Annotated in this window: 52 protein-coding genes and 1 pseudogene (2 of these 53 only partly in view); 25 read left to right on the top strand and 28 right to left on the bottom strand. The window is 70.9% G+C overall.

The window, feature by feature from the left end; genetic code table 11:
• Window positions 1-244 (bottom strand): annotated as a pseudogene (locus tag ACMCNO_RS30305) (ATP-dependent DNA helicase UvrD2); it reaches 1,929 nt to the left of the window's first position.
• Between the two features lie 82 nt (window positions 245-326).
• On the opposite strand from ACMCNO_RS30305, the gene ACMCNO_RS30310 reads away from it, so the two are divergent.
• Window positions 327-590 (top strand): mycoredoxin, encoded by a 264-nt coding sequence (locus tag ACMCNO_RS30310; RefSeq protein ID WP_412752839.1) that lies wholly within the window; start codon window positions 327-329, stop codon window positions 588-590.
• A 107-nt stretch (window positions 591-697) separates the two neighbouring features.
• On the opposite strand, the gene ACMCNO_RS30315 is transcribed toward ACMCNO_RS30310, so the two are convergent.
• The 6 genes from ACMCNO_RS30315 to ACMCNO_RS30340 all read right to left on the bottom strand — a co-directional run bounded on the left by ACMCNO_RS30315 (window position 698) and on the right by ACMCNO_RS30340 (window position 6,827).
• The gene (locus tag ACMCNO_RS30315) at window positions 698-1,969 is read right to left on the bottom strand and encodes a hypothetical protein (protein ID WP_412752840.1); all 1,272 of its coding nucleotides are present in this window, start codon (window positions 1,967-1,969) and stop codon (window positions 698-700) included.
• Window positions 1,970-2,053: 84 nt separating this feature from the next.
• Window positions 2,054-3,094: an NAD(+) diphosphatase gene (nudC, locus tag ACMCNO_RS30320; RefSeq protein WP_412752841.1), complete on the bottom strand. Its 1,041-nt coding sequence runs from the start codon at window positions 3,092-3,094 to the stop codon at window positions 2,054-2,056.
• Entirely contained in the window at window positions 3,091-4,410 is a 1,320-nt protein-coding gene (locus tag ACMCNO_RS30325) for a M16 family metallopeptidase (RefSeq protein ID WP_412752842.1), read from the bottom strand. The genes nudC and ACMCNO_RS30325 overlap by 4 nt, the downstream gene beginning before the upstream one ends.
• Complete coding sequence (locus tag ACMCNO_RS30330) at window positions 4,407-5,714, bottom strand: M16 family metallopeptidase (protein WP_412752843.1); 1,308 nt, start codon at window positions 5,712-5,714, stop codon at window positions 4,407-4,409. Before ACMCNO_RS30330 ends, ACMCNO_RS30325 begins: the two co-directional genes overlap by 4 nt.
• Window positions 5,715-5,748: 34 nt before the next feature.
• Window positions 5,749-6,612: a hypothetical protein gene (locus ACMCNO_RS30335; protein ID WP_412752844.1), complete on the bottom strand. Its 864-nt coding sequence runs from the start codon at window positions 6,610-6,612 to the stop codon at window positions 5,749-5,751.
• A 74-nt stretch (window positions 6,613-6,686) separates the two neighbouring features.
• Window positions 6,687-6,827 carry a hypothetical protein gene (locus ACMCNO_RS30340; protein ID WP_412752845.1) on the bottom strand — a complete coding sequence of 47 codons (141 nt, stop codon included), beginning with the start codon at window positions 6,825-6,827 and terminating at the stop codon, window positions 6,687-6,689.
• A gap of 101 nt (window positions 6,828-6,928) precedes the next feature.
• Here ACMCNO_RS30340 and ACMCNO_RS30345 point away from each other — a divergent pair, with 101 nt between their 5' ends.
• A complete protein-coding gene (locus ACMCNO_RS30345) occupies window positions 6,929-7,639 on the top strand; it encodes a lysophospholipid acyltransferase family protein (protein ID WP_412752846.1) in 711 nt (236 codons plus the stop codon).
• Between the two features lie 155 nt (window positions 7,640-7,794).
• Here ACMCNO_RS30345 and ACMCNO_RS30350 read toward each other — a convergent pair whose 3' ends face one another.
• The 5 genes from ACMCNO_RS30350 to ACMCNO_RS30370 form a co-directional block, all read right to left on the bottom strand.
• Window positions 7,795-7,998, bottom strand: coding sequence for a cold-shock protein (locus tag ACMCNO_RS30350; protein WP_130509091.1), 204 nt, complete (start codon window positions 7,996-7,998; stop codon window positions 7,795-7,797).
• A gap of 293 nt (window positions 7,999-8,291) precedes the next feature.
• Entirely contained in the window at window positions 8,292-11,597 is a 3,306-nt protein-coding gene (locus tag ACMCNO_RS30355) for an ATP-dependent helicase (RefSeq protein ID WP_412752847.1), read from the bottom strand.
• Window positions 11,598-11,746: 149 nt separating this feature from the next.
• Complete coding sequence (locus ACMCNO_RS30360) at window positions 11,747-15,649, bottom strand: ATP-dependent helicase (RefSeq protein WP_412752848.1); 3,903 nt, start codon at window positions 15,647-15,649, stop codon at window positions 11,747-11,749.
• A 58-nt stretch (window positions 15,650-15,707) separates the two neighbouring features.
• Window positions 15,708-16,256: a TIGR00730 family Rossman fold protein gene (locus tag ACMCNO_RS30365; RefSeq protein ID WP_412753864.1), complete on the bottom strand. Its 549-nt coding sequence runs from the start codon at window positions 16,254-16,256 to the stop codon at window positions 15,708-15,710.
• Window position 16,257: 1 nt separating this feature from the next.
• Window positions 16,258-17,028 (bottom strand): TIGR00730 family Rossman fold protein, encoded by a 771-nt coding sequence (locus ACMCNO_RS30370; protein WP_412752849.1) that lies wholly within the window; start codon window positions 17,026-17,028, stop codon window positions 16,258-16,260.
• A gap of 192 nt (window positions 17,029-17,220) precedes the next feature.
• On the opposite strand from ACMCNO_RS30370, the gene ACMCNO_RS30375 reads away from it, so the two are divergent.
• Window positions 17,221-17,397, top strand: coding sequence for a hypothetical protein (locus tag ACMCNO_RS30375; RefSeq protein ID WP_412752850.1), 177 nt, complete (start codon window positions 17,221-17,223; stop codon window positions 17,395-17,397).
• 3 nt (window positions 17,398-17,400) lie between these two features.
• On the opposite strand, the gene dapE is transcribed toward ACMCNO_RS30375, so the two are convergent.
• Window positions 17,401-18,474: a succinyl-diaminopimelate desuccinylase gene (dapE, locus tag ACMCNO_RS30380; protein WP_412752851.1), complete on the bottom strand. Its 1,074-nt coding sequence runs from the start codon at window positions 18,472-18,474 to the stop codon at window positions 17,401-17,403.
• A gap of 76 nt (window positions 18,475-18,550) precedes the next feature.
• Between dapE and dapD the strand changes: the two genes are divergently transcribed.
• Together dapD and ACMCNO_RS30390 are read left to right on the top strand one after the other, a co-directional pair.
• Complete coding sequence (gene dapD / locus ACMCNO_RS30385) at window positions 18,551-19,498, top strand: 2,3,4,5-tetrahydropyridine-2,6-dicarboxylate N-succinyltransferase (RefSeq protein ID WP_412752852.1); 948 nt, start codon at window positions 18,551-18,553, stop codon at window positions 19,496-19,498.
• Window positions 19,499-19,618: 120 nt separating this feature from the next.
• Window positions 19,619-22,333 (top strand): hypothetical protein, encoded by a 2,715-nt coding sequence (locus ACMCNO_RS30390; protein ID WP_412752853.1) that lies wholly within the window; start codon window positions 19,619-19,621, stop codon window positions 22,331-22,333.
• A 129-nt stretch (window positions 22,334-22,462) separates the two neighbouring features.
• Here ACMCNO_RS30390 and ACMCNO_RS30395 read toward each other — a convergent pair whose 3' ends face one another.
• Window positions 22,463-22,990: an AAA family ATPase gene (locus tag ACMCNO_RS30395; protein ID WP_412752854.1), complete on the bottom strand. Its 528-nt coding sequence runs from the start codon at window positions 22,988-22,990 to the stop codon at window positions 22,463-22,465.
• Window positions 22,991-23,057: 67 nt separating this feature from the next.
• Here ACMCNO_RS30395 and ACMCNO_RS30400 point away from each other — a divergent pair, with 67 nt between their 5' ends.
• The 5 genes from ACMCNO_RS30400 to ACMCNO_RS30420 all read left to right on the top strand — a co-directional run bounded on the left by ACMCNO_RS30400 (window position 23,058) and on the right by ACMCNO_RS30420 (window position 25,963).
• On the top strand, window positions 23,058-23,909 hold the full coding sequence (locus tag ACMCNO_RS30400; RefSeq protein ID WP_412752855.1) for an oxidoreductase: 852 nt from the start codon (window positions 23,058-23,060) through the stop codon (window positions 23,907-23,909).
• Between the two features lie 56 nt (window positions 23,910-23,965).
• The gene (locus tag ACMCNO_RS30405) at window positions 23,966-24,289 is read left to right on the top strand and encodes an ArsR/SmtB family transcription factor (protein ID WP_412752856.1); all 324 of its coding nucleotides are present in this window, start codon (window positions 23,966-23,968) and stop codon (window positions 24,287-24,289) included.
• Window positions 24,286-24,669, top strand: coding sequence for an SRPBCC family protein (locus ACMCNO_RS30410; RefSeq protein WP_412752857.1), 384 nt, complete (start codon window positions 24,286-24,288; stop codon window positions 24,667-24,669). Before ACMCNO_RS30405 ends, ACMCNO_RS30410 begins: the two co-directional genes overlap by 4 nt.
• 98 nt (window positions 24,670-24,767) lie before the next feature.
• Window positions 24,768-25,505 (top strand): methyltransferase, encoded by a 738-nt coding sequence (locus tag ACMCNO_RS30415; RefSeq protein ID WP_412752858.1) that lies wholly within the window; start codon window positions 24,768-24,770, stop codon window positions 25,503-25,505.
• 131 nt (window positions 25,506-25,636) lie between these two features.
• Complete coding sequence (locus tag ACMCNO_RS30420) at window positions 25,637-25,963, top strand: hypothetical protein (RefSeq protein ID WP_412752859.1); 327 nt, start codon at window positions 25,637-25,639, stop codon at window positions 25,961-25,963.
• A 19-nt stretch (window positions 25,964-25,982) separates the two neighbouring features.
• Here the strand turns inward: ACMCNO_RS30420 and ACMCNO_RS30425 are convergent, their stop codons facing one another.
• The 4 genes from ACMCNO_RS30425 to ACMCNO_RS30440 form a co-directional block, all read right to left on the bottom strand.
• The gene (locus ACMCNO_RS30425) at window positions 25,983-26,723 is read right to left on the bottom strand and encodes a class I SAM-dependent methyltransferase (protein WP_412752860.1); all 741 of its coding nucleotides are present in this window, start codon (window positions 26,721-26,723) and stop codon (window positions 25,983-25,985) included.
• Window positions 26,720-27,322, bottom strand: coding sequence for a G5 domain-containing protein (locus ACMCNO_RS30430; RefSeq protein ID WP_412752861.1), 603 nt, complete (start codon window positions 27,320-27,322; stop codon window positions 26,720-26,722). Before ACMCNO_RS30430 ends, ACMCNO_RS30425 begins: the two co-directional genes overlap by 4 nt.
• Before the next feature lie 106 nt (window positions 27,323-27,428).
• Window positions 27,429-27,581, bottom strand: coding sequence for a hypothetical protein (locus tag ACMCNO_RS30435; protein WP_412752862.1), 153 nt, complete (start codon window positions 27,579-27,581; stop codon window positions 27,429-27,431).
• A gap of 128 nt (window positions 27,582-27,709) precedes the next feature.
• Entirely contained in the window at window positions 27,710-28,240 is a 531-nt protein-coding gene (locus ACMCNO_RS30440; protein WP_412752863.1) for a TIGR03086 family metal-binding protein, read from the bottom strand.
• Between the two features lie 203 nt (window positions 28,241-28,443).
• On the opposite strand from ACMCNO_RS30440, the gene ACMCNO_RS30445 reads away from it, so the two are divergent.
• From ACMCNO_RS30445 to ACMCNO_RS30465, 5 genes are all read left to right on the top strand, one after another.
• Entirely contained in the window at window positions 28,444-29,184 is a 741-nt protein-coding gene (locus ACMCNO_RS30445; RefSeq protein ID WP_412752864.1) for an ATP-binding protein, read from the top strand.
• A 176-nt stretch (window positions 29,185-29,360) separates the two neighbouring features.
• Window positions 29,361-30,257: an ATP-binding protein gene (locus ACMCNO_RS30450; protein WP_412752865.1), complete on the top strand. Its 897-nt coding sequence runs from the start codon at window positions 29,361-29,363 to the stop codon at window positions 30,255-30,257.
• Between the two features lie 223 nt (window positions 30,258-30,480).
• A complete protein-coding gene (locus tag ACMCNO_RS30455) occupies window positions 30,481-30,852 on the top strand; it encodes a hypothetical protein (RefSeq protein WP_412752866.1) in 372 nt (123 codons plus the stop codon).
• A 1-nt stretch (window position 30,853) separates the two neighbouring features.
• Window positions 30,854-32,191 (top strand): hypothetical protein, encoded by a 1,338-nt coding sequence (locus tag ACMCNO_RS30460; RefSeq protein ID WP_412752867.1) that lies wholly within the window; start codon window positions 30,854-30,856, stop codon window positions 32,189-32,191.
• Entirely contained in the window at window positions 32,188-33,885 is a 1,698-nt protein-coding gene (locus tag ACMCNO_RS30465; RefSeq protein WP_412752868.1) for a hypothetical protein, read from the top strand. Before ACMCNO_RS30460 ends, ACMCNO_RS30465 begins: the two co-directional genes overlap by 4 nt.
• A gap of 6 nt (window positions 33,886-33,891) precedes the next feature.
• On the opposite strand, the gene ACMCNO_RS30470 is transcribed toward ACMCNO_RS30465, so the two are convergent.
• The 4 genes from ACMCNO_RS30470 to ACMCNO_RS30485 all read right to left on the bottom strand — a co-directional run bounded on the left by ACMCNO_RS30470 (window position 33,892) and on the right by ACMCNO_RS30485 (window position 37,154).
• Window positions 33,892-34,551 carry a hypothetical protein gene (locus ACMCNO_RS30470; RefSeq protein ID WP_412752869.1) on the bottom strand — a complete coding sequence of 220 codons (660 nt, stop codon included), beginning with the start codon at window positions 34,549-34,551 and terminating at the stop codon, window positions 33,892-33,894.
• Between the two features lie 24 nt (window positions 34,552-34,575).
• Entirely contained in the window at window positions 34,576-35,184 is a 609-nt protein-coding gene (locus ACMCNO_RS30475; RefSeq protein ID WP_412752870.1) for a GNAT family N-acetyltransferase, read from the bottom strand.
• A gap of 68 nt (window positions 35,185-35,252) precedes the next feature.
• Complete coding sequence (locus ACMCNO_RS30480) at window positions 35,253-35,738, bottom strand: SAM-dependent methyltransferase (protein ID WP_412752871.1); 486 nt, start codon at window positions 35,736-35,738, stop codon at window positions 35,253-35,255.
• A gap of 27 nt (window positions 35,739-35,765) precedes the next feature.
• Window positions 35,766-37,154 carry a Tat pathway signal protein gene (locus ACMCNO_RS30485; RefSeq protein WP_412752872.1) on the bottom strand — a complete coding sequence of 463 codons (1,389 nt, stop codon included), beginning with the start codon at window positions 37,152-37,154 and terminating at the stop codon, window positions 35,766-35,768.
• A gap of 1,328 nt (window positions 37,155-38,482) precedes the next feature.
• Here ACMCNO_RS30485 and ACMCNO_RS30490 point away from each other — a divergent pair.
• Window positions 38,483-39,106: a sugar transferase gene (locus ACMCNO_RS30490; RefSeq protein WP_412752873.1), complete on the top strand. Its 624-nt coding sequence runs from the start codon at window positions 38,483-38,485 to the stop codon at window positions 39,104-39,106.
• A 72-nt stretch (window positions 39,107-39,178) separates the two neighbouring features.
• Here ACMCNO_RS30490 and ACMCNO_RS30495 read toward each other — a convergent pair whose 3' ends face one another.
• The 3 genes from ACMCNO_RS30495 to ACMCNO_RS30505 form a co-directional block, all read right to left on the bottom strand.
• Entirely contained in the window at window positions 39,179-40,606 is a 1,428-nt protein-coding gene (locus tag ACMCNO_RS30495) for a hypothetical protein (RefSeq protein ID WP_412752874.1), read from the bottom strand.
• A gap of 155 nt (window positions 40,607-40,761) precedes the next feature.
• Window positions 40,762-42,054, bottom strand: coding sequence for a nucleotide sugar dehydrogenase (locus ACMCNO_RS30500; protein ID WP_412752875.1), 1,293 nt, complete (start codon window positions 42,052-42,054; stop codon window positions 40,762-40,764).
• 114 nt (window positions 42,055-42,168) lie between these two features.
• The gene (locus tag ACMCNO_RS30505) at window positions 42,169-44,085 is read right to left on the bottom strand and encodes a polysaccharide biosynthesis protein (protein ID WP_412752876.1); all 1,917 of its coding nucleotides are present in this window, start codon (window positions 44,083-44,085) and stop codon (window positions 42,169-42,171) included.
• Window positions 44,086-44,301: 216 nt separating this feature from the next.
• Here ACMCNO_RS30505 and ACMCNO_RS30510 point away from each other — a divergent pair, with 216 nt between their 5' ends.
• The gene (locus ACMCNO_RS30510; protein WP_412752877.1) at window positions 44,302-45,903 is read left to right on the top strand and encodes a polysaccharide biosynthesis tyrosine autokinase; all 1,602 of its coding nucleotides are present in this window, start codon (window positions 44,302-44,304) and stop codon (window positions 45,901-45,903) included.
• 35 nt (window positions 45,904-45,938) lie between these two features.
• Here the strand turns inward: ACMCNO_RS30510 and ACMCNO_RS30515 are convergent, their stop codons facing one another.
• A complete protein-coding gene (locus tag ACMCNO_RS30515) occupies window positions 45,939-46,529 on the bottom strand; it encodes a low molecular weight phosphatase family protein (protein WP_412752878.1) in 591 nt (196 codons plus the stop codon).
• Window positions 46,530-46,630: 101 nt separating this feature from the next.
• Here ACMCNO_RS30515 and ACMCNO_RS30520 point away from each other — a divergent pair, with 101 nt between their 5' ends.
• From ACMCNO_RS30520 to ACMCNO_RS30545, 6 genes are all read left to right on the top strand, one after another.
• Complete coding sequence (locus ACMCNO_RS30520) at window positions 46,631-47,764, top strand: DegT/DnrJ/EryC1/StrS family aminotransferase (protein ID WP_412752879.1); 1,134 nt, start codon at window positions 46,631-46,633, stop codon at window positions 47,762-47,764.
• Window positions 47,761-48,399, top strand: coding sequence for a sugar transferase (locus ACMCNO_RS30525; protein ID WP_412752880.1), 639 nt, complete (start codon window positions 47,761-47,763; stop codon window positions 48,397-48,399). Before ACMCNO_RS30520 ends, ACMCNO_RS30525 begins: the two co-directional genes overlap by 4 nt.
• A 2-nt stretch (window positions 48,400-48,401) precedes the next feature.
• Window positions 48,402-49,397, top strand: a complete 996-nt coding sequence (locus tag ACMCNO_RS30530; RefSeq protein WP_412752881.1) for an ATP-grasp domain-containing protein — start codon at window positions 48,402-48,404, stop codon at window positions 49,395-49,397.
• Window positions 49,390-50,094, top strand: coding sequence for an HAD family hydrolase (locus ACMCNO_RS30535; RefSeq protein ID WP_412752882.1), 705 nt, complete (start codon window positions 49,390-49,392; stop codon window positions 50,092-50,094). The genes ACMCNO_RS30530 and ACMCNO_RS30535 overlap by 8 nt, the downstream gene beginning before the upstream one ends.
• 85 nt (window positions 50,095-50,179) lie before the next feature.
• The gene (locus ACMCNO_RS30540; RefSeq protein WP_412752883.1) at window positions 50,180-51,145 is read left to right on the top strand and encodes an NAD-dependent epimerase/dehydratase family protein; all 966 of its coding nucleotides are present in this window, start codon (window positions 50,180-50,182) and stop codon (window positions 51,143-51,145) included.
• A 49-nt stretch (window positions 51,146-51,194) separates the two neighbouring features.
• On the top strand, window positions 51,195-51,992 hold the full coding sequence (locus ACMCNO_RS30545) for an FkbM family methyltransferase (RefSeq protein WP_412752884.1): 798 nt from the start codon (window positions 51,195-51,197) through the stop codon (window positions 51,990-51,992).
• Between the two features lie 124 nt (window positions 51,993-52,116).
• Here the strand turns inward: ACMCNO_RS30545 and ACMCNO_RS30550 are convergent, their stop codons facing one another.
• Together ACMCNO_RS30550 and ACMCNO_RS30555 are read right to left on the bottom strand one after the other, a co-directional pair.
• Entirely contained in the window at window positions 52,117-53,436 is a 1,320-nt protein-coding gene (locus ACMCNO_RS30550; protein ID WP_412752885.1) for an O-antigen ligase family protein, read from the bottom strand.
• A 186-nt stretch (window positions 53,437-53,622) separates the two neighbouring features.
• Window positions 53,623-55,011, bottom strand: coding sequence for a hypothetical protein (locus tag ACMCNO_RS30555; RefSeq protein WP_412752886.1), 1,389 nt, complete (start codon window positions 55,009-55,011; stop codon window positions 53,623-53,625).
• 668 nt (window positions 55,012-55,679) lie between these two features.
• On the opposite strand from ACMCNO_RS30555, the gene ACMCNO_RS30560 reads away from it, so the two are divergent.
• Entirely contained in the window at window positions 55,680-56,636 is a 957-nt protein-coding gene (locus ACMCNO_RS30560) for a hypothetical protein (protein ID WP_412752887.1), read from the top strand.
• Window positions 56,633-57,100: the beginning of a glycosyltransferase gene (locus ACMCNO_RS30565; protein ID WP_412752888.1), read on the top strand. Its footprint extends 732 nt past the window's final position; 468 of the gene's 1,200 nt are visible here — the first part of the coding sequence; its start codon is at window positions 56,633-56,635; the stop codon falls past the right edge of the window. Before ACMCNO_RS30560 ends, ACMCNO_RS30565 begins: the two co-directional genes overlap by 4 nt.

Here is a 57,100-nt window from a genome sequence, read left to right on the forward strand (position 1 = left end):
CCCCCGCGGCGCCGAGCCCGGCGAGGCGGGCCCGCATCTCGGCCGCCGCCCGGGCGGTGAAGGTGACCGCGAGCACGTGCCGCGGGCTGATCTCGCCCGTCGCGGCACGGTACGCGATCCGGTGCGTGACGGCGCGGGTCTTACCGGTCCCCGCACCGGCGAGGACACAGACCGGCCCGGCGGGCGCGGTCACCGCCGTACGCTGCTCCGGGTCCAGCCCGGCAAGTACGCGCTCCGCTGTCACAACCGGGAATCATGGCACCCCCGTCCGACGTTTCCCTCGATGGCACTGTGCCATGTGATCCTCTGCGAAGGGACGACCACCGATGTTGACCATGTACTCGACGCCGTGGTGCGGCTACTGCCACCGCTTGAAGTCGCAGCTCGACCGCGAGGGCATCGCCTATGACGTGGTCGACATCGAGCAGGACCCGGCGGCTGCGGACTACGTGATGAGCGTCAACGGTGGTAACCAGACCGTGCCCACCGTACGCATCGTGCCCGCCGACGGTGGTGCGGAGGTCGTCCTGACGAACCCGACCATCGTCCAGGTCAAGAGCGCGCTGGCCGGCTCGGGTGTGGCCGGCTGACACCAACGGGATCACCGCGGGCGACCGGGTGACAGAACGGCCCCGTCGACGGCATCGAAGCCGATCGACGGGGCCGTTTCGCGCTACGTCCGGCGCCGGGTCGTGCCTCAGTGGCGCCCGTGCGGGAGCCCCGGGCGGCGCCGACGGGACGTGAGCACCAGCAGCAACGCGCCGGTGAGCAGGGTGGCCGCGCCGGCCACGATCAGTGCGCCCGAGGCCGGACCGGTGATCGGCAGGCCACCGCCGGCCGCGCCCTGGCCGCCCGCCGCACCGTTCGTCGCCCCGGGCGCCGCCGCGGTCGGCCCGGTGGTCGCCGGGGCGGGCGCCGACGGGTTGATGACGAAGCGGGCGGTGTTGTTCGTGGCGACGGTGTCGCCGTTCATCACCACCGTCACCGTGCCGACCGCGTCGTGCAGGTCGCGGTCCAGGCGAAGTTCCAGTTCGGGCAGGTCGAGATCGCCGGGCCTGCTCGGCTGGTCGACCCACGGGATGCCGTAGCAGGTGAACTTCTTCAGCTCAGCGAACGAGCCCCCGGCGGGTTCGGATCCATCCGGCAGGCGCAGGCAGTCCGCGGTCGCCAGCTTGGTGACCGTGACACCGTCCGGGACCGCGATCGTGAACACCTCAGCTCGCCGATCCGGGTGCCCACCCAGCGACCGGCCGGGCGGGAACTGGATGACAGCCGGGCCCTCGTTGCGGATGCCGACGCGGGGGCGCACCGTGTCTCCCCGGTGTCCGGTCACGTCGGCGGCGACCGCGGCGAGATCGGGCTTGGCCTCAGGAACGACGGAGTACGTGAACTTGTAGTCGGTCGCGAGCTCCTTGGCCGTACCACGGTTCTCGAAGGCGCCGGCCGGCATCGCGGCGGCCGCCGGCGTCGGCACCAGCATCGGGTCGGCGTGCTCCGCGACCTTGCGCCATTGCTGCGTGGTCTCGTCGCCCCAGGACTCGATGACGGCGTCGAGGTCTCCCCTGACCCACCCCGGCCAGCGGTCCTCGGCGCGGATCGGCAGGTTGATCTCGTGGCGTACGCCCGGCTCCAGCGTCACCGGGAAGAGGCAGGTCACCGAGTTCGCATCAGCCGCGCAGTTGCGGAACGATCCGTCGATCCGCTGCGGCGAGTCGAGGTTGCCGACGAACATGCTGAACCCGTCGATCGGCGCGGTGCCGTTGTTGACCACCTCGGCATGGAACACGGTGGGGGTCGCCCCGACGGTGCCGCCGTACTGGATGTGGAAACCCAGCTTCGGGCCGTCGGGTTCGCCGTGGAGCGCCGTGGGTCCGAAGGCCTGCGCCGGCGCGGACATGGTGGCCGTGCTCAGCGCGCCGACAGCCAACGTGGCTGCGATCGCGCGCCACCACAGGTTCGTTGAGGGCATGTAGGTCCAATCCCCGTGATCGTCGTCGGCGCAGCGTACTTGATCAATGGGTACGGACGTGCCGCGGCTCGATGTCCGCCGGACTCACGGGGTGACGGCTCCGGCCAGCCAGCGCTCGATCAGGAAGAACGCGATCGAGGAGCGCATCGGCAGGCCGATCCGGACCCCGGTGCCGGGCTGCACGTACTCGCCCGCGATCATCGCCGTCACGTCGGCGCGGGTGAACCACTGCGCCTCGTCGATCTCCGCGGGATCCAGCACCGGCACCTGGTCGGCGTCGGCGACCGCGGTGAAGCCGAGCATCAACGACCCGGGGAACGGCCACGACTGGCTGCCCTCGTACCGCAGGTCGGTCAGCCGCAGGCCGACCTCCTCGGCGACCTCGCGCACGACGGCGGCCTCGGCCGACTCCCCCGCCTCGACGAAACCGGCCAGGCACGAGAACCGGCGTACCTCGCCGATCTGCGGCCAGGACGCGTTGTGCCCGAGCAGGCACCGGCCCTGCGGGCCGGGCACCCCGTCGTGCACCAGCACGATCATCGCGGGGTCGGTGCGCGGCCACATCTGACCGCCGTCCTCGTCCACCCGCGACCAACCGGCCTCGATCACCCGGGTCGGCTGCCCGGTGCGCGGCGAGTACGTGTGCGTGGCGTGCCAGTGGCCCAGCGCGGCGGCCGTGGTGAGCACTCCGGCGTCGTTGGCGTCGAGCAGGTGCCCGATGTCGCGCAGGGTCGCGGGACGCGCGCCGGGCAACTCCGGCACCGCCGCGTCGATCATGAACACCGGGATGCCGTAGGCGTCGATACCGAGGAACATGCGCTCCCCGTCCGGCGCCTGGTCGGCGTCGACGAACACCAGCACGGCACTGCGATCGGTGTCCTTCACCAGGGCACGGCCGCCGCCCGCGATGTCGACGATGAGCACCTTGGCCTGCCGCCACGCATCGGCCAGCCAGTCGCGGTCGTCGCGCCGGTGCGCGGCCCGGTCCAGCAACGTACGGGCCAGCGGCGGCCCGGTCAGCTCGGGCTCGGCGCCGGCACGTGAGCCCTGGTGCCGGTCTTCACCGAAGTCCGGGACGGTTCCGGCGTCGGGCTGTTCGTCCGCGCCCGGGGCTGGAGCGCTCATCCCTCGCTGCGTTCCACCGGGGTCAGCGCGGCCAGCGGCGCCGCCACCTTGTCCACGTCACCCAGCACCACGGTCACCGCCTGCGACGGGGCCAGATAACGGCCGGCCACCTCCGCCACCTGCTCCCGGGTCGCCGCGGCCAGCGCCGCCGAGTGCTCGCGCAGATAGTCCAGGCGCAGTCCGAAACTCGCGTACATGCTGGCCAGGCCCGCGAGCCCGGCCTGGGTGGACATGCCGAGGCGCAGCGTGCCCAGCGCATACCGGCGGGCCTGCTCCAGCTCCTCCTCGCCCGGCGGGAGGCTGGCGATGCGGCCCAGCTCGTACAGGGTCTCCAGCATCGCGGGGCCGGTCACCTCGGTGGCCACCTCGGCCGCCACGATCAGCGCGGAGCCGGCCACGAAGTGCTCGATCGCGGTGTGCGGGCCGTACGTGTAGCCCTTGTCCTCGCGGATGTTCTCCACCCACCGGGAGGAGAAGTAACCCCCGAAGATCAGGTTGGCGAGTTGCAGCGGCGCGCTGTCCGGATGCGTACGCGCCACCGCGGGCAGCGCCATGCGCAGCGAGGACTGCACCGAGCCCGGCCGGTCCACCAGCACCAGCGGGCCCGGCTCCAGCGCTGGGACGCCCGGGATGGTGCCGTCGCGGCCCGGGCCGATCCAGCCGCCCAGGGCCTTCTCGGCGGCGTCGATCGCCTTCTCCGGGCTGATGTCACCGACCAGCACCAGCGTGGCGCCATCGGGGCGGACCCGGTCGGCGTGCAGGGCACGCAGCTGCCCCGGGCGCACCCCGCGCACCTGCTCCGGCTCGGGGGTCTGCACCGCGTACGGGTGGCGGCCGTACATGCGCTTGAGCAACGCCGTGCGCGCCAGGTGTGCGGGCTGGCTCTGGGCCACCTGGATGTGGTCGACCAGCCGTTCCCGTTCGGTCGCCACCTCCTCCGCCGGGTACGCCGGGTCGGTGAGCACCGACGCCAGGATCTCCAGGGTGCGCTCCAGGCCCCCGGCCAGCGCGTTGCCGGTGATCAGCAGCCGGTCCGGGTCCAGCCCGGCCGCGAGTCCGCCGCCGACGGCCTGCAGCTCGGCCGCGATCTCGATGCTGGACATCGTGCCCGTGCCGGTGAACATCGCCTGTGACAGCAGCGTCGCCCGGGCCAGCGGCGCCCGCCCGAACGGCACCCGCAGCCGCACCTCCACCAGCGGCACGGCGGGGCGCCGGATGGCGATCACCGTGAGCCCGTTGTCCAGCGTCCGCTCGGCCTGCCGGGGCAGCTTGAGCTGGGCGTCCGGCACCAGGTCGGGCAACGTCTTCGCACTCACTGGGCAGCTCCCGGTACGACCTCGACGGTGGCGCGGCGCTCCGGCCGCAGGGTGGCGGCGGCCGCGACGATCTGCGCCTCGGTGACCTGCCCGACCAGGCGAGGCAGCTCGTTGAGCAGTTCCGGGCGGCCCCGTTGCTGCTCCAGCACGGCCATCGGCAACGCCCGGCCGAGCACCGCGTCCGTGTCGCGCAGCAGGTGGGTGGCCATCCGGGCCTGGGTACGGGCGAGCTCGCCCGGGCGCAGGCCCTCGGTCGCCAGCCGGTCCAGCTCCTCGTCGACCGTGCGCAGCACCTTGTCGGCGTCCCCGCCCGGGGGCAGGTGGGCCTGCAACAGCAGCGCGGTCGGGTTGCGCACCTGGTACTCGTCGCCCATGAAGCCGACGTAGCCGCCCACGTTCGTGGCCGTCCGGTCGCGCTGCACCAGCCGCTCCACCAGCCGCGACGCGTCGCCGTCGGTGAGCACCTCGGCCAGCACCACGTACGGCAGGTAGGCCGCGAAATCGCCGATCGGGTCGGGCACCCGCCAGGCGCTGGCCACCGCGGGCAGCGGCGCCAGCCGGTCCGTGTACGCCTCGCGGCGCTCTTTGGACAGGTCGGGCTCGTCGAAGTCGGGGCGCGGCGGCGCCGGGCGGGCCGGGACGTCGCCGAAGTGCCGCTCGATCATGGTGGTCGCCTGCGCCACGTCGAAGTCGCCCGCGACCGAGAGCACCGCGTTGCCGCAGGCGTAGTAGCGCTGGAAGAACTCCTGCGCGTCGGCGACCGTGGCGCTCTCCAGGTCCTCGAACGAGCCGTACCCGTCGTGCTCGTTCGGGAAGGTGGAGAACATCACCGGGGGCAGCTTCAGCCAGGGGAAACCGCCGTACGGTCGGTTGAGGACGTTGACCCGGATCTCCTCCTTGACCACGTCCACCTGGTTGCGCAGGTTCTCCTCGGTGAGCCGGGGGCCGCGCATCCGGTCGGCTTCCAGGAACAGCGCCCGCTCCAGGGCGCCCGCGGGCAGCACCTCGAAGTAGTCGGTGTAGTCGAGGTGGGTGGAGCCGTTGAAGCTGCCGCCGGCGCCCTGCACGTGCCGGAAGTGGGCCAGCTTCTCCAGATTCTCCGAGCCCTGGAACATGAGGTGCTCGAAGAGGTGGGCGAAGCCTGTCCGGCCCTGCGGCTCCGAGCGGATACCCACGTCGTACACGACCGCGACGCCGACCACGGGGGCGCTACGGTCCGGCGCGAGGACCACCCGCAGACCGTTGTCGAGAGTGAGCCGTTCGATCGGATACTTCGTCGCGGGGATCTTCAGTGTGCGAGCCACGAAGTGACAGTAGCGCGCGCGGTGTACGGCGCGGTCACAGCGGGCGCACGGACGCGAGCACTTCGTCGACCACGTGGTCGAACTGCCGGTGAGTGCCGGGAATGGACACGTACAGCACCGCGGCGGCCGGGCGGCCCACGTCGATCACCGCGACCGCGGACAGCTCGTCGGTGGCCGACAGGCCGGGCTCGTGGAAATGCAGCCGGAACTGGCTGACCCAGGCGGGCCGTCCGCCCAGGGTGGTCAGCTCGTCGCGCAGCCGGTCCAACGTGTTGGGCTGCGGGTAGTACTCGGCGCGCACGTCCGCCACCACCTGACGGCCCACGCACTGCAGGTCCAGGGTCACCGCGTCGTTGTCCGCGGCCGGCACCGCCGCCGACAGGATCGAGGCGTGGTACTGCCCGCCGGGGTAGTCCTCGGTGATGAAGTGCTGCCCCACCCGGTACTGCACGCGCAGTGTCCCGGCCCGCCACACCTCGTCCCACCGCTGCCACGGCGCCCCGTACGCCCGGTACGAGATGCCCGCCTGGTTGTCGACCGTACGGGGGCCCGGCACCGGCCGGGCCGACGGCGGTGCGGGAGCCTCGCTGGGCACCGCGGTCGGTGCGGGGCACGCCTGGGCCAGCGGGGGGCGTACGTCGGTGGGCTTGTCGGCCCGGCGCCCGAGCCCGCCACCGTCGCCGGACAGCGCCAGCACCAGGACGACCGTCAGGCCGACCGCGAGGATCGCGGCGGCGATGCCGCCGAACAGCACGAGCTGCCGCCGACGGCGGCGCGGGCCGTCGGGGCCCGGGGGACCAGGCGGCTCGCCCGGCGGCTTGGCCGCAGGTACGCCGATCGCGGTGACCATGCCGGAACCCCAGGGGCCGGCCGGACGGTGCGCGGCGGGGTCGGACATGAATTCCAGTGAACACCACTGTCGGTTCGCCGCGTCAGCCCGCCGGTCCGGTCCGCGTCAGCCCGCCGGTCCGGTCATCGCGCCGCGAGGCCGGTCATCACCGGGTCGTACCACGGCGCGAACGCCACCACGAGCACCACGGCGATGCCCGCCACGGCCAGGTAGAACACGAGCGCCAGTTCGCTGCGCGCCGCGCGGGTGTGCCTGCGGTCCATCCTCGCCCCCCAACCTGGCCTGTCATCCATAAGACGCGAGTACGGTCCGTCCGGTTGCACGTTCGATGCAAAGGTTCGTGCTGCGCCGCTACCGTTGCGGCATGGAGATCGTGTATCCCCCGGTCATCGGGCTCGCGAAGGTGATGTTCCGCGCACTGGACCTGCGGATCGCCGTCGAGGGCGCGCACCACGTCCCGGCGACCGGCGGGGCGGTCCTGGCCAGCGCACACGTCAGCTACCTGGACTTCATCTTCTGTGGGCTGGCCGCGCAGCCGTCCCGGCGGCTCGTGCGGTTCATGGCGAAGAAGTCCGTCTTCGATCACCGGATCAGCGGGCCGCTCATGCGCGGCATGCACCACATCCCGGTCGATCGGGGTGCGGGCGGCGGGGCGTTCAAGGAGGCGACCCGGGCGCTGGCGGACGGCGAGGTGATCGGGGTGTTCCCGGAAGCGACCATCAGCGAGTCGTTCACGGTCAAGCAGCTGAAGTCCGGCGCGGCCCGGCTGGCCCACGACGCCGGGGTGCCGCTGGTCCCGATGGCGGTCTGGGGCCCGCACCGGCTGTGGACGAAGGGGCGGCCGCGGCAGCTGACGAAGCGGCACGTGCCCGTACTCATCGCGGTCGGGGAACCGGTGCCCACCCGCGCGGACACCGAGGCGGCCACGGTGGAGCTGCGCACCCGACTCGGGGTGCTGCTGGACAAGGTGCAGCGGGCGTACCCGGAGCAGCCGTCCGGTCCGGACGACACCTGGTGGCAGCCCGCCCACCTGGGCGGCACCGCGCCGCAGCCGCCGCACGCACCCACCCACTGAGGCGGTTCACGCCCACCGCCTCCCGGGCGGCGGTGGGCGTGGAAGTGCTGTCGATCAGCCTGGCCGGTCCTGGTGTCACCCACGGCCAGGGGGCGCTGACGGCACCGGCGCTGGCCCGGTGGGACCGGCGCCGGTGCGTCAGTGCGAGGCTTAGATCAGAGCGGCCGGATGTTGGCGGCCTGCGGGCCCTTCTGGCCCTGGGTCACCTCGAACTCGACCCGCTGGTTCTCGTCCAGGGTGCGGTACCCCGAGGTCTGGATTGCGGAGAAGTGGGCGAAGACGTCAGCGCCGCCGTCGTCCGGGGTGATGAACCCGAAGCCCTTGTCCGCGTTGAACCACTTCACAACGCCGGTAACCATTTTCGTCTCCTCGACGGTCGATCGCTCCGCGCCAGTCTGGACGGGAGCGAAGTAGTAAGAACCGCGTCCTGCGGATCTCGTGTCGTCGTGCTGATCGCCCGTACCGGAGAAACCCGGGTTACGACAAAGAGCGCCTGGGGCAGGACCCCACAGGCGCTCCTGAGTACCTGGCAAACCAAAACTGACAACGCTCGCAGCCTAGCACGGCTACGGCGGTCGGGATGGCGATCAACGGACGACTTGCGCAAGAACTCCCCGGACCCCCGGCGAGCGGCCACGCACGGGCACGCCGGTCAATGTCCGGCCTCCGGGAGACCGCCGATCAGCGCGGCGAGCGCCTCGGCGTCCGGCAGATCCGCCGGGCGCGCGGTCACCCCGTCGCGGACGTAGTGGAAACCCGCCCGGACGCGCGACAACGGCACTCCGGCCAGTGCCGCCCACGCGATCCGGTACGCCGCCAGCTGCACCGCCGCAGCCGACGCCGTCGCGGCCGACGGAGGCCGCCCGGTCTTCCAGTCGATCACGTCGTAGCGGCCACCCGGATCGGCGAACACCGCGTCCATCCGGCCCCGGACGACCACCCCCGCGACCGTCGTGGCGAACGGCACCTCCACCTCGACCGGAGTACGGTGCGCCCACTCCGAGGCCAGGAACGCCGCCTGCAGCTCGGCAAGCTCCTCATCGGCCGCTGCATCGTCGTCGGCCGCGCCGGGCAGCTCGTCGACCTCGAGCAGGCGCACCGACCCGAACCGCTGCTCCAGCCACGCGTGGAACGCCGTACCTCGGCGCGCGTACGGGGTCGGGCGCTGCGGCATCGGGCGGCGCAGCGTGCGGGCCAGCGCCTGCGGGTCCCGGCGCAGCACGACAAGCTGGGACACCGACAGGTGGGCGGGCACCGCGACCTCGAGCGGGCCGCCACGGCCCTCCTGCGCGGCCCGCTCGGCCAGCAGCAGATCCGCCTCACGCCGCCACCGCGCCACCTCCGGATCGGCGGCCGCCTCGGGCGCGGACTCTGCATCGGCTGGTGCCCCGGGCGGGGTCTCTGGGGCGGCGATGAGGCGGCGGATCAGGTCGGCGGCTGCGGCCATCGCCGGACGGCGGGCACCGAGCGGGTCGGCGGGCCACTCGGCAGTGGCGACGAGGCGTCCCCGGGGATTCTCCGCGTCCCCGACGGGCTGCGGCGCCCACGTGTCGACCACCCCGGCGCCGTTGTCGCAGGCGGCGCGGACCTCCTCCAGGAACACCGACGGGCCGCGAGGCCGTTTCACCCCGTCACCCCACCAGTAGCCGGAACAGAGCAGCAGGCGGCGGGGCCGGGTGATCGCCACGTACGCGAGCCGGCGCTCCTCCCGCTCGTCGTGCTCGCGCCAGGACCGGCCGAACGCCGTCAGCGCCGCCATCGCCTCCTTCTGGTCCCCGGCCGATGTCAGATCCAGCCGGGGCAGGCCGTCGGCGTCGCCGCGCAGCGGGAACGGCAGGACGCCGAGACCCCGCAGGTAGTGGTCGGACCCACGGGTCGTCCCCGGCCACACGTCCCGGGTCAGCCCGGCGACGGAGACCACGTCCCACTCCAGCCCCTTGGCGGCGTGCGCGGTGAGGATCTGGACCGCCCCCTCGACCACGTCGACCTGCCCCGGGGTCAGCCCGCGCTCCTCCTCCTCGGCTGCGGCCAGGAACGCCAGGAACCCGGCGATCGTGCCGCCGTCGGTCTCCGCGGCGTACCGGGCGGCCACGTCGCCGAGCGCGTCCAGATGCCCGCGCGCCAGCCCGGCGTCCCCGGCGGCCCAGCCGCGCACCGCGACCTCCACGTCCAGCCCGATGGTCCGTTCGATGTCCGCGACCAGGTCGGGCAGGGGCTGGTCGAGCCGGTGCCGCAACTCGCTCAGCTCCCAGCCGTACGCGCGCAGCCGGGCGTACCCGCCGGCCGAATACTGTTCCGGCGCGCCAAGGTCCGCCATCGCCTCGACCAGGGTGGCGTCGTCGAGCCGGTCGGCCACCACGTCCTCGGGCCGCGGCACCCGCGCCGCGCGTCCGGGTCGCTCGGCGGCAATGGCCCGGGAGCGCCGGTGCAGGGCGACCAGGTCGCGCGGGCCGATCCGCCACCGTGCCCCGGTGAGCAGCCGCAGTAGCGAGGCGCCGTCCGTCGGGTCGGCCAGCACCCGCAGCGTGCAGACCACGTCGCGTACCTCGGCGGTGTCCAGCAGGCCGCCCAGGCCGACCACCTCGACCGGTAGCCCGCGGGCGCGCAACGCCTCCTCGATGACCGGAATCTGGCTGCGCACCCGCACCAGAACCGCGCTGGTCGGGCGGCGTTCGAGGGGGATCTCGGCCGCCGCGGCGTCCGGCATACCCGCCGCGGAACGCCACGCAGCCAGCATGCCGTCGGCGATCCACCCCGCCTCGTCGGCGTACGTGGGCAGCAACGCGCAGGCCACGGTACGGGCACCGACCCGCTCGGCCACTCGGGGCGCCGGGACCAGCTCGGCGACCCGGGCCCCCGCCGCCCGCAGCGGGGTGGACAGGGCGTTGGCCACCCGCAGGATCTCCGGCCGGTTGCGGAAGCTGCGGGTCAGGTTGAGCACCCCCGCCGGGCGCCCGCCGGGCCTGGTGAACTCGGCCGGGAAGCGGTCCAACGTGCCCGCGGACGCGCCCCGCCAGCCGTAGATGGACTGGCACGGGTCGCCGACCGCGGTGACCGGGTGGCCGCCGCCGAACAGCGCGTTCAACATCACCGCCTGGGCGTGGCTGGTGTCCTGGTACTCGTCGAGCAGGACGATGCGGAACCGGCCGCGCTCGCTCTCGCTGACCTCGGGATGGTCCCGGGCGACCCGGGCGGCGCGGGCCATCTGATCGCCGAAGTCCATCGCCTCCAGGTCGAGCTTGCGCCGCTCGTACGCCCGGACCAGCGGCAGCAGGGTGAGCCGCTGCCGCTGCCGCTGCAGCACGTCCGCGACGTCCCGGTAGACCCGCCCCGGCAGCTCCTGCACATCGGCGACGAACCGCTGCGTCCAGTCCGCCAGCTCGTCGACCGTGACCAGGTGTTCGGCCAGCTCCCCGGCGAGTGCGAGCACGTCGTCCGTGACCGTGCCCGGGGCCCGGTTGAGCCCGGTCATCTCCCCGGTGTACGTACGCACCAGCGAGTCGCCGATCTGCCAGCGGGCGGCCTCGGTGAGCAGGCGGGCCGACGGTTCGTACCCGGCGCGCAGGCCGTGCTCGGTGACCACCCGAGCCGCATACGAGTGGTACGTGGCGACGGTCGCCTCGCCCGTGAACGCCTCGTCGCGTCCCAGCCGCCGGACCAGTTGGCCGAGCCGGGTACGGATCCGGTGGGCCAGTTCCCCGGCCGCCTTCCGGGTGAAGGTCAGGCCGAGGATCTCGTCGGGGTGGGCGTACGAGTTGGCGACCAGCCAGACCACCCGCGACGCCATCGTCTCCGTCTTGCCCGACCCGGCGCCCGCGACCACCAGCACGGGCTCGACGGGCGCCGCGATGATCGCGGCCTGTTCGGGCGTGGGCGGGTGCAGCCGCAGCAGCCGGGCGAGCTCCTGCGGGGTGTACCGCGGCCCGGAGTCGGCGTGCCGCGGACGCCGGGACGGCACCTCAGCGAACAGGCCAGATTGCGGCTGACCAGGCTGCGCCCGGCCCGGTTGCGGCTGACCCAGTGGCGGCTGACCCAGTGGCGGCTGACCCAGTGGCGGCTGGCCCGGTGGCGGCTGGCCAGGGTGGGGTGGGCGCCGGTGGGGGCGGGTCATGGGACGGCCTCCGGTGGCGGCTCCACCACCTGGCGTCCCTTGCCGGAGACCGGGCAGGCGGTGCGCACCGGGCACACCCGGCATTTGGCGTTGACCACGGCGGAGAACGTCGCCGCGGCCATCGTGTCCGCGGTGCGCCTGACCATCGCGTACGCCCAGTCCGGGTCGTCGGCCTCCGCCAGCGGCGCCTGCATCTGCTCGCGGGCTTCCTTGCTGGGGCCGAGCTGCACCAGCGCCGCCCCACCGCTCTCGGACCCGTAGTCGGCGAACGCCCCGGCGTCCACCGCCGCCTGGTATCCGGCCAGCTGCGCGTGCTCGTCCACGTCGGATGCCGTGACGGCGGTCGACTTTCCGGTCTTGAGGTCGATCACCACCAGGCGGCCGTCGTCGTCCACCTCCAGCCGGTCCACCCGCCCGGTGAGCTGGATCGGCCGGGTCGGATCGTCCAGCCGGACCGTGAACTCGTGCTCGATCGCCAGCAGGCGGCGCGGGTTGCGGGCGAGCCAGCGCAGCAGCTTGTCGACCATGGCCTGTGCGCGTTCCTGCTCGGGCCCGGCCAGCCAGCATGCGGCCAGCTCGATCGCGTCGAAGCGTGCGGCGACGTACTCGACGAGTTTCTCCCGGTCCGCGTTTGCGTCCTCGGCCAGCATCGCCGCCGCGTGCACCAGGTTGCCGACTCCCTGCGCCGGGCCGGGCGGTGCGGCGCCACCGTGGCGTTCCAGCAGCCAGCGCAGGCTGCACCGGAGCGCACTGTCCATCGCGGACGGCGTGACCTTCACCGGGCGGCCCTCGTCGACCAGCGGCCGGTCGTCCGAGAGGGGACGCAGCCCCCACCACTGGTCGGGATGCGCGCCGGGCACCCCGGCACGGGCCAGGCGGGCCAGTTCGACGGCCGCGGCCTGCCGCCGGGCCGGGGTCGACCCGGCCGCCACGACCACGGTACGCAGCTCCGCCACGAGCGCGGCCAGGGTCAGCGCCCGCGGCGCCCGCCCCATCGGCACCGCGTCGCCGTGGCCGGTGGCCGGAGCCGACCGCTGCCGCGGCTCCCCGTCCCCACCATCCTGAGACCGAGCTGCCTCAGCCCCGGCCAAGCCCGTGAGCATGTCGGCGCCCTCGAGATCTTGGTCGTTTTCCGCCCCTATAGGGGCTGATTCCGTCCAAGATCCACCGGACCCCACCGAATGGCGCTCGGTCGGACGCAGCGGGCCAACGGGCGGACCATCCTGCGCGGACGGGCCGTCGGATGCAGGCGGGCCGTCAGGTGGGGACTGGCTGTCAGGTGCGGGCGGGCCGCCGGGTGGGGACGGGCCGTCGGGTGGGGACTGGCTGTCGGGTGGGGGTGGGTCGGCGTCGCCGCCAGGGGCGTCTGGGGATGCGAGTTCCGTCAGGAAGCGGCTGGGCTGCTCCTCGCCGTCGGTTCCGCCCACCCCTGCGGACGCGACCGCGGTCACCACGAGCCGCCGCCGCGCCCGGGTCGTGGCCACATAGAACAGTCGCCGCTCCTCGTCCAGCAACGCGGAGGTCTGACCCGCCACCGCGGCGGCACCCGCCACCGCCCGTCCCGCGAGGACGTCGACGAGCCGCTCCGAGCCGAGCAGGCTGCCGCGCAGCCGCAGGTCGGGCCAGATCCCCTCCTGCACCCCGGCCAGGACGACGACATCCCACTCCAGGCCCTTGGCCGCGTGCGCGGTGAGCAGGCGTACCGCGTCGCCGCGGGCGCCGGTGGGGGCGATCGAGTCGGCTGGCAGGTCCTGGCCAAGCACGTGGTCGAGGAAGATCTCGGTGCGGGCGCCGGGCAGCCGGTCCGAGAACCGGGCGGCGGCGTCGAACAGCACGACCATCGCGTCGAGATCCCGGTCCGCGGCCGCGGCGCGCCACTGCCGAGCCCGCTCTCCCTCCCCGCTCGACGCGACCCGAGCCGTCGCGGTCGACGCGATCCCCCCACCGCCCGGCGAAACCGACGCGGTCCCTGCGGTGCCGGGCGTGGGATCAGCGGCGCGCGGCGCGGTCGGCGCGGCTGCGGCGCTGCCGTCCGGGCTTGCGGGCGCTGCTCGGGCGCTCAGTGCCGACCAGCGTTCCGCGAGGCCGCTGGCCTGCCACACCGACCACAGCACCTGTTCCGCGCTGGCGCCCGGCGCTGCGGCGGCCTCCCGGGCGGTGGCCAGGAGCCGGGCGACATTCTGCGCCGGAACGGCCCAGCGCCGGTCGACCACATCCAGCGCCGCCGGGTCGCGTACGGCGTCCAGCAGCAGATCGCCGGACGGCCGCCGGTCGCCCGCGGCCAGGGCCAGCGCTCGCAGCCCCTGGCGGAGCCGGCGTTCGGCCAGCGGGTCGGCACCGCCCAGCGGCGAATGCAGCAGCGCGACCGCGGCCTCCTCGTCCAGCGCCCCGGGCTCCAGCGCGCAGCGCAGCAGCAGCAGGAACGGGGCGACCGCGGGCTGCAGGTGCAGCGGCAGGTCCTCGGCGTGGGTCACGGTCGGCACCCCCGCCGCGGCGAGGGCGCGTTGCAGCGCGGGCAGTTGCAGCGAGGTGGAGCGCAACAGTACGGCCATCCGCGACCACTCGACGCCGTGCAGCAGGTGAGCCTCGCGCAGCACGTGGGCGACGTACGCACTCTCGGCGGTCGGTGACCGGAACGTCCGCACCACCGCCCCGCGCTCCGGCCCCGCACCGCCGGCCCGAACGGGTTCGCGGCCCAGCGCCGCCCGACCGGCTCCAGCCACATCGAGTTTCGGCCCGTGCACCGGATCGCCAGGCACGGCTGCACCCGACACCACACCGCCCGGCGCCGCATCGTCGGAGGGCGGGAACAGGGGGCGGTGACGGATCGGCCCGCGCAGGCGCCGCGCCACCCGGCCCGTGGCCGCCAGCAGTTCGGGCGCCGACCGATAGCTGGTGTGCAGCGTGACAGTCTCGGCGGCGGCGCCGGCGGCGGTGCGGAAGCGATCCGGGAACTCGGCCACGACGCCGGGGGCGGCACCGCGGAAGCCGTACACGGAGGAGTCGGGGTCGCCGAACGCGACCAGCGGCGCGCCGCCGCCCGCGACCTGGGCCAGCAGCTCGATCTGGGCGGGGTCGGTTTCGGCCAGCTCGTCGACGTACACGTACGCGAGGCGGCGCCGCTCGGCCGCCAGCAGCGTCGGGTCGTCGGCCAGCAGCCCGGACGCGGCACGGACCAGCTCGGCCGGGTCGTACGCGGCCGAGCCGCGGGTGGTGACGTCCCGCAACGCCAGGACGGCCACGTATTCGCGCAGGAAGCGGGCGGCCGCGAGCCAGTCGTCGCGGCCCAGGCGTTCGCCGAGCCGGGCCAGCTCTGCCGCGCCGATGCCGCGCTCGGCGGCACGCTGCATGAGGTCGCGCAGTTGCTGGGCGAATGCCCGGGTGGGCAGCGCGGGCCGTAACGCGGGCGGCCAGCGGACCTCGTCGGGTGCCTCCTCGTCACCCACGGCGGCCAGCAGCTCCCGGATGATGAGGTCCTGTTCGGGACCGGTGAGCAGCCGCGGTGAGGGTTCGCCGCGTTCGGCGGCGGCGCGGCGCAGCAGGCCGAACGCGTACGCGTGGAAGGTGCGCACCAGCGGCTCGTGCACGATGCGCCCGGGGACCTGCGCGATGCGCGCCTCGATGCAGTCGCGCAGCGCCGCAGAGGCGCGGCGGCCGAAGGTCAGCACGAGGATCCGCTCCGGGTCGACCCCCTCGGCGACCCGGGCCGCGACGGCCTCCACCAGCGTGGTGGTCTTGCCCGTCCCGGGTCCGCCGACGACCAGCAGCGGCCCGCTGGTGTGCGCGGCGATCCGCCGCTGCAGCGGGTCGTGGCGCAGCGGCGCAGCAGCCGGGATGGGGCGCCGGACCAGGCGGTACGCCGGGCGGCGCACCGCCGGGACCGTCGCCTGGGTGCTCACGGCGTCAATCAGACCACGCCGGTACGACGTCGCCCCCGCTCAGGCCCCGCCGATCGGGTCATCCGGCGACGGCGGCCTCGATGGCGGCGAAGGCGGCGGGGATCGAGTCGGCCACCGTGATCTGTTTGAGGGCCGCCCGGCGCACGAACTCGGTCTCCGCGAGCCCGGCCAGCCAGCTCAGCAGGCCCTCGTAGAAGCCGTCCGGGTCGAGCAGCACGATGGGCTTGCGGTGCAGGTCGAGGGTGGCGGTCGTCCAGACCTCGAAGAGTTCGTCGAGGGTGCCGAGGCCGCCGGGCAGGGTGAGGAACGCGTCCGACCGTTCGATCATCAGGTTCTTGCGGGCACCCATGTCGCCGGTGACGATCAGCTCGTCGGCGGCGGTGTCGGCCACCTCGAGGTCGAGCAGGGACTGCGGGATCACGCCGAGGGTGTGGGTTCCGCCCGCACGGGCGCCGTCGGCGACCGCACCCATCATGCCGACACAGCCGCCGCCGGAGACGAGCGTGTGGCCGAGGCGGGCGAGTTCCCGGCCGGTGTCGCGGGCGAGGTCGAGCCAGCGCTGCTCGAGGGTGGTCGAGGAGGCGCAGAAGACGCAGACGGCGGCCACGTCACTGCGGCCCGGACAGGGCGGCATCGGCCTCCACGATGAACTGGACCGCCTCGTCGACGTCGTCCGTGACGTGCAGCAGATCCAGGTCGTGGGGGCCGAGTTTGCCGTCGGCCAGGGGTACGGACCGGAGCCAGTCGATCAGGCCGCTCCAGTAGTCACGGCCCATGAGGATGACCGGGAACCGGGTCACCTTCTTGGTCTGCACCAGCGTGATGGCCTCGAACAGCTCGTCGAGCGTGCCGAAGCCGCCGGGCAGCACGACGAACGCCTGGGCGTACTTGACGAACATGGTCTTGCGGACGAAGAAGTAGCGGAAGTCGATGCCGATGTCGACCCAGTCGTTGAGGCCCTGCTCGAACGGCAGCTCGATGCCGAGGCCCACGGACATCCCACCGGCTTCGGTGGCGCCGCGGTTGGCGGCCTCCATCACGCCGGGGCCGCCGCCGGTGATCACCGCGTACCCGGCTTCGGCGAGGGCCGCGCCCAGGTCGGCGGCCAGCTCGCATTCGGGGCTGTCGGGTTTACTGCGGGCGGAGCCGAAGACGCTCACCGCCGGGGGCAGGTCGGCCAGGGTGTCGAAGCCCTCGACGAACTCGGACAGGATGCGCAGCGCGCGCCAGGCGTCCTTGGTCTTCCACTCGCTGCGGTGGTGCGAGTCGAGGAGCTTCTCGTCGGCGGTGCTCGGCGGGATCGACTCGCGTCGCAGCGTCACGGCGCCCCGGTGACGCTCCGGAGGCGTCCCCCGCCGTCCGCTTGTGCTGTCCGTCATGGCACCCACCGTAGTTCGGACGGTCAGGACCGGTGAATAACCGGGCGGGTTTCGACAAGACGATTGCGACGTCGGAGTGTTTTTGCCAGATTGAAGCAACGGACGGTAGCTCTGCGGCGTCTGTACAGTCACGAACCCCACGGCAGGCACGGCGCCCGACCGCGGTCGGGCATCCGGGCAGAGGGAGCCACCGTGATCCGTTACGAGCGCGCGAAGATGCAGCGCCGCATGCAGCGGCGCATCCGTCTGGTGGTCGAGGAGCGCCGGATGGCGTTCGCCCAGCGGCCCGGAGGCCCCGCGGTCGATCCGGACGCCACGTTGGAGATTCCGCAGCGCGCGATCGGCCGCGTGCGCATCCCACGCCCCTGACCGCTACCGGGGGGCGAGCCAGCGGTGCAGGGTGGCCGCCCCGTCACGGATCTTGCCGATCTCCACGTGCTCGTCCGGCGCGTGGGCCAGCAACGGATCACCCGGGCCGTAGTTGAGGGCGGGCACCCCCATGGCGGCGAAGCGGGCCACGTCGGTCCAGCCCAGCTTCGCGGCCGGCTCGGCGCCGACCGCGGCCAGGAACTCGCGGGCGGGGGCGGCGGCCAGGCCGGGCAGGGCGCCCGGGGCCGAGTCGGTCTGCTCGACGTCGTAGCCCTCGAACACCTCGTGTACGTGCTCCAGGGCCTGCTTCTCCGTACGGTCGGGCGCGAAGCGCAGGTTGACCTCGACGGTGCACTCGTCGGGGACCACGTTCCCGGCCACCCCGCCCGCGATCCGGACCGCGTTGAGCCCTTCACGGTACGTACATCCATCGATGGTGACGGTGCGGGGGCGGTAGTCCTCGAGCCGCCGCAGCACCTCGCCCGCCGCGTGGATCGCGTTGACCCCGCGCCACGAGCGCGCGGTGTGCGCCCGCCGCCCCGTGGTCCGGATCTGCGCCCGCAGGGTGCCCTGGCAGCCGGCCTCCACCACCCCGTACGTGGGTTCCAGCAGCACCGCGAAGTCGGCGGCCAGCCACCCCGGGTGAGCCTGCGAGACCAGGTTGAGGCCGTTGTACTTCGCCTCGATCTCCTCGGCCTCATAGAAGAGATAGGTGATGTCGTAGCAGGGGTCGGGCAGCGTGGCGGCCAGGTGCAGGGCCAGCGCGACACCGGACTTCATGTCCGACGTGCCGCAGCCGTAGATGAGATCGTCGACCACAGTCGACGGGAAGTTGTTGTTCAGCGGGACCGTGTCGAGGTGCCCGGCCAGCACGATCCGCCGCTTGCGGCCGAGGTCGGTGCGCGCCATCACGGTGTGGCCGTGCCGCTCGGTGTGCAGGTGGGGTGCCTGCCGCAGAACCTCCTCGACGCAGTCGGCGATCACCTTCTCGTTGCGGGAGACCGACTCGATGTCGACCAGGGCCCGGGTGAGCAGGACGGGATCGACCAGTACGTCGGGGCTGAGCGGGTTCGCCATACGCGGCACGATACCGGCCGGTGGTGAATCGCCGGGCCGCGCCAAGTCGGTGCTGACCTTTAGTAGGGTGCGCCTCGTGCACACGGACATCTCCACCTCGCCTGCCTGGGGCATCGGCCTCGCCACCGTCACCGCCGAGGGCCAGGTGCTGGACACCTGGTTCCCGCCCGGATTCCTCGGCCTGGGCGGCGAGCCCGCCGAGGCGCCCGCCCTGCCCGCGGGCCTGACCGGACCGCGGCTGCTGCCGGGCCTGTCGACCGTCGAGGTACGGGTCACCATCGGCTCGCTGGCCGACCCGATCAAGGGCGCCTCGGACGCGTACCTGAGGCTGCACCTGCTGTCGCACCGCCTGGTGCGGCCCAACGAGCAGAACCTGGACGGCATCTTCGGCGCCCTGGCGAACGTGGCCTGGACCACCGCGGGCCCGTGCCCGGCCGACCGGGTGGAGGAGCTGCGGCTCATCGAGCGCGCGGCGGGCCGCCACCTGACCGTGTACGGGGTCGACAAGTTCCCGCGGATGACCGACTACGTGGTGCCGTCCGGGGTGCGCATCGCCGACGCGGACCGGGTGCGGCTGGGCGCGCACCTGGCCTCCGGCACGACCGTGATGCACGAGGGGTTCGTGAACTTCAACGCGGGCACGCTGGGCACCTCGATGGTCGAGGGCCGCATCGTGCAGGGCGTGGTGGTGGGCGACGGCTCCGACATCGGCGGCGGCAGCTCGATCATGGGCACGCTGTCCGGAGGCGGCAAGGACAAGATCCGCATCGGTGAGCGCAGCCTGCTCGGCGCGAACGCCGGGGTGGGCATCTCGCTGGGCGACGACTGTGTGGTCGAGGCGGGGTGCTACATCACCGCGGCGTCGAAGATCCTGCTACCCGACGGCCGGATCGTGAAGGCCCGCGAGCTGTCCGGGTTGGACAACCTGCTGTTCTGGCGCAACTCGCAGTCGGGTGCGCTGGAGGCCCGCCCCCGCAAGGGCACCGGCATCGAGCTGAACACCGCACTGCACGCCAACGACTGAAGCCACGTCACGTCACACGCCCCTGGCCGGTTATCGGCCGGGGGCGTGCGTGGTTAGAGGACTGTCGACCGGTTTGCCCGCCTCGACTACACACGAGGGCGTGTGTATAGAAGAGAGGCGATGATGCGGAAAACGATCGTGGCCGCCGGGCTGGCGGCGGCGCTGGTGTTGGGCACGGGGGCGCAGGCGTGGGCGGATCCACCCGAGCCACCCGCGGCGGCGCACCTGCCGTCCGGGTGGTCCTTCGAGGACGGCAGGCTGACCTGGCAGGCACCGCAGCGGGTGCCGATGGGTGACGCGGCCGTCGAGTTCTACTCCGGCGACCGGCTGCTCGGGCGGGCCCGGCCGCAGCGGGACGACCGTACGTTCGCGCTCGACGTCGGCGCGGTCCCTCGTCTGGACGGCCTCCAGGTCCGGGCGGCCGGCCGGCGCCTCGACGCCGGGGCGCCCGCGGCCCGGCTGGGCAAGCGCAGCGCTCCGCCGCCACCACCACGGCAGTTGCCGCCGAACCCGGCCGCCGCGGTGGACCCGGGCCGCCCGGGCCCGTACGCGACGGTCACCGGCGAGTACGACCTGACCGGCGTGAAACTGCCCGACTTCCCGCAGAAGGTGGAGATGCGGGCGGTGGTGGTGGCGCCCAAGGGCGCTGCGGGACGGCGACCGCTGGCCCTGCTGCTGCACGGGCGGCATGCCACCTGTTTCCACGGCGCCGACGAGGACAAGGTGACCGGCGACTGGCCCTGCCCGGCGGGCACCGAGCCGATCCCCAGCTACCGCGGCTACCTGCAGGCGCAGCGGCTGCTGGCCTCGCAGGGATACGTGACCATGTCCATCTCGGCCAACGGCGTCAACGGCCAGGACTTCGCGGCCGAGGACGGCGGGGCACAGGCCCGGTCCTCGCTGGTCCGGCTGCACCTGGCCCACTGGACGGACTGGGCTGGCAGCGGCCGCGCGCAGGCGCCCCCGATCGTGCGGGCCGCGCCGCCCGCCGACCTGTCGAAGGTCCTGCTCATGGGCCACTCGCGCGGTGGCGAGGGGGTGAACCGGGCCGCACTGGACAGCCTGTCCCCGCCCCCGGCGGCCCGCGACGGATACCACGGCAAGGCGCGCTGGACGATCCGCGGCACCCTGCTGGTCGGCCCGACCATCTTCGGGCAGAACCCCACCCCGGACGTGCCGTCGGCCACGATCCTGCCGGGCTGCGACGGAGACGTCTCGGACCTGCAGGGCCAGATGTACGTGGACGCCACGCGCGGGGTCGGCACCGGCCGGGCTCTGCACAGCGCCGTGTACGTCGTCGGCGCCAACCACAACTTCTTCAACACGGAGTGGACCCCCGGCCAGGCGGCCGCCCCGGCGTGGGACGACTACTCCACCGAGGACGATCCGCTGTGCTCGGCGGGCAAACCGACCCGGTTGACGAAGCCACAGCAGCAGACTGTGGGGGCGACGTACCTCGCCGCCGCGGCGCGGCTGTTCGTGGCGGGCGACGACCGGGCCCGGCCGCTGCTCGACGGCAGCGGGCTCCGCGCGCCGTCGGCCGACCCGGCCCGGGTGTTCACCCACGCGCTGGGCGGGGCGCGTACCCCGCTGCTGGTGCCGGAGGAGAAGACGAAGGTCAGCGGCGCGCGGGTGTGCGCGGAGTCGACCGACGTCGCCGCGGACGCCTGCCTGGACCAGCAGGCCGTCACGGCCACGTCGCCGCATTTCGTGCCGTTCGTGGTGCCCGAGGCGGGCCGGTACGCGGTCCGGCTGGACTGGTCCGCGCCGGGCAGGCAGGCGACCGTGCGGCCCGCGCGCCCGGTGACGCTGGGCGGCGCGCGGCAGCTGGCGTTGCGGATCGTGGTCGCGCCCAACACCACCGGCACGCCGTTCGCGGTGGCGGCGACGGACCGGGCGGGCAGGCGTACGGAGCTGGGCACGGTCACGGTGGACGGGATGCCCGGCACGGACTACTCGGCCGCGTACTGGGGCCGGGAGGTCCGGGTGGCGGTTCCGGCGGGGCTGCGCGACGTCGCGGCGCTGCACCTGACCCCCACGCAGGGTTCCGGCGCGGCCTGGTTGGTCGACGCGTGGGCGTGGCGGCCCGGCTCACCCGCGCCGCACCCGGCCGCGCTGCCGCGCGTCGACCTGGGCTCGCTGACCGTGCAGGAGGGCGACAAGGGCACGAAGACGTACACGATCCCGGTGCGGGTGTCCGGGCACGGCTCCGGTGCGGTGCGGCTGTTCCTCGGCGACCCGGTGACGTACCGCCCGGTCTCGTGGGTGGCGCAGGTCAAGCCCGGAACCCGCAGCATCCGGGTGCCGGTCAAGGTCGCGGGCAACACGCGGTACGGCGAGGACCGTGAGCACGTCCTGGGCGCCAAGGCGGTGCGCGGTCTGGTGGTCGGCGGGTACGCCGGTGGGTTGAAGGTCCGCGACGACGACCCGCAGCCGAAAATCACCGTGACTCCGGTGGCCGACCGGGTGGCCGAAGGCGGCACGCTGTCCTGGAAGGTCACGTCCTCGGCCCCGGCCGACACCCCGCTGTACCTGCAGTTCGCGCCGAAGCCTCCGGCGGCCGGGGCGGAACTGTCCAGCACGGACGTCGCCGCGGACTGGTTCACCACCAACTCGGGTGAGGAGCCGGAACCGTCGCGGCCGCTGTCGGGCACGCAGTTGCAGCCGTACGTGGTGCTCGACGCAGGGGCGACCTCCGGCGAGTTCACCGTGCCGACGGTCAAGGACAGCGCGACCGAGCCGGACGAGCATGTCCAGTTCACGGCGGGGCTGCTGCCCCGCGAGTTCGGTGACCCGATCCCGCTCGGCACGCTGACGGGCACGGTCACGCCGTAGTGCGTTCGGGCGGGGCGGCGGATCTCGCCGCCCCGCCCACGGCGCGGCGCTGACGAGCTCGCCATGCCTACCCGACCACGCCACCCGATCAGCTGCTCCCCCCGAGTCCGGGTGGGCAGGTTCCGCAGCTCAGGTGTGGTGGTGACCGAGGAGTTCGCCAACGTCAGCGCACAGTGCGGGCAGGTCGACGCGGCGGCTGGTGTCGACGCGCAGCACCGGTCCGAGTGCCAGCGGCTCGCCCCGCGCGGCCCAGTCGGCCCAATCGGTGGCGAGCCGCTGGGCGTCGGCGTGTAGGGCCGCGCGCCGACGGGCCACGTACCGGGCGCGGGCCACGTCGGGCGGCACGTCGCACCAGACCTCGACGGCCGTCGTGGCCCCCGCGCGGAGCAGGCCAGCGTGGGCGTGCGCCAGATCGCGGGGCCGGAACCACCACGAGTCCACGACCACCGCACCGGGGACGGCCGCGGCGAGCGCCCATACGGTTTCCATCGCTACCGCGCCGAGGGTCGGCGGGGCCGCGGCGATCGCGCCGGCCAGCGCCTCCTTGATCCGGTCCTTGCCGAGATACTGCGCGCCGAGTCCGGCCGCCAGCCCCGGGCCCAGAGTGCTCTTGCCGGAGCCGGGCAGGCCGTTCACCAGCACCACGTCGCGCGCCATGGCCTGCACGATCGCACGTGTCGAGAGGCGGCGGCGCGATGCCCGGAATCGCCGTAGGGTTACCCGCATGACGGATTCATTCCCTCTAGGCGACCGATCGGTCCACCGCGTCGGGTACGGGGCCATGCAGCTGGCGGGTCCGGGCGCGTTCGGGCCGCCGCGCGACCCGGATGCCGCGCTGGCCGTCCTGCGCCGCGCCGTCGAGCTGGGCGTCGACCACATCGACACCGCGCAGTACTACGGGCCGGGAGTGGTCAACGACCTGATCAGGGAGGCGCTGTACCCGTACCCGCAGGGGTTGGCGCTGGTCTCCAAGGTGGGCGCGGTACGCGACGCCGAGGGGCGGTGGCTCCCCGCGCTGGCACCGGAGCAGCTGCGTGCGGGCGTGCTGGACAACCTGCGGGCGCTGGGGGTGGACCGGCTGGACGCGGTCAACCTGCGGCTGATGGACGAGGGGCAGGCGTTCGACGAGCAGCTGGAAGCCATGATCGCGATTCGCGACGAGGGTCTGATCTCGGGGATCGGGCTCAGCAACGTCTCGGTGGAGCAGCTCGTGCATGCGGTGCAGCGCACCGAGATCGTCTGCGTGCAGAATCCGCTCAACCTGCTCGAACGCGGGTCGCTGCCGGTGCTGCGCGAATGCGAGCAGTTGGGCATCGCGTTCGTGCCGTTCTTTCCGCTCGGCTCGGCGTTCGGCGAGGCGAACCGGCTGCTCACCCATCCGGGGGTGGAGGCCACGGCGGAACGGCTGGGCGCGACGCCGTCGCAGGTGGCGCTGGCCTGGCTGCTGGACCTGGCCCCGAACGTGCTGTTGATCCCCGGCACCTCCTCGCCGTCGCACCTGGAGGAGAACATCGCGGTGGCCGGGGTGCACCTGGACGACGTGGCGCGCAAGGTGCTGGACGCGGTCCCGCTCTGACGCCTGACGCGTCGGAGGTCTCCGACACTTGACGCGTCGGAGATTCCCGACGCATTATGGTCGGCGTGCCCGACACCGACGTGTTCGCCGCGCTGGCCAACCCCGTGCGCCGGCAACTGCTCGACGCCCTGCGCGACGGCCCGCAACCCGCGGGCGAGCTGGCCGGACGGTTCGCGCTGAGCCGCCCCGCGGTGTCGGAGCACCTCGCGGTGCTGCGCCACGCCGGCCTGGTCCGCGAGGAGCCGCGCGGCCGGCACCGGTATTACCACCTGGCCGCCGAGCCGCTGGCAGACGTCAGTGACTGGCTGCATCCGTTCGAGCGGTACTGGCGTGGCCGCCTGGCCGCCCTGCGCGACGTCGTCGAAGAGGAGAACCCGTGACCAGCATCGAGTGTGACCAGTTCATCGCCCGGCCGCCCGCCGCGGTCTGGCGCGCGCTGACCGAGCCGGAGCTGCTGGCCCGCTGGTGGGCGCCGGGCGACATCAAGCCGGTGGTGGGGCATCAGTTCACCCTCGACATGGGTGAGTGGGGCATGCAGCGCTGCGAGGTCGTCGCGGTGGAGCCGGAACGGGTGCTCACCTACACGTTCGCGGAGGGCGTGCTCGACACCACGATCACCTGGCGGCTGGAGCCGGAAGGTGCGGGCACACGGCTCTTCCTGGAGCACGCCGGGTTCGCCCCGGGCTCGCCCGCCATCCAGGGCATGGGTAACGGCTGGCCGCGCATCCTGGCCAATCTCGCGGACAACCTCCCCGGGTAACCGACGGCGACCGGTCGGCGACCGTCCCGGAGTGCCCCGCGACACGACGGCGTGAACCACCGGCGGAGCGGCGCCGGGGCGCGGCTACGGTCGGGCACGTGGAACGGCACTTCGAGGATCTGGTCGGCGACGCGGCGGGCGTACCCCCGACGGGGTGGGAGTTCGCCTGGCTGGACGGCCGCGCCATCGGCGCGGAGCCCTCGTGGTCCTTCCCGGACCTGGCCCGGCCGCTGGTGCGCCGCGCCCACAGCCTGCTCGACCTCGACACCGGCGGCGGTGAGCTGCTGGCCGATCTGGCGCCGCTGCCGCCGCACACGGTCGCGGTGGAGGGCTGGGCGCGGAACGTGCCGGTGGCCCGGGACCGCCTGACGCCGTTCGGGGTGTCGGTGGTGACCGAACTGCCGGGTGACGAGGAGGAGTTCGATGTGGCGTTGAGCCGCCACGGCCGGCTGCCCGCGGCGGACCTGGCCCGGCTGCTGCGTCCCGGCGGCACCCTGCTCAGTCAGCAGGTCGGCAGCGACGACCTGGCCGGGCTGAACGCGGAGCTGGGCGCGCCGCCGCCACACCCCCAGCGGTGGGCCGCCGGCGACGCGGTCGAGGCGCTGACGGCCGCCGGGCTCGAGGTCACCGACGTCCGCGAGGAGCGGCCCACCCTGACGTTCGACGACATCGGGGCGGTGGTCCATCAGCTGCGGTCGGTGCCATGGCAGATCCACGACTTCACCCCGCAACGGTACGACCGGCAGCTGCGCCGCCTCGACGCGCTGATCCGCACGTACGGGGGCCTGACCGTGACCGCGCACCGGTTCCTGGTCCGCGCGGAGCGTCCCGGATAGGTAACGGGGACGGCAAGAATGCATCCTCCGTTGCGGGTCGCCCGAAGGTGCACGGTATCCGGGACGGCCGCCGCGCACCCCGGACGACACGGAGGGTCATTCTCCCAACGTGATTCGTTACGTTGGAAGTCATGGATCTCTCCACCTCCGACCTCCTGATCGGACTGGGCCTCATCGCCTCGGCCACCTGTGCCGCGACCGCCGTGTACGCGCGCCTGCGCGCCGGCGACCGGGCCATCTGGCGGCGCACGGTATCCGCGCACCCGGACCGGTCCACCCCGATCGCCCGCCTGTACGGCACCGCGCAACCCGGCTCCCCGAATCCCGCCTGGCAGGCGCGGCACTCCCCCGAGTCGCCGGAGCAGTCCGGCCGCCACTTCGTGCCCGACGAGCTGCTGTACGGCAAGACCTACCGGCTCGGCCCCGACCAGCGCGTCCGGGCCCAGTCCCGGCGGTGACCCCCCGATCGGTCACCGTTCAGCGTGGGCGGTGACCGATCGCCAGCACCGTACGGATGTCCATCGTGATCCGCCCGCCCAGCCCGTCGATGGCGGCGGCCAGCCCCGCCAGGATCGCCTGCCGCTCCCGCTGCGGGCGCTGCCGGAACGGCGCGAACGTCTGGGTGAGCCGCAGATACCGCTCCGTCGTCAGCTCCGGATACCGGTGCCATTGCACGTCCCGCACGTCCGCGAACAACCCGCTGGCCACCAGGTCGTCGTAGGCGAACCGCGCGGGTCGCCGCGGTGCTGCCGCGACGCCGTCGACGGTGCGGAACGCCTCGTCGATGGCGTGCTCGGCCGCCGGGTCGGCGTACTCGAAGCGGTTGTGGAAGATCGCCAGTGTCCCGCCGGGCGCGAGCGCGTCGTGCGCCCGCCGGGCGCGGGTCGGCGGGTCCATCCAGTGCCAGGCGCTCGCGCAGGCCAGCAGTTCGGTGCCGCCGGGCGGCGCAGTCCAACCCTCGAACCCGACCGTCTCCACCCGGACCAGCGGGAACTTCGCGGCCAGCACGGCGCTCATCCGCGTGTCCGGCTCGACGCATGTGATCGGGACACCGAGCCGCAGCAGCAGCTCCGTGCCCTGCCCCGTCCCCGCGCCGATCTCCGCCACACCGGTGGGAGCGCCGCCGTGGTACGCGACGATGGCGTCGAGCAGTTCACCGGGGTATCCGGGCCGGATGTCGTCGTACAGTGTCGCGACCTCGCCGAAGACGGTGCTCATCCGAGCACTCTACGAGCAACGAACCCGATGATCCGCGCGGTGCTCTGATCACAGAGGACGGACCGGCGCTTGCCGGTGCCGATCACGATCACGCGGGTCACGGGCCGGCGGACGACGACGCTGCGGATCAGGCGCCGCTTGCCGGGGCGGCCGTCCGTGACGGTGACCCGGTAGGTCAGGGTCCGCACACCGGACGCGCCCCGGATCCGGACCACCTTCGTGCCCTTCGGCAGCTTCTTGTCCCGCACGGCCCGGGTGGCGTACGGGATCCGCCTGGTCACCGTGACCGTCCGGGTCCGCACGACCCGGGCGGGCGGCGGTGTCGTTTCGGTGGCGTCGGCCTCGGGCTCGGCGGGCTCGGCCAGCGGCGGCACCTCGGCGGGCGGCACCTCGGCGAACCGGCGTGCCGAAGGCAGCGGCTCGCCGTCGCTGACCGAGGAGAGCCCGGCGATCGTGCCGATCACCCCGATGCCGCCGAGGCAGGGCAGCAGCAGCACGGTCACGACCAGCCCGGCCCGCTGCAGAGGCGTCAGCTCGGCCCAGGGGCTCGGCGCCGTGCCCGATTGGCGGCGTGGATGCGCGGGTGTCTGGTTCGTCACGGAGCCAGTGTGAGCGCCCACCGGCACCCGGAGATCGGCCGATCGGGCGAAGCCCGGCTGCGAAAGAACCGACTGCCTTAAGCCTCTTTCGGACGAGTTGCGGCGCTCAGTACCGCACCGTGCCGACGACCATCAGTCCACAGAACAGAATCAGTAGCAGGACGGCGGCTACCACACCGACCTTCTGCCTGGTAGCGAGGTTCGACCAGCCGTTGTTTCCGGGCTGGCCGCTCCAGTTCGGACCCACGGGATTCGTCACGGCGTCCAGTGTTCCGGGCCGCCGCCGTCGGGATGGTCAACCCTTCGGGTCCCCACTCCGACGAAAGAGGCCATTCATTTAGGCTTCTTTCGTACGGCGGGTCCTCGACCGCCGGGGCGGGGCGCCGCTCAGCCGACCTTTCGCCCCAGGAACGCGGCGAGGCGATCGAGTGCGGAGGCGTCGAGGTCGACCGGCTCGGACGGCGCGAACGGGCCGTCCTGCTTGCGTACCAGCGGCAGCGCGGACCGGCTGAACGCCAGCGCCTGCTCCACCACGTCGTCCGGATAGTCGGCGCGCTGGCCGGTGGCCTGGGCCAGATCCCAGCCGTGCACCATCAGGTCGGCGAGCCGCAGATGCAGGGCGATCGGGGCCGGAACCTCACCGAACGGCACGGTGACGACCTTCTCCAGCGCCCCCGGGGCGCGAAACGCGGCCAGCAGCCGGTCGGCGCTGTCGGCGTAGTCGCCCGGAGTGACGGTCTGCCCGGAGAGTGCGGCGGCGAACAGCGCGTTGCCACCGACGACGTGGGCGACCAGCGCGCGGACGTCCCACTCCGAGCACGGGGTCGGATCGCTCCACTGCTCCGGTGTGATGCCGGCGATCAGGCGGCCGGTCCGCTCCACGACGTCGGCAAGCTGGCCGACGGTGGGGTCACTCATACTCTCGCCTCCTTTATGGACATTCACGGAAGCATATTGGAAGGCCATCCTGGGGCTGGAACGAACACTCCAGGAATGCAAATTGCAATTCAACCGAAACTTTCATCACCGCAGCGTCCGCAATGTGACAGAGGCCCAAGCTGGATCGTGTCCGTACGCATTCTGGATAGCACGATGGCGGTTTCGGCGTGACCATGTGGGTTATGGCGTCGATCAGGTTCATGGTCGAGCAGGTCGGCATACGGCTGCTGGTGCACATGTCGGGTGAGTTGTCCGTGGCCAGCGCCCCCCGGGTCCGGGTGGAGCTGTTGACCGCGCTGGTGCGGCAGCCGGACGCGGTCGTGGTGGACCTGGCCGACGTGGTGCTGCGGGAGCCGGTCGCCGTGTCGGTGTTCACGGCGGTCGCCCAGCAGGCCGCGAGATGGCCCGGCACCCCGCTGCTGGTGTGCACCGAGGACGACCAGGCGGTACCCCTGCTGACCCGCGGCGGACACGGCGGGTTGCCGGTGTTCGCCTCGGTCGAGCAGGCCCTGTCGGTGCCGGCCCGCCGCCGGATGAGCCTGGTGTGCGACACGCTGCTGCCGGTGACCAGTTCCGCCGGCCATGCGCGCCAGATGGCAACCGCGGTGTGCGCCCGCTGGGATCTGCCCCACCTGACCGGCCCCGCCTGCCTGATCGCCAGCGAGCTGGCGATCAACGCCGCGGTCCACGCCGGCACCCTGGCCGACATCCGGTTCGCGGTCGGTCGCCGCCACCTGCTGATCAGCGTACGGGACGGATCCACCACCGAACCGCGCCTCGGCTGGGCCCCGCCGGAGGACCCGGGTGCCGGACGGGGACTGTTGATGGTGGACGCGACCGCACATCGGTGGGGTTGTCTCCCGATCGAAGGCGGCAAGGTGGTGTGGGCCAGCCTGCGCACCCGGGAAGCCCCGGCGCGCTGACCTGCAGATCCCACTATTTCGGCCATCTCCCGGATCGTGCCGCCGGGTCCTGTGCCGCAAGCAAGGGGCACAATGCCCTATTTACACGCGTGATCGTCGCGTGCAACGTGTGAGAAGGCCCCACCGCTGTGGCCTACCACGGCCCACCCCTGCCCATCGATCACCTGGGGGACTCAATGAGGCGCGACCAGCCACCGTTCCTGCTGGCCAATCAACGCCGCGACCACGCGACGGCGTGGGCATCGAGGACGCCCGACCAGACGGTCACCGTCGTCGGCGACTTCGACACCGCCCTCACCGAGGTGGGATTGCACGGCCGCTGGGATCCCGGCCTCAAGGCCAGCACGGCCCAGGTGTTGCGCACCTGCCTCGTCGGCCAGCCCGCCGGCATCATCGCCGACCTGCACGACCTGTCCGACCCGGGCGGGGCCAGCGCTCCACTGTGGTGCGCCGCCCGCACGTGGGGCGCCCACACCCCACCCCCCGTACCGGTCGTGGTGTGCCTGCCCACCGCGGCTCCCCTGGCCTCGATCCTCACGTGTCAGGCCGCCCGCTGGAATCTGCCCGTCTACGCGTCGCTGCCGGAGGCTCGCGCCGCCCTGAAGGGCCACACGATCCGGGCCGACCGGCTGACCCTGCACCTGGAACCCGACATCGAGGTGCTTGCGCTGGTCGGCCAGACCATCGGCGACGCCTGCGCCGCCTGGCAGTTGCTGCCCTTGCACCGTACGGCCAGCGCCGTGCTCACCGAGTTGGTCGCCAACGCCATCGAGCACGCGGGCACCCGCATCGACGTTGCCGTCACCCGGCGCCCGGACGGGTTGCATCTGGCCGTCCATGACCGCGACTCCCGGCCGCCGCACCTGCCCCGCACCGTGCCCGGAGACCCCGGCGACCCCGCCCGCCACGGCTACGGGCTGCGCCTGGTCCACACGTCCGCGACCGCCTGGGGCGCCCTGCCCACCCGTACCGGAAAGATCGTCTGGGCCGTGCTCGCCGCCGGGAAAGCCACCGATCGCATCCCCCGCCAGCCCTCCACGGTGCGAGGTACGACCGGCCCGCGCCGCCGGTAGGCGCGGCGACCGGAGGCCACTCCACACGCGACAAGCTGTGCCACCGGCAAGTCCACCCACCCGCGATGACAGATCAAGGACACGACCATTCCGTACCCGCAGGCCCCGGCGATAGGGTCCGCGCTCGGCCGATCGGTGCACCATGTGCACGCGCCGGCACGGTCGCCTCCCATGTTCCGCGTCGCCAGTGAGGACTGCACCCGTGGATCCAGTCACCCTCGTCATGACAGCCCTGCTGACCGGAGCGACGGCGGGCTTGTCGGGCACCGCCACGCGCGCCGTGCAGGACGCCTACCAGGCATTGTGCGCCGCGGTCCAGCGCCGGCTCGCCGAGCGCGGTGAGCATCTGGAGTCCGGTGGCGAGCTTCTCGAGGCGTACGTCGCGGATCCGGTCGGCCACTACGACGCGCTGGCCGGCAGCCTGGCGACGGCGGACGCGGGGGACGACCCCAGACTGCGTGAGGCGGCCGGCGACATGTTCGCGCTGACCTATCCGGCCAGTGAGCAATCCGTTCGAAAATTCACCGTCACCCTGCACGATGCCCGCGGGGTGGTGGTGGGAGACCACAGCACCCAGACCAACACGTTCTCCTGAGATGCGGCGACCCAGGTCGGGCGATCCCTCGGCGGACCCGCCCGCTGACGAGCTGACCTTCCAGGACCGGCGCACGGCGGACGGTGCACGGCAGTCCCCGGCGACCGGCGGCCGTTACCAGGTCGACGCGTCCGGCGCCCGGGGCGTCCAGGTCGGCGACCACGGGCACCAGCAGAACACGCTGGTCACCCCGGAGAAGGTCGCGGTGGTGCAGGTCGGCGACCACACCCGCGCATGGATCACGATGATGCTGCCGCGCAGCGTCCGGATCGCGGTGATCAGCCTCATCGCGGTGACGCTGGTCAGCGGGGGCGTCTGGGCGGTGGTTGCCTGGTGGCTGCCGGAGCATGCGCCGACGTCCAAGACCGAGTTCCTGATCGACACCGCCGGGGCCACGGGCACACCGGCCGGGCTGACGCCCGTCACGGACTCGCTGCGCACCACCGTACGCAACTCCGGCGACAGCGACGCGCTGGCGTTGCGCAGCTTCGGCGGCGACTGCGACGCGAAGACGAACACCACCCGGCTGGTCGACTTCGACACGGACAACCGGGGTGCGCTCACCGAGGCGGCACCCGAGGCCACGGCCGGTGGCCACGCCACACTGCTGCGGGGCATCGTCGAGGCGGTCAACGACTTCTCGCGCCCGTTCGAGACGCGCGCCAAGCACCTCAGCCGGATCATCGTCGTCACCCGCCACGGTGCGGACGGCTGCGACGCGGACCCCGCGTTCGTGGAGCAGGAGATCCGCGACCGGCTCGACGCTGCCGGGCTCACCATCGAGTTCCGGCTGATCGGCTACCAGGTCGCCAAGAACGAGCGGGACCAGCTGGCCAGGATCGCCACCGCGTCCCGCGCACCCAGGCCCGCGTTCGTCAGCACCCCGGCGGAGCTGGCCGCCGCCCTGGACTGGTACACGAACACCGAACCCGTCCTCGACGACGCCAAGGGCATCATCGACGTCCTGAACCCGACGATCACCCAGGTCAACAACGCGGTCCGGGCCACCACCGGCGGCCGGACCGACGCCGCCGACCAGGCCCTGGACACCGCGAGATCAGCGATCAGCTCGGCCGACACCCGCTTCGAGGATCTCCGCTCGCGCGGCAGCACACCGACGGCACGCGACATCCACCAACGGGCGCTGGCGCTGCGCGCCCAGCAGGGCAGGGTCGTCGACGCCGCGGAAGCCCTGCTGGAGACCGCGCGGTCCGGTGGCTCACTGGATCGCGGCCTCGCCACCTTCGGCCAGGTGGCGGCGGACTACAACGCCGAGGTGAACGCGATGAACGACGTCCTCGACAAGCTGCGGGCCACCGCCCCCGGGAGGAAACGGTGAGCACTTCCGATCCGGCCGTCGACCGCGCACCCCGCCCGCGCCGCCGCCGCAGGCTCGTTGCGGCGGTCTGCGCCGTGCTCGTGGTGGCGTGCGCCGCGGTCGCGTACGTCGTCTATCGCGCCATCCCGGACTACCGTACGGAACTGCTGGTCGATGCGTCGGACGGCGGCCCCGCGGCCCGGGCAGGGGTCGGTGCCGTCACCGCCGCCGTCGGAGCCGCTGCCCGCACCGCCGGTGACCACGACGCGCTGGCGCTGCGCCGCTTCGGCGGCGAGTGCGGAAACTCAGCCAACACCGCGCAGCTCGTCAGTTCCGGCACCGACCGGTCGGCGGCGATCGTCGAAGCGGCCCGGGGCATCACGGCCAGGGGCAACGCCACTCTGTACAACGGGATCCTCGCGGCGATCGACGACTTCGGTCACCTGTATCCGTTGCGGGCCAGGAACGTCAACCGGATCGTCGTGGTGTCCCGCAGCGGCACGGACGCGTGTGCCCCGGACCCCAGCACCATGCAGGAGGAGATCCGCAAGCGGCTGGACGCTGCCGGCATCCGGCTGGAGTTCCGGCTGATCGGCTTCCAGATCCCCGCCGACCAGCACGACGGCTTGATCCAGGTGGCGGCGGCCACCAAGGCGCCGCAGCCCGAATTCGTCCAGACCGAGGACGCACTCCACGAGTCACTCAACCGCCTGGTCGTGCCCCAGACACGCGATGCGGCCTTCGTCGAACCGTCGCCCGGGCCGCTGTCGTCGTTCGCCGGATCGTCGGCCCCGCCCTCGCAGTCTCCCCCGTCCGAGGGACCGCTGGACTCACCGGTCACCGACCCGTCCGCGGACACGCCGACATTCCTCGAGACGACGAAGCGCTACGACGCCACCTTGCTGGCCCGCGGTTTCATGGTCAACGTCATGTGGGGGAAGAGCGAACTGCACGACGGGCAACCTCAGGTCGTCGTGGAGACCGAGCTGACGAACCAGCTGTGGGGCATCCGGTCGGGGTCCCAGCAGAGCCCGCCCGACCTGGAACTTCACCAGGGCGGCCGGGTCTACCCCGCGGGCGGGCCGACCGACCAGAACCGCACCTACGCCCGAGGCCACCGCACCCGGGCGACCTACGTCGTGAGCGTCGACCAGTCGTTCCGGCTCGACGAGGCGGACGTCGTGTTCCCGGTGTCCCGCGACGCCGAGCCCGCGCGGATCGTCAAGGGCGGAGCCGACCTCGTCAGCCTGGTGGGGCTGGCGGTCACCTATCGCAAGAACACGCTGGAGTCCGGCCGGATCCATCTCACGTTCGGGTACGACGGGAAGTTCCGGCGTGACGCGAGAATGTACGCCGAGGGCGGCAGCTCGAACGCGGAGAACGGCACCTGCGATTTCGACCGTGCCGCCCCCGAGGGCCTGGGCCGGAACAAGGGCTCCCTGAAGCTCTACTTCGACCTGGACGCCAATCCCGGCCCGGCCGGGTTCAACGTGGACGAGCTGAACTACACGCTGACCACCCCCGACGGCCGCTCCTTTCACCCGGACAGCGCGGAGTCCCTGGCCGTCTATCCCGAGAGTTCGCACCTCAAGCGACTCGCCATCGCCACCCAACTCCCCCTACCGGCCACCGGGACCTACACGCTGAGCTTCGTCGACCGGGACGGCAAGGGGCCGAGGGCACCGGCGGACAAGCTCACCTTCACCCTGAGCTGAGCCACATCAGTCGTCCACGGCGGCGGAACTGGGCGGTGCCGTCACCGGGTCCGGGCAGTACTTCAGGGCAAGGCGAGCGAAGGCGTCGTATGCAAGGTCGGGCTGGTATTGGCATGCCACGCCGCCGACCACCGCCGAGGACCAGCCGACAAACGTTCCCTCCACCAGGGGATCGCACTGCACCGTGAAACCAGCGGATACGCGGTCGACTCCGGAGTAGATGATGATGTGAACCTGCTGCCCGGCATCGCCGCCTGAACTGACGCCGAAGCGCTGCGAGTCCGGAGAAGGTGATGTGGTGTGCACCGCCTGCCCGGTTGCGGTCTTGAGCGACTTCGCCAGATCCGTCAACCAGGACGCCGGTGCGGCGACCCCGGTGATCGTCGGCGTAAACGGCTGGTCGAGCAGCTTCCGGCCGGCCGAGCTGCCAATCAGCTCCTCCTGCCGGACCAGGGTCGCGTCGGTCAGGATCGGCGTGGTCTGGCGCGGTCCCCACGTGATGGGGGTGCCGGAGAGTTGACACCCGGCCGGGACCGGCGTGGGTGCCGGGGATACGGCGGACTGTGGTGTCGGCCCAGCGCAGGCACTCGTCATCACTGCCGCCAACACAGGTGCGACGAGCCAGGCCCCGACCGATCTGATCTCGGCCCGGCTTGCGATGATCATGGCGTCAGGATAGAGATACCAACCTCACCCGCGCTCCCGATTCGCCGGGAAGTCCCGGTGGGAGGGCCATTCCTCGGCGAGCATCGCGAAGTCCAGCTCCGTGCTCCACTCCCCCTTGAAGATTTCGTTGTGTACGAGCCGGGCCTCCTGCCGCATCCCCAGCCTGCGGGCGACGTTCGCGGATGCGTCGTTGCGCTCGTCGAGACGGGCGATGATGCGGTGCAGACCCAGGTCCTCGAAGCCCAGGCGCAGCATCGCATGTGCCGCCTCGGTGGCGTAGCCGTGACCGGCGTGCTCGGGGTTGAAGACGTACCCGATCTCCCCGCCGAGGTGCTCCCTGCTGTGCCAGAACAAGATCACGTCGCCGATGAGATCGCCACCGGCGGCCAGTTCGACGCCGAGCGTCAACGCCTGGCCCTCGTCGGTCAGCGTGGTGGTGGCCCACATGGTCGCCAGCCGCTCGGTGATCGTCTGGCGGTTCATCGGCTCGAAGGGAACGTACCGGCACACGTCGGGTTGACTCCGGTAGGCCAGCAGAGCGTCGATGTCGTCGGTGGTCAGCGGGCGCAGCCGCAGGCGTTCGGTCCGGACGGGATAGCTGGGACGCAGCTCGCGCTGCCGTTCAGTGGACACGTCGATCATCGTGTCATCGCGCGTCCCGCTGCGCGCCCGAAATCCACAGCCGAGCGCGGCCAGGCCCTCTAACGCTTCGGGCGCGCGAAATACTCCGGCAGCATCTCCGTCGTCCAGGCAGCCTGATAGATCTCGCCCCGGGGACCGAACTCGGCGAACCAGGGCTTGATGTCCAATACCGGCGTGCCGTCAACCGCGTCCAGCTCCTCCACATGCAGGTCGAGGCCGTCAACCTTCACCAGACGGCAGCGGGAAACGCCGAGCCAGTTGATGCGGCGCATGTTGCGGTGCCCGAAGATCCCCACCTCGGGCCACGCCGGGTTGTCCCGGGGTCGGCGGGCGCCGAGGTTGAGATCGCTTGGATCCGTAAGGTGGAAGCGGAACACGATCTCCAGGTGCGAGAACTCGTCCAAGCCCTTCGTGGCATCCGGGGTGAACCTGTCGCCGTCGATCCTGATGATCGCCCGGGTGCCTCCCCAGTAGTCATCGGTCGGCTCGACGCGGCCACCCACCACATGCCCAACCGGTTCGACCGTGAACGTCTCGGCCGTCATCACTGCACTCCTCCCCATGCGCCTACGTTATGAATGTGCAGCCAGGTAACATCCAGCACGGGCATCCACCTCGTGGATAAGCCGAATTCGGCGCCCACGCAGCGGAGACAGCGTTCCACGAACCGTTGCGGCGACCTGCCGGGTTCGGCCAGATCTGACGCCTTCCATCGCGTCGAGCGCCTTACTCCAGGTTCTGCACGCCGCCTCAAGTTCGCCTTGGCGCGCTTGCACTGCGCCCAGATATCCCAGCGTGACAGCGTGAGTGCGGGTGAAGGAGGATGCCCTGCGCGTCCGCACGCTGCGCCGGAACTGCTGTACTGCTCCACGCAGATCTCCCATGTCACGTAGCGTGCACGCCGTTTCGTGTGCCAGACTCGCCTCCGCGAAAAAGAACACACGCTGCGGCTCATCATCGCCGGGTTCCGCGTTTCGCAGGTCGGACTCTGCACGCAGAAGGGCCTGCGCGGCACCCCTGGCCTGCTTTCCTGCCGCAAGGGCTCGCGCATTCACGACGCCCAAAAGGGCGCGCTCGCGGTGACATGCCGCGGTGTACCTATGTCTTTCCATCGACGCGGCCGCCAGCATTTGCGCCTCACGATAATGGCCAAGATCGACGGCTTGGTGCGCCATCGCCCGCAGGACGTGGGCGGCGATAGCAGGATCGTCAGCCTCAGCGGCAAGCTTCACGGCAACATTGAAGAAGCCTTGCGCGGCAGCGTGCTCGCCATTGTCGAATGCCATCGAACCCGACAGATATGCAAGTTCACTGCCCGTCGAAAACATGTCGCGGCGAACGCCGTCGTCCGAATACCGGCCACGAAGGTATGCCGCGACGTCCGATGTGAGGTACTGGACCACAGCCGATCGCGCGTGTCCGCCACCCCGCCGCTGATCCATCCGGGAGAACAGCGCCACGGCCTCACGGACGGCAGCGACATCGCCCCTCCCGACCTGGGCTCCCTCGGACGGTGCGCGGACGAGCGCCGCCATGCGCGCCCACCAGGCCGGTTCAGGCAACGTCAACGCGGCCAGCGAGTAGGCGGCGGTGGCTAGTACGCGCCGTCGCGCAGCGTCCACGTACGCTCCCCCAAGATCCCTCAGCGAGACCAGCGTATCCGCTTCCCACCCCAGCGTGCCCCCGGCCGACGGGGGCGCGCTCGGCAGGCCGATTTCCTCGGGCGTTACCGTCCGGCCCAGCCTGCGAGAGAGAACCTCGCAGAGCAAGGCGGGCAAGCGACCAGAGGGCGTAACGCCCGCGACCCAATGTGAGACGTGGGAGCGTCCGATTCCCGCCACGTCAGCCGGTGCGGAGCCGTCGTCTGCGATCTCCCCGGCAATGCGGTGAATGTCGCGTGCGACCTGACCGTGCGTGAGTTCGGCGGCCGCAATCACCGACAGAAGCTTGGTATTGGTCATCCGCTGCACCGGCACGCTCGACCCCATTCTCCGCCGATCTTTCACCTCGTTCACCACAGTGGCCCGCAGAACGTGATGCCCTCCGCAGGTGATCCACGGTTTGCTCAACGTAGCGCAGGAGACGCCCCGTGGGAGGTCCCCGTAGCGTTGCGAATCAAGCCGAGGAGGTCGGGCCGTGCGTCCGAATAGGATTCCCGCAGCCGTCACCCGCCAGATTAGAGACAGACTATCTGCTTGGCGGCGGCGACTGGATGGGAAGACCGGTCGAAGAGCGACAGCGACCATCCGCCCCGACGCCGGAAGGCTACGGCATCGAAGGGTTTGGCGTGGGGTGCGACGCCGTTGCTCGTGCGGCTTGACATTGCCTTGCCCAGACGGCGGCGCCTGGCAGTCCGGCGAACCGATCCCTGACGGCCTCGGCTGTCAGGGCGCGGGTCGCACCGGTGCTGGACGTGGACCCCGGAGGAATGATCGGACCGCCGTCTGGAATCAGCCAACGCGGAATCTGCCCCAGGTCGGCGAGACCGCCGCCCTGTTGACGCCCCGGCAAGAACATCGTGCCGACGGTGGGCGTCGGTGACGCCGAGTGCGCCTTCCGAGCACGTCGCCGCTCGACCGTCATGGCGCTGCGCGGTGTGCACGGCACCGTGGCCCTGTGCGGACGCTCGGATCGAGCTCGCAAGGCAGCACCAAGAGTGCTTCACGAGCCTCACGTTCTACCTCGCCTCGTGCATGTACGAAGCCTTGGAAGATCTCGCCGAGAATCCCGGGCCCGTTCGTGATCTCTATGACCGTTTTCTTGGCTGGCATCGCTAATCGTCCCTGCGGCTGGACTGGACGTTGATCCCTAGCGGTCGATCACGTCGAACTGGCCCACCGGCGACGACTCCGGCGGCCAGAGGAGGGCACGTGTCGTCGCTCTAGTTGCTCGGCCGTCATCGCCGTACCAGCACAGCGCGAACGGACGGACTGTGAAAACACCTCGTCGTGGCGCGCGTCCAATGCCGGTTTGTCGGGAATACTCCTGACAGACGCCATGATCGGAAACGAGGGGCGCTCCGGCCGATGGGGCGCGCCTCGTTCCGTATCACTGCGCGCCTGTCTCCCGTGTGTGCCGATCCCGGCCATGCTCCCTTTGCCAATGCTCCATTGTGGATGAACGCCCGCACCCGAGCGCGGGCGGAGCCACACACGCTCGGCGTCTGCGGAGAACAGAAGTGGGACGGCCCGGCGGGAACTCTGCGACGAGTTCCGCCCGGTCCTACCGGACGTCGCAGGCAGTCTGCACCCGTGCCGATGACAACCACAGTCTGTGAGGCAAAATCTCGATGTCCATTGCGAACTCGGCGGCGAAACGCTGCACCGATGTCGTTCTCTCACTGCTTTTGCTCGTCGCGACCGCACCCGTCCTGCTCCTGGCGATCCTGGCTGTCTGGATCGACATGGGCAGGCCGTTCTTCTTCACCCAGGAACGGACCGGTCTCGGCGGGCAGCCGTTCCGGCTGGTGAAGCTGCGCACGATGCGGGTGGCCCGCGACGATGCCGGGCGAGATCTGCCCGATGCCGAGCGGCTGACCCGGCTGGGTGGGCTTCTCCGCATGTCGAGCATCGACGAGCTGCCCGGCCTGTTCAACGTGCTGCGCGGTGAGATGAGCCTGGTCGGGCCGCGTCCGCTGCTCCCCACGTTCGACGACTGGTATCTGCCGCGCGAGCGACTGCGGTTCACCGTGCGTCCCGGCATCACCGGCCTGGCGCAGGTACGCGGGCGCAACCACCTCGGCTGGGACGAGCGGTTCGAGCTCGACGTGTGGTACGTCGAGAACTGGAGCCTGCTCCTCGATCTGCGCATCCTCGCCGCCACGTTCGTCCTCGTCCTGTCCGCGAAGGGTGTGGTGGTCGATCCCGCGGCCGTGGAAACGGACCTCGACGTGATCCGCGGATTCGCTCCGTAGAAGTGACGGACCCCGGTCCCTCGGTCGGTGCCGAGGGCCGGGGTCCTTGAATCCGTGCGGGGTACGGACGGATCAGGCGACGAACCGGGTAGCGCGCCGCCGACGCATCAGCACGAAGGCGAGAGCGCCCATCGACATGAGCAGCACGCCGACACCCGCGACGGTCATCACGTTGGCGCCCGTCAGTGCCAGGCCGCCACCCGAGCCGCTGTCCGCCTTGCCGCCCGCGTTCACGGTGCCGGTGTCCGTGCCGCCAGCAGCGGTGCCGGTCTCCGTGCTGCCAGCGGCGGTGCCAGTCTCCGTGCTGGTGCCGGCATCGGTACCGGTGCCCGTGCCCGTGCCCGTGCCCGTTCCGGCGCCCGTGCCCGTGCCGGTACCAGTGCCCGTTCCGGTTCCGGTTCCGTTGCCGGTTCCGTTGCCGGTGCCGTTACCAGTGCCGGTTCCGGTGCCGGGGTTGCTCGGGGTCTCGTCCCCGGTGACGACGATCTCCGCGGTGTCGTCGGCGACGTTGGTGTCCTTGCCGTGCTGACCGCCCATCTGCCAGGAGAAGTTGGTCTTCACGCTGCCCTTCGTCTCGCCCTTGCGGTCGATCCGGAGCTCGAACTCCCAGTCCTGGCTCGTGTTCACCTTGAGCACGTTGGCCAGCGACCGGTCGAGGTAGCAGGCGTACTGCGCCTGGCCCGGCTCCGGGCTGCCCAGGTGGTTCTTGTGGAACGGGTGGCAGTTCTTCGGGTTCTTGACGGCCGTGGTTCCCGGCGGCACGGTGACCAGCGTGTTGGCTTTCAGGCCGGGAATGACGTTGCTCCAGAAGCTGGCCGTCGCGGGCCCCGCGTTCTGCTGGCTGACCTTCACCTTGACCGTGGTGCCGACCTGGCCGTGCACCGTGGCGCCGACCGCCTTGAGGTTCAGCGGATTGTCGCCCGTGATCTCGATCTTTTCGAGAGCGCTGCGGATGTTGACGGCGTCGCCGTTCGGCGTGACCACCTTCGCCGTCGTGTCCTGCAGGGCGAGCGTGCCGTCCGTGCCGCGCGTGGGATACGTGCTGCGCCACGATTCGAGTCGCGATTCCGCTTCCCCGGCGGTGTACCACGAGGAAGCGGAGAACAGGTGGCTCGGCGCGAAGGTGTCCGCGGCGATGTCGTACTGCATCTGCGGCTGGAGCGCGTACTGCGTTCCGAACACGAGTGCGGTGTCGAACTCGCAGTAGGCGCCACGATCGCCGTAGTGGCAGTTGTCGAACGTCTTGACCGGCTTCATGCCGGGCAGCCACGACAGGGACAGGTAAGCCTTGGTGACATCGGCGGGGCCCGTGTTGACCACCGTGATCGGGTCCGTGACCTTGCCGCCGGGCTCGGCCGTGACGGTCCTGTCCGGACCGGCGCCGAGTATCGGCGCGGCGGGAGCGGCCGCCGCCGCGGTCGACGAGGCGCCGACGGCCAGCCCGATGAGCCCGATGGCGCCCAGGCCCCGGATCCACGGCCGGAAACTACTTCTTGCCACACTCTCCCCCAAATCAGTTGATCGAGAACCTCGCGCAGCATAGGAAGCGCTGTCAAGATCAGCAAGGAGGAACAGATGCAGCGAAAACGGCCAATGTGGATTACCCGTCAGCCGTTAACGGGACCATTAGCACCATAACGGCCTGCATCAATACGTCAAAGTACGCTGCGATGCGTCAGCTCGCCCAGCCGGTACGTCGTGTCCAGCACCGCCGGGACGTCACTGAGCCAGGAGACGTCCGACCCCGGATGAACGGTGTGGACGATGACCAGGTCCCAGTCCGTCGCCTCGGGCGCCAGGACCGAGGTCAGGTCGACTCCGCCCACCCGTACCGTGTCGACCAGCTCGTCGGTGAACCAGACGCGGGCACCGGCGCGACGCAACCGCTCGATGATCTCCAGGGCGGGTGACTCGCGGACGTCGGCGACCCCGGGCTTGTAGGCGACCCCGCGGATCAGCACCCGCGCGCCCACGATGCACATCTCCCGCTCCGCCAGCACCTCCACGGCCCGCTGCACCACCTTGGTGGGCCGCCCGGCGACCAGCGTCATCGCTGTCTCGATAAGCGGCGAGGTGACCCGGTCACCGCGCAGCTGCCACAACAGGTAGTGCGGGTCGCACGGGATGCAGTGCCCGCCGACCCCGGGGCCCGGAAAGAACGGCATGAATCCGTACGGTTTGGTGGCGGCGGCCGTGATGACCTCGGTGATGTCGAGGCCCAGCCCGCGGCTGATGTCCGCGAACTCGTTGGCCATCGAGATGTTCACCGCACGGAACGTGTTCTCGTACAGTTTGGTCATCTCGGCGGCCTCGACGCTGCTGACCGCATGGACGGAGCCGGCGCAGTGCTCCAGCAGCGCGGCGGCCCGCTTCACGCATTCCGACGTGACACCACCGACGACGCGCGGGACCTGCTGCTGCGTGTGGCGGTCGTTGCCGGGGTCGATCCGCTCCGGGGCGAACGCCACGAAGATGTCGGCACCGACCTCGAATCCGCGCTCGCGCAGCGGCCCGACGAGCAGGTCCCGGGTGCAACCCACGTACGTGGTGGAGGTCAGCACCAGGGTCTGGCCCGGCACGGCGTGCTCCACCGCGGTCCGGCAGGCGGCCCGCAGGGCCGTCAGGTCGGGCGCGAGGTGCTCGTCGATCGGCGTCGGCACACAGACGAGTACGGTCTCCGCCTCCGGCAGCGGGCCCGCCTCGCTGCTCAACACGAAGGCGCCGGGGCCGGCCGCGAGTGCCGACGCCAGCCGCTGGTGGTCGGCGTCCAACAGGTCTGCCCGGCCCGTCCGGATGTCGGCGATACGGGCGTCGCTGACATCGAGGCCGAGCACGCGCAGGCCACTGTCCTGCAGGGCGAGCGCGGTGGGCAGGCCGACGTAACCCAAGCCGACGACGGCGGTGTCGTACGCGAACGAGGCGTCCGCCGCCGCGCGCTGGACCGGCATGCTGCCGTGAAGCCGATTCGCGTGGCGCGCACGCATATCAACGATTCGTCCGGTGGAGGGCATGTCTGCTTCAACTTCTCCGAGGCGGTTGCGCTGTGGTCCGAAGGTGCATATCTATGCGGCGTTCGGGCCCAGGGTCATGACAATCTCGCGAGGACGGTCGGCGGAGGAGACCTGGCGGGTGATCCGCTGTTCGGCTCCCGTGGCGTCGCCCGGGTCGGCGTCGCACAGCACGGCGAGGTCCTTGACGACCCGGCCGACCTCCGCGTACGGGGCGAGCACCCGCACGTCGGCGGGGTCCAGCGGCGGCACCGCCACGTGCGAGATCAGCGGATGCAACGGCCGGGCATCCTCCTCGCCCTCGCCGAACAGTTCCTCGTGCAGCTTCTCGCCCGGCCGCAGCCCGGTGAACACGATCTCCACCGGGGAGTCGGACTGTTCCGCCATCTGCTTGGCGACCTGCGCGATGCGCACCGGCTTGCCCATCTCGAGGACCAGTGCCTCGCCATCACGGCCGATCGCGGCCGCCTGGATCACGAGCTGCACCGCCTCCTGGACGGTCATGAAATACCGGGTGACGTCCGGATCGGTCACGGTGATCGGCCCACCCGCGGCGATCTGCGCCGCGAACGCGGTGAGCACGGAACCGCGGCTGCCCAGGACGTTGCCGAACCGCACACTGAGGAACGTGCCGTCGCTGGTGGTGCTGGCGTGCGAGGTGAGCCGCTCGGTGATCCGCTTCGAGTAGCCCAGCACGCTGCTCGGGTTCGCGGCCTTGTCGGTGGAGATGTTGACGAACCGTTCGACCCCGGCCTCGGCCGCGGCCTCCAGCACGGTCTGGGTACCCCACACGTTGCTCTTGACCGCCTCGCCCGGATGAGTCTCCAGCAACGGCAGGTGCTTGAGCGCCGCGGCGTGGAACACGACCTCGGGACGGCGTTCCGCGAACAACGCCTTGATCGCCTCGGTGTCGCGCAGGTCCGCGAGGATGAGGTCCGGGCTGTCCAGCAGCGCGCGCCCGCGCAGCGAGAGCTGCACCGCATGCAGGGCGGACTCGTCGCGGTCCAGCATCATCAGCTGTGCGGGCTCGAAGCGGTCCAGCTGGCGGCACAACTCCGAACCGATCGAGCCGCCCGCGCCGGTGACCAGGACCCGCTTGTCCTTGAGGTAGCCCGCGATCGCTTCCAGATCGGTGTCGATCTGGTGGCGGCCCAGCAGGTCACTCACCTTCACGTCACGCACGTCCGAGGCCCGGACCCGCCCGTCGAGCAGCTCACTCACCGACGGCACCACCTTGAAGGTGGCACCGGCGCCGAGGGTAAGACCGCGGATGTGCCGGATCAGCGAAGCGTCGGCGTTCGCCACGGCGAAGATGAGCGTCCGCGCCCCGGTGCAGGTCAGCGCGTCCGGGATGTTCTCCCGGGCACCGAGCACGGGTACGCCGCTGACGTGCAGCTGGCGCTTGGCCGGGTCGTCGTCGAGCAGGCCGACCGGCACGTACTGACTGGCGGGGTCCTGCAGGAGGGAGCGCGTCAGGCGCTGGCCCGCGGCTCCCGCGCCGAACAGCAGGACCGGGGTGGCCTGGGCCGCGTCCGGCCGCAGCCGCCGCTCGTTCTGCAGACGGCGCAGGTAACGCACGCCGAGCATCATGACGAGCGCGACCGGGCCGCCGAGCAGCGGCGCGCTCAGCGGCATCGGCCTGCCGGGCACCAGCAGGTCGACCACGGAAAGGATCACGACAACCGCGAGAACGGTCGTGAACACCGCACGAACTTCCTCGAACGTGCCGAAACCATAACGGCCCCGGTAAAGGTACTGCTGATGTCCGATCGCCGTTTGTAACGTAATTGCGCACGCGATAGCAACCGCAGTGGCCACGATGGGCGACGCCACCGGATCGAGGTCGTATCGCGCGAGGATTGCGGCCAGCAGACCAAACACCCAGGCGCCCGCATCGATCGACCAAGGACCGAGAATACGAGGCCGCTGAACTGGGGTTTTACGCCGCCGGATCATCGCTGCAAATGTCATGCGTCCTCTTCTGGGTGATTTTCAAACATCCATCGGAGTTTTTGCGCTGCAGACCATCATCAAACGCGCTATGGGGCGTTGAACCCGCCGAGCCCCGCTGCGCGACGGGCTCGACAGGGACAACGCGCAAAACCAAGCGACACACATGCGCAGTTCGGCCAGTCCGGACTGACCGAATGGCGGATGCCGGGGGCGTACCTAACGAGGAGGACCTTAATGGACCTGCGCGACTATCTGCGCGCGATCCGCAAGCGTTGGTGGCTGGTGGTGGGGACGACCGCCGTCGCCGTGGGTGTCGCCATCACGATCACCCTGCTGACCCCTCCAAAATATGCGGCGTCGGCCACATTCTTCGTCAGCACACGAGGAACGGCGGTTTCCGACGCCTACCAGGGTGGGTTGTTCTCCCAGCAGCGGGTGAAGTCGTACGTCGACGTGCTGACCAGCAACCGGCTCGCCCAGGCCATCGTGGCCACCGGGCAGACGGACCTGTCCGCCGAGGCGGTGCAATCCGAGATCACCGCGCAGGTCGTGCCCGACACGGTCCTGGTGCAGGCCACCGTCACGGACGAGGACCGGGCCCGGGCCCTGCAGCTCGCCCAGATCCTCTCGGCGCAGTTCCCGTTGCTGATCGAGAAGCTGGAAACGCCGCCGGGGGCGAAGGTCGCGACCGTGGGGGTCAAGGTGATCGCCGAGCCGAAGCTCGCCGACGCGCCGGTCTCCCCCCAGCCCGTACGCAACGTCGGGCTCGGAATCGTCGTGGGACTCCTCCTCGGGGTCGGGATCGCGGCGCTGCGCGAGTCGCTGGACAGCACCATCCGCTCGCCGGAGACGCTGAACAAGGCCACGTCGGCGCCGGTGCTCAGCGCGGTGCCGTTCGACGGCAAGGCGGAGAAGTCGCCACTGATCACCGAGGGCAGTGCCCAGTCGACCCGGGCCGAGGCGTTGCGGCAGTTGCGGACGAATCTGCAGTTCGTCAACGTTGACCGGCCGCTGCGCAGCCTGGTGGTCAGCAGCGCGCTGCCCGGTGAGGGCAAGTCCAGTACGGTCTGCAACCTCGGCATCGCGTTCGCCGAGGCCGGCAAGCGGGTGCTCCTGATCGACGCGGACCTGCGCCGCCCGAGGCTCGCGCAGTATCTCGACCTCGAAGGGGCGGTCGGGCTCACCAACGTGCTGGCCGGGCAGGCCAACGTCCGCGACGTGGTGCAGGCGTGGGGTGGCAGCGGCCTCTGGGTGCTGCCCAGCGGGTACGTCCCGCCGAACCCGAGCGAGCTGCTCGGCTCGGGCAACATGGCCGATCTGCTGGCCAGCCTCGGCGGCGCGTTCGACGTGGTCATCATCGACACCCCGCCGCTGCTGCCGGTGACCGACGCGGCCGTCATGGCGACCCTCGCCGACGGCTGCATCCTGGTGTCCCGGCACGCCAAGACGACGACCGCCCAGGCGGGTTCGGCGGCCGGGGCGCTGACCGCGGTCGGCGCCCGGCTGCTCGGGTGCGTCCTGAACATGACGCCCAGGAAGGGCGGCGGCGCGTACGCGTACTACAGCTACGGCCCGTCCGAGGAGGACCTGGCCGCCGCGCTGCCGCTGCAGGCGCCCGTCACCCCGGCCAAACGCAACCTGGGCACGCTCCCCCCGCCGCCGAAGTCGCTTCCGGCCGTACCCGCGACGGGCCGGGCCGCCGCCCGCCCGGCCCGGCACAGCCGGTCCGGTGCGGACGCCCCGACCACGGAACTCCGCCTGCCGCACACCCACCCGTCGCACGACGGCCGGAGCGACGGCTTCATGTCGATGTCCACGCTCCGGATCCGGCGATGACCCCTGAACCGGCGATGACCCCGGAACCGGTGGCGTCAGGACGCGTGGATCGCACCGACAACGGTGCCCAGCGACTGCCAGATCTCACCCGCACAGTCGCGGAACGCTTCGACGGGCTGGTTGACCGGGTCGGGCAGGTCGTCCTCGGCGGCCGCGACCGCGGGCACCAGGTGCCGGGTCGCGTGCACCCGCTCGACGAGAAGGTGCAGGCGGCGGGGCACCGGCCCGGCCGTCAGATCCGGGGTGGACGGCACCGCCGAGACCAGGCGGGTGAACTGCCGCAACGTGAACGTCCGGCGCACCGCGCCCGGTTCGAGGGACACACATGCGGCCCGCTGCTCCCGACCGGCCGCCAGCACCAGATCCGCCTCGGCCATCATCGGCGCCCGCAGCGGCCGGCTGGTGAAGCCGCCCGCATCGATACCGCATTCGTGCAGCACGGCGGCGCTGCCACGGTGCATCGCCGACCCCGGGTAGGCGTGGGTACCGGCGCTGGACACCCGCACGGCCCCCGCCGCCGGCCCGAACGCGTCGTGCAGGGCGCGCCGGGCCAGGCTCTCCGCCAACGGCGACCGGCACAGGTTGGCGTGGCAGACGAACAGGATTCCGAACCGGCCGTCATCCACAGGGTCACTCCCTCTCCTGGCGCTGGTGCGCGCCCCTCTCTCGGCCGCCCGCGCTGCGGCCCCGGATACCGGGCCAACGTGCCCGGGAAGGATGCGTCACGTTGACCGATCAGATTTTGCTGTCCCCGCCGGACATCGGCACGCTTGAGGAGACGTACCTCGTCGAGGCATTGCGCTCCGGCTGGGTGGCACCGGCGGGACCCGCGGTGACCACATTCGAGCACGAGATCGCCGAACGGTGCGGGGTCGGCCACGCGGTCGCGACCAGCTCGGGCACGGCGGCGCTGCATCTGGCTCTGCTGGCGCTCGGGGTCGGCCGCGGCGACCTGGTCGCCGTGCCCACCCTGACCTTCGCGGCGACCGCCAACGCGGTCGCGTACACCGGGGCCGAGCCGGTCTTCGTCGACGTCGACCCGCACACCGGCAACCTCGACCCCGCGCTGCTGGCCGGCCTCTGCACCGAACTGGACGGCGGAAAGGCCCGGCTGGCCGCGGTGATCCCGGTCGACCTGTACGGCCGCTGCGCCGACTACGACACCCTGCTTCCCCTGTGCGACCGGTACGGGGTGCCGCTGGTCGAGGACGCCGCGGAGGCGCTCGGTGCCACGTTCGGTGGGCGCCCCGCGGGCTCGTTCGGGCGTGCCGCGGTGCTGTCGTTCAACGGCAACAAGATCATGACCACCTCGGGCGGCGGGATGCTCCTGTCGGACGACGCGGCCCTCGCCGAGAAGTGCCGATACCTGTCCACCCAGGCCCGGCAACCGGTCGCCCACTACGAACACGTCGACGTCGGCTACAACTACCGGCTCAGCAACCTGCTGGCCGCCCTGGGACGCGCACAGTTGCACCGCCTCGACGGCATGATCGCCCGCCGCCGCGCGCTGCGGGACGCGTACGCCAAGCTGTTCGCCGCCACCGACGGCGTTCGGCTGCTCGGCGCGGACGACCCGGCCGCCAACTGCTGGCTGACCAGCATCGTGGTCGACCCGTACCGCAGCGGGTGGGCCGCGGCGGATCTCGCCGGGCATCTCGCCGGGGCGGGCATCGAAACCCGGCCGGTGTTCAAGCCGATGCACCTGCAGCCTGTGTTCGCGCAGGCCCGCTCGGTCGTCAACGGCTCGGCCCAACGGCTGTTCGAGCACGGACTCAGCCTGCCCAGCGGCTCGGCCCTCGGCGAACCCGAGACCCGGAAGATCTGCGACAGCATCATGGGCTTCCTGGACAGCCGCCGATGAGCCGCGCCACGGATGCCGCCCAGCGAGGCGTCGACGTGTGCGTCGCGCTCGCCGTACTCGTGCTGTTGTCTCCCGTCCTCGTGCTGGTGGCGGTGCTGGTCCGCACGAGGCTCGGCAGCCCGGTCCTGTTCCGTCAGCCGCGGCCGGGGCGCCACGGAGATCCGTTCACGCTGGTGAAGTTCCGCACGATGCGCGACGTCGACCCGGAGCGCGGCCTGGTCACGGACGCCGACCGGCTGACCCGGCTCGGGCGGCTGCTGCGCTCGACCAGCCTGGACGAGTTGCCGACCATGTGGAACGTCCTGCGCGGGCACATGAGTCTCGTCGGGCCGCGGCCACTGTTGTTGCGCTACCTGGATCGTTACACCCCGGAGCAGGCGCGCCGCCATCTCGTCCGGCCCGGCGTCACCGGGCTCGCCCAGGTGCGTGGCCGCAACGAACTGAGCTGGGACGAGAAATTCGCGTTGGACGTCTGGTACGTCGAGAACCGCTCCATCGCACTCAACGTACGGATCTGCGCCGAGACGGTCCTGGCCGTCCTGCGGCGCGAGGGCATCTCCGCCGCGGGGGACGCGACGATGCCCGAGTTCGTGCGCGCCTCGACCGCGCAGCCCCATCCCCCGTCAGGAAGTTGACTATGACTGACATGGACACCCCCCGCCCCTTCACCGTTCTCATCTCCGCCGCCGGACGGCGCGTGAGCCTGATGACCTCGATGCGCGAGGCGATGGCAGCGGCCGGGATCACCGGCCGGGTCATCGCCTGCGACCGGACCGAGCTGGCCGCCGCCATGCACACCGCCGACGCCCGGTTCATCGTGCCGTCGTGTGGTGACCCGGCATTCGCCGACGCGGTCACGGAACTGTGCGAGAAGGAACGGGTCGACCTGGTCGTCCCCACCATCGATCCGGAACTACCGATCTGGGCCCGGCTGCGCGGCGCGCTGGGCGCGGCCGGCACGACCGTCGCCGTCTCCTCACCCGCCACCATCGGCATCGCCTCCGACAAGGGGCTGACCAACCGGCACTGCGCCGCCGCCGGGATCCCGGTGCCCCGGCAGGCCGGCTTCGCCGCGGTCGCCGCGTCCCGCGCCGGCTGGTCATTGCCGCTGATCGTCAAGCCGCGCGCCGGGTCGGCCGGTGCGGGCGTGCAGGTCGTCCGCGACTGGCACCACTTCGACACCATCGTCGCGGGCGGGACTCGCGACGACCTCATCGTGGAGGAGCGGCTGCCCGGCGTCGAACACACCGTCGACGTCTACGTCGACCGGTTCGGCAAGGCCCACTGTCCGGTGGTCCGCCGACGGCTGGAGGTCCGGGCCGGTGAGGTCAGCAAGGCACTCGTCGTCGACGACGAGCAGCTCGCGGCACTCGCCGTCCGGGTGGTGGAGTCGCTGCCCGGCGCCTACGGCGTCCTGAACGTGCAGATGTTCTCCGACGGCACGCAGGCCGCGGTGATAGAGATCAACGCCCGGTTCGGGGGCGGCTATCCCCTCACGTGGCGGGCCGGTGGCCGCTACAGCGAATGGCTGGTGCGCGAGGTCGCCGGCGGCGGACAACCGCCCGCCGACCCGGCCGTCGAGCATGGTCTGGCCATGCTGCGGTGGGACACCGAGGTGTTCGTCAATGTCTGACGAGCGCCCGCCCACGTGGACCGTCGTCCTCGACGTGGACGACACGCTCTACCTCGAACGCGACTACGTGGCCAGCGGGTTCACCGCCCTGGAGCCGGTCGTCCGGGACACCTTCGGCCGGGACGGATTCGCCGCCTCGGCGTGGCGGTTGTTCGTGTCCGGGCATCGCGGCAACATCTTCGATCTCGCGCTGACCGACCTCGACGTCTCCTACACGCCCGGCCAGATGGCGCAGCTCGTCTCGGCCTACCGCTGCCACAGTCCCCGAATTTCGCTGTTGCCCGACTCGCGTGAGGCGTTGGATCATCTCCGCCGGCACGGGGCACGGATCGCAGTGATCACGGACGGGCCCGAGGCGAGTCAGAGCGCCAAGGTGGCCGCGCTCGGGCTACGCGACCACACCGACGTCGTCATCCTGACCGACACGTACGGTCCGGGCTTCGGCAAGCCCCATCCCCGCTCCTATCTCGACGTCGTCGCCCGGACGAGGACCGACCGGTACGTCTACGCGGCGGACAATCCGCGCAAGGACTTCGCCGCGCCCGCCGCGCTGGACTGGACGACCGTCCGGATCCGCAGGCCCGGCGGCCTGCACGAGGCACTGCCCCACGGGACCGACGTCCAGCACGTCGTCCCGGACCTGCTGGCGATGCTCGAGCGCGTACCGGTAACCGGAGAACATCCCGCGCACTGCTAGGCGCCGGCCACGCCCGGCCCGCCACCGGGCCTCCCTCGCCGCGGCAGGAGGCCCAGACATCCATTCGGGAAAGAGAGAGGTCACCTTGAAGGTCGTCGTTACCGGAGGTGCCGGGTTCATCGGCGCGAACCTGTGCCGGGAGCTGGCCGAACGTCCCGGCGTCCAGCAGGTCGTCGCCCTGGACAACCTGAGCACCGGCGCTGCCGAGAACCTCGCGGACATCAACGCCGAGCTGGTCGTCGGGAGCATCCTCGACCGCTCGCTGCTACAGGACGTCGTCGACGGCGCGGATGCCGTCGTGCACCTCGCCGCACGACCGTCCGTGCCGCGCTCGGTGGCGGACCCCGTCGCCAGCCACGAAGCCAACGCCACGGGCACCCTCTACGTCCTCGAGGCGTGCCGCAGGGACGGGATCCCGGTCGTCGCCGCGTCGTCCTCCTCGGTCTACGGCCCCACCCCCGAACTGCCCAAGCACGAAGGCATGGCCACCCGCCCGCAGAGCCCGTACGCCGCCGGCAAGCTGGCCGCCGAGTCGTACGTCCTGGCGCATGGGGCCACGTACGGCATGCGCACGCTCGCCCTGCGGTTCTTCAACGTCTACGGTCCGCTGCAGTCGGTCGGGCACGCGTACGCCGCGGTGATCCCCGCCTTCGTCGACGCGGCGCTGCGGCGCCAGCCGCTGCGCGTGCACGGTGACGGGCAGCAGACCCGCGACTTCACGTACGTGGGGTCCGTGGTCCGGGTGATCGCCGACGCGGTCGAGCGCGGTGTGCACCACGACCGGCCGGTGAACCTCGCGTTCGGGAGCAGGACGTCGTTGCTCGGCCTCATCCGCAAGATCGAGTCGATCGTCGGGTACGACCTGGAGACCGTGTTCGAGGCGTCCCGGCCGGGGGATGTGCGGGACTCGCAGGCTGCTGATGTGCAGCTGCGCACGCTGTTCCCGGGGCGGGAGCCGATGTCGCTGGATGACGGGCTGGCCCAGACGGTCGCGTGGTACCGGGCGGCGATGCGCAAACCCGAATCTCAGGTCAGCGGCATGGTCGCCTGACCCACGACAGTCCCGCCACATTGTCCTATTCGATCAGGAGAGAAGACGCATGATCAGCGGAAGGCGCTCGCTGCGCCGCATGGGGCTGTACGTGTTCGCGCGGGTCAATCCCGGAGACATCCACATCAGGCACCATCACACCGGCGAGCGGATTCGCCTGCACTCGTTCCGCCACAAGGGCTACTGGTACCACGGCCGGCAAAGGGAGCGGGACGTCATGGCTGCCTTCAGCCGGCTCGTCCGGCCCGGCGACCGCGTCCTCGAAGCCGGGGGGCACATCGGCTACATCACGCTCTATTTCGCCAAGCTGGTGGGTCCGACCGGCACAGTGGCGGTGTTCGAGCCGGGCAACAACAACCTGCCGTACCTTCGCGCCAACGTCGCCGACCAGCCCACCATCACGGTGCATCCCGTCGCGTTGGGCAGCGAGTCTGGCGACCTGGAGCTCTACCTCGAGGACCTGACGGGCCAGAACAACTCCCTGGTCCCGGACTTCGACGTGTTGAGCGCCAACCAGGGCAACGCGGTGCACGCAACGGTCACGAGGCAGCCGGTGACGGTTACGACGATCGACGAACACGTGGCCGCGACCGGCGCGGTGCCTGACTTCATCAAGATTGACATCGAGGGGTTCGAGTACGAGGCGCTACTCGGCGCAGCCGACACGCTCGAACGGCACCACCCTCGAATGATGGTCGAAGTGCAGGCGCACCACACGGAGATTACCGAAAGGCTGCACGGCCTCGGCTACCGGTTCTACGGCGCCAACGGCGCGCCGCTGGATGTGATCCCGCAGGGCATGGAGAACATCTTCTGCCTGCCCGCCGACATGCCATGGCCCAGCTGAGGGCCGGGCACCGCTGGGGCGGCGGGCACGCCCTGAGGAAGGACTTTCGGTACGTGCATGGCCGAAGGCCCTGCGGGATCGTGCGGCGTCAGAGGATGCGATCTGATGGCTTCGTGCCTGGCGCTTAGGTCCTGACTCTCCGAGGTGTCCAGATTGCCTTGTCCATCACCGCGTCCGTGGTCTGTACGGATTGCCGCTGCTCGGCAACCGCGGGCAGGTGGGACCACAGGGCAACGGTGATCCACGCAGCTGGCGACAACTCCCAGAACCCGGTGAGCCAGATCGGCAGCCAGGCCAGCACGAGCAGAGCGGCAAGGTGCCGCCACCGACGGTTGGTCCGGAAAGGGAGAAGAGCGGTAACGAAGATCGCCGCATAGAGCGCGATCCCGACCAGGCCGACATCGACGCCCAGGGTCAGGATCAGGTTGTGTGCGCCGATCTGCATCGGATTGACGGTAGGGAATATGTGCGGCCCAAGCCCGTCAAACGGATGATCAGCTATCGCTTGGCGGGCATAGGGCCAGACCAGCAGCCGCCCGGACAACTCCCCGGTGTCACGGTCGAGGTAATCGTCCATCCACGACAGGTCGACGCGGTCGAACATGCCGGCCGCGACCGTGATCAGAATGGCCGGCACGGCCAGCGAGATCACTCTCCACGCGGCCCGGCTGGCGAGCCGGCGCACCACCAGATAGATCACGGCGACGACCACTGCGAGCACGGCAGCCCGGGTGTCCGTGCGGGCAATGGCGTACGCCATGGCGCTGGCGACTCCGACAGCACACACCATGCGCCTGCGTGACCGACGCGTGACGGTTGCCGCGGCGAGGGTCACCACGACTGCGGTTACCAGGGCGTATGCCGCGTAGTTGATATTCACTGTGTCAATGACCGGCCGGAAGTCGGTCGTCTCATCGGGCGCCTGGCTGATGGCCTTCCACGCAACGTACAGGCTTCCGCCGATGAAGGTGACCGCGACGGACATCCACCTCTTCCGGTCGGTGGCCACCTGCCTACAGGCGATGAACAAGGCCAAGGCCGCGATGTACCGGTCCGCCGCACGAATACCGTGGCCAGTTCCGCTGTCGATGGAGGAAGCTATCGCCCATAGTGCGAGTCCAATAGCCAGCAGGTCCGGCGTTCCGAGCTTCGGCAGCTGGCCGCTGAGCACGAATGTCAGCACCGCGAGAGCGAGCCCATACTGCAGCACCACGTCCGGGTTACTGGGCGCGAGGGCGGCCGCAACGTGAATCGGAATCAAGCGCACGGGCCATGGCCAGAGGACGGAGTTACTCTCGCGAATCACCCAGATTGCCACAATGGCTACCAAGCCCACGATTGTTGCGATCATCGCGGCGGAGCCGCCGAGTGCCACCCACGACAAGGCGCCTGCGGCGAGGACCCCGGCGCCGAAGGTTGCGGCATCGGTACGGAAGCGTGTCACGAGCAGTCCGATTCACCGGACCGATGACGGGGGTTGAGGGCTGCCCACGTCAGTCCGGTAAGCCCGCGAACCGCCACGCACTCAACGGCGTCGATCTCGGCGTCGTTACGGCCCCGGCTGTTTGGCCGACCCCGAGCGAGGTAGGTCGATGCCGGTCTCGGTAGGCGAATCCGGCGCAACCCTCAGTCAGAGTGACGCCGCCGGTGGAGCTGTCATCGCCATCGTGTCCACGTGAAGCCTGGCGCCGGCTTTACCTGCCCGGCTCGCACGCACCTCCCTGCGCATCCGCCCGGCCAGGGAGAGCAGCGCCGTCGTCACGAACGCGACGAGGGACGGCCGGCCCTGCCCGATCTGGTTGTTGGCCGGGACGAACGCGATGAAGAGGGCCAGTTGGCAGAGCAAGGACAGTGACAGCATTCGCCGCCGGTAGACGGCGTCGCGCCACATCTTCGCGAGGAACCATCCCGCGATGCCCATGAACAGAACTGCGCCCGGGTAGGTCAGGTCGGACGCCAGCCAGGGGTAGATGGTCGACCAGAACATGCCGTCCGGCCACCCGCTGAGGCGTTCTGTGCGGGCGGTGTAGCGGTTGGCCACCTGGTTGTCTCCACCGGTGTACTGATGCCAGTAGCTGCCGATCGCCATCGAACTGCCCAGGCCGTACGTCCACTGAAAGGGCGTCTCCAGGTTGTAGGCAAGGCCCAGGTAGCCGTGGACCGGGTAGGAGAGGGATAGCGTCAGCCCTCTCGCCGCGCTCTCGGGGAGAACGGCAGCGATGATCGGGTTGGGCGGAAAGTTCGATTCCTGATTCTGGGATTGGAGACGGTCCACTTGGTTGAAGCACATGTACCCGACGAAGGCCGTCACGACGAGGGCCACGGCGGTCTTCTGGCCGCGGGTGAATGGCTTCGGGTCCGTGGTCGAGGTGTCGGCGCGGTCGGCGGCGCGCTTGGCGGCGTAGCTGACGACCCAGAAGATGACGAGGTCCCCGAGACCCTTCTGGGTACCGATGGCGATGTAGTAGGCCGCGTAGATGCCGATGCCCAGAAGGACCAGCCATCTGATCGCCAGCGTGAGCCGCTGCCAGTGGAAGACCGCCAGCGGGATCAGCAGCGGGTACAGGCCGGCCGTCAGGGTCAGCACCTGAATGACTGGCGAGTTGGGAGCATTCTCGGCCTGGAGCCGGTTGAAGTACGCCTCGCCAGGATGAACCAGCGCGTTCAGGATTGCCAAGGGGTTGGTCACGCCGGAGATCTGCAGGTAGGTGCCGCCGAGCGCCAGAAAATAGAGGGCGCATACCACGATCAGCGCGATCGGCGCCTTGCCGATCGGCGAGGCTGGCTTGATCGGCGGACCGAAGCTCACGTTGAGGGCGTAGCCCAGGCAGAAGACCACGATCGTCGCCGCGATGAACGCGGTCAGGTAGAACAGGTCCGGCACCTCCGCCGACCGGCCGATCACCAGGAATGCCACGTAGGTCCCGGCGAGATACCAGACGGCCACCCGGCGCGCACGGAACTGGAGCGGATCCCGCCAGGACGATGCGAGCGCGGTCGGAAAGGTCACTGCGGACATGTCTGGCCCCGATCTACTGAACGCGAGTATCGGAACCGGCCGACGGGCCGCGGCAGTCCGATTTGTCTGCCTCCGCCACGTACCTCAACGCCGCCAATCGTGATCATGTAACGGTCCCATGGACATTCAGTCGACCCCATCCGAGGTAGGTCGACGCCGGCATGGCGGGCGGCCTGTGCCGAGGCCTCCGCTGCGGATCCCTCGGCCACCCGTCCGGGTTCGGTTCGGCTGCCGCAAGGCGTGACCGATGGACGCTCGACGAAGTTGTATGTGTGCGGCGCCCGCGGATACCGGACTGACGCGGGTCGCCATCAGACCGGTAGTCGGTCCGGTGGATTGAGCTGACATTGCCCATCACCCCATGGATGCGCTCTCCTGGTCGAGCCGAACGGACGCCTGCGCAGTGCCGACGCATGGCCAGCCATCCTGTGCTCACCAGCCTCACGGCCGCCTGATTCAGACCGCTAGCCAAGGATGTCGACACGGATTCGCGGCCACGCCCGTGGGCGAGCGCACATCCGTAGATCGGCGTCTCCACCGCGCGGCTGATCGGCCAGCGCCGCGCAATACGGAAGGAGAACGGTCACCGGATGTCGAAGATATTGCTCCTTACTGACTACAGGGGTTCTTTCTACTCGACGATCGGCACGCAACGAAGCCTGTGCACGATGGACGTGCCGCAGATGTCCCAGTCGTTCGCCGATGCGGGAATCGAGGTCGAGGTGCAGTCCTTTTCCGACGTGCGCCTCGATCGGAGGTACGAAGGCACCGCTGTCCTTTACACGTCATCCGAGGACTGCGGGCTGCTGTACAAGAGCTACATCGAGGACATCGTCCTCTCGCTTGAGGGGTTGGGTGCACGAACGATCCCCTCGTACACATACCTGCGCGCCCACCACAACAAGTGCATGATGGAGGCGCTGAGATATCAATTGTTTCCGGAATCAGCGAGCGTGCTTGACAGCCGGTGTTACGGCACGTTCGAGGAGCTGGCCGCAGCGGACTTGGGCGACCGGTGGCCCAAGGTGCTGAAATCGGCCTACGGCGCCGGGTCCAATTCCGTGGTCAAGGCCGAGAACCGGGAACAGCTCCTCAAGTTCGCGCGGCGCCTCAGCAGGACCTACTCCCTAGGTGACACGATTCGGGAGTACCGCAGAAGGATTCTGTGGAAGGGATACCACAAGAGATCCCTCAATCGAAACAAGCTGATCATCCAGAATCTGGTCCCCGAGCTCGAGGGGGACTATAAGGTTCTGCGCTACGGGACGAGATTTTACGTCCTATATCGACGGAACCGGCCCAACGACTTTCGGGCGAGCGGCAGCGGCCTGTTCACGTTCGATCTGCCCGGACGGCCCGACGTCGACGATCTGCTGGAGTACTCTCGGCGCGCCGCGGAGACGATCGGCACACCCATCGTCTCCCTGGACATCGGCTTCGATGGCGAGAATTTCCATCTCTTGGAATTCCAATGCCTGAACTTCGGAACGCTGACGGCGGAGGAGTCTCCACACTATTACACGAGGACGGACTCCGGCTGGACCGCGGTGCCTGAGCGCTGCAACCTCGAATCCGGCTTCTGCGAGTCCATTTTGGATCATCTCCAGCAGGGAAGCTTCACGTGAAGCGGATCTTCCTGTTGGCGATGTGTCGGTTTCCGCACGGCGACGCACCGGCAAACCGGGTGCTTGCACTGGCGAAGTCGCTGGCGGCGGCGGGCTACGCCCCGTTCGTCATTGGGAACGGCGTTCGGGTTGGCTTGCCGGAAGGTGACGAGGTCCACGGTATTCCGTTCAGCACGATTCGACGTCGCAAGGACTCGTTTCTCGCCAGGTTACGTAACCGGATCTTTCCCACGCTTGCGTTCGCACGCCAGGCACGCCGCCAGGGAGTCGCCGATGCGGACTGCGTCTATGTCACGCTCGGAACACTCACGCTGGGACTGAAGGTCCTCTGTCGATTCGTCTGGCGAAAACCGTTGATCGTCGACTGCATGGAGTGGTTCGAGGCATCACAGTTCACGTTGCGCCGCCTGTCTCCGACTTACCTCCACTTCATGTTCAAGTTCCGAGTCCTCTGCCGGACCGGA

It is taken from the genome of Krasilnikovia sp. M28-CT-15 (assembly GCF_047159595.1).
Taxonomy (GTDB): Bacteria; Actinomycetota; Actinomycetes; order Mycobacteriales; family Micromonosporaceae; genus Actinoplanes.

Bases quoted from the DNA above. Each gene is read 5' to 3' on its own strand.
- ACMCNO_RS30335 (WP_412752844.1), bottom strand. From the start codon at position 6,612: ATGTCCGACCCCGCCGCGCACCGTCCGGCCGGCCCCTGGGGTTCCGGC.
- ACMCNO_RS30470 (WP_412752869.1), bottom strand. From the start codon at position 34,551: ATGATCATCGCAAGCCGGGCCGAGATCAGATCGGTCGGGGCCTGGCTC.
- nudC (WP_412752841.1), bottom strand. From the start codon at position 3,094: ATGAGCGCTCCAGCCCCGGGCGCGGACGAACAGCCCGACGCCGGAACC.
- ACMCNO_RS30485 (WP_412752872.1), bottom strand. From the start codon at position 37,154: ATGACCAATACCAAGCTTCTGTCGGTGATTGCGGCCGCCGAACTCACG.
- ACMCNO_RS30535 (WP_412752882.1), top strand. From the start codon at position 49,390: ATGTCTGACGAGCGCCCGCCCACGTGGACCGTCGTCCTCGACGTGGAC.
- ACMCNO_RS30395 (WP_412752854.1), bottom strand. From the start codon at position 22,990: ATGGCGCGCGACGTGGTGCTGGTGAACGGCCTGCCCGGCTCCGGCAAG.
- ACMCNO_RS30420 (WP_412752859.1), top strand. From the start codon at position 25,637: ATGGATCTCTCCACCTCCGACCTCCTGATCGGACTGGGCCTCATCGCC.
- ACMCNO_RS30510 (WP_412752877.1), top strand. From the start codon at position 44,302: ATGGACCTGCGCGACTATCTGCGCGCGATCCGCAAGCGTTGGTGGCTG.
- ACMCNO_RS30340 (WP_412752845.1), bottom strand. From the start codon at position 6,827: ATGGACCGCAGGCACACCCGCGCGGCGCGCAGCGAACTGGCGCTCGTG.
- ACMCNO_RS30560 (WP_412752887.1), top strand. From the start codon at position 55,680: ATGGACGTGCCGCAGATGTCCCAGTCGTTCGCCGATGCGGGAATCGAG.
- ACMCNO_RS30315 (WP_412752840.1), bottom strand. From the start codon at position 1,969: ATGCCCTCAACGAACCTGTGGTGGCGCGCGATCGCAGCCACGTTGGCT.
- ACMCNO_RS30490 (WP_412752873.1), top strand. From the start codon at position 38,483: ATGTCCATTGCGAACTCGGCGGCGAAACGCTGCACCGATGTCGTTCTC.
- ACMCNO_RS30530 (WP_412752881.1), top strand. From the start codon at position 48,402: ATGACTGACATGGACACCCCCCGCCCCTTCACCGTTCTCATCTCCGCC.
- ACMCNO_RS30370 (WP_412752849.1), bottom strand. From the start codon at position 17,028: ATGACGGACAGCACAAGCGGACGGCGGGGGACGCCTCCGGAGCGTCAC.
- ACMCNO_RS30460 (WP_412752867.1), top strand. From the start codon at position 30,854: ATGCGGCGACCCAGGTCGGGCGATCCCTCGGCGGACCCGCCCGCTGAC.
- ACMCNO_RS30545 (WP_412752884.1), top strand. From the start codon at position 51,195: ATGATCAGCGGAAGGCGCTCGCTGCGCCGCATGGGGCTGTACGTGTTC.
- ACMCNO_RS30480 (WP_412752871.1), bottom strand. From the start codon at position 35,738: ATGACGGCCGAGACGTTCACGGTCGAACCGGTTGGGCATGTGGTGGGT.
- ACMCNO_RS30445 (WP_412752864.1), top strand. From the start codon at position 28,444: ATGGCGTCGATCAGGTTCATGGTCGAGCAGGTCGGCATACGGCTGCTG.
- ACMCNO_RS30450 (WP_412752865.1), top strand. From the start codon at position 29,361: ATGAGGCGCGACCAGCCACCGTTCCTGCTGGCCAATCAACGCCGCGAC.
- ACMCNO_RS30505 (WP_412752876.1), bottom strand. From the start codon at position 44,085: ATGACATTTGCAGCGATGATCCGGCGGCGTAAAACCCCAGTTCAGCGG.
- ACMCNO_RS30405 (WP_412752856.1), top strand. From the start codon at position 23,966: ATGGTCGGCGTGCCCGACACCGACGTGTTCGCCGCGCTGGCCAACCCC.
- ACMCNO_RS30525 (WP_412752880.1), top strand. From the start codon at position 47,761: ATGAGCCGCGCCACGGATGCCGCCCAGCGAGGCGTCGACGTGTGCGTC.
- ACMCNO_RS30500 (WP_412752875.1), bottom strand. From the start codon at position 42,054: ATGCCGGTCCAGCGCGCGGCGGCGGACGCCTCGTTCGCGTACGACACC.
- ACMCNO_RS30555 (WP_412752886.1), bottom strand. From the start codon at position 55,011: ATGTCCGCAGTGACCTTTCCGACCGCGCTCGCATCGTCCTGGCGGGAT.
- ACMCNO_RS30350 (WP_130509091.1), bottom strand. From the start codon at position 7,998: ATGGTTACCGGCGTTGTGAAGTGGTTCAACGCGGACAAGGGCTTCGGG.
- dapE (WP_412752851.1), bottom strand. From the start codon at position 18,474: ATGGCGAACCCGCTCAGCCCCGACGTACTGGTCGATCCCGTCCTGCTC.
- ACMCNO_RS30390 (WP_412752853.1), top strand. From the start codon at position 19,619: ATGATGCGGAAAACGATCGTGGCCGCCGGGCTGGCGGCGGCGCTGGTG.
- ACMCNO_RS30455 (WP_412752866.1), top strand. From the start codon at position 30,481: ATGACAGCCCTGCTGACCGGAGCGACGGCGGGCTTGTCGGGCACCGCC.
- ACMCNO_RS30400 (WP_412752855.1), top strand. From the start codon at position 23,058: ATGACGGATTCATTCCCTCTAGGCGACCGATCGGTCCACCGCGTCGGG.
- ACMCNO_RS30310 (WP_412752839.1), top strand. From the start codon at position 327: ATGTTGACCATGTACTCGACGCCGTGGTGCGGCTACTGCCACCGCTTG.
- ACMCNO_RS30425 (WP_412752860.1), bottom strand. From the start codon at position 26,723: ATGAGCACCGTCTTCGGCGAGGTCGCGACACTGTACGACGACATCCGG.
- ACMCNO_RS30345 (WP_412752846.1), top strand. From the start codon at position 6,929: ATGGAGATCGTGTATCCCCCGGTCATCGGGCTCGCGAAGGTGATGTTC.
- ACMCNO_RS30440 (WP_412752863.1), bottom strand. From the start codon at position 28,240: ATGAGTGACCCCACCGTCGGCCAGCTTGCCGACGTCGTGGAGCGGACC.